Below are 57,671 nucleotides of genomic sequence, written 5' to 3' on the forward strand. Positions count from 1 at the left end.
TTCATTTCAAGAAAAAGTTTAATATAATTAAACTATTGTAAAGAGGTGAAAAAGTTGTCCACATTAGGCGAACGCATTCGAACATTACGTAAACAACAGAAAATGACACTTGAAGCTTTAGCAGGTACAGAATTAACAAAAGGCATGCTCAGTTTAATAGAAAACAACAAAGCAAATCCTTCTATGGAAAGCTTGAATCACATCGCGTCACAGCTAGGTGTTGAAGTAAGTGAGTTACTGGAGGAAATAAGCGGACAAGAGGTACGAGAGGTATTAGATCAAGCAGAATTACTGCTCAACACAAAGGATTATGACTTTCTAAATGAACTTGAGCAGGTGAAAAATCTAATAGAACCGTATATACCAAGACTAACTCAAGGCTATGAGGCAACGCGGTTACTAGATATATACGGTCGATGCTTAGCTTACTCTGCTCCCGAAGAATCTGTCACGCTGCTGAAAAAGGTTGCAAAAATGTACGAAGACTTACACTTGATAACTAAAGCAGCTGACATAGGGAGAAATCTTGCGATCATTCCATTTATGAATCACCAGTATCAAATCGCACTAGATGTATTGTTAGAAGAACGAAAAAAACTGGAAGCAAACCCTCTATGGATTGATCCATTATCGCGGATGGATTTCGACTATTTGGAAGCTGTACTTTACTTTGCAGTAGGAAGAAATACAGATGCCATTCAAATGATGAACGAAGCTATTCAATATTCCAGTGAACATAAAATTTTTAAACAAATAGATAATTTATTTAGGCTAGCAGCAGTTCATGCGATGATGGAAGAAGACGCGGGGAAAATGGCGCATTATTTAAAAAAACTAGAAGCCTATAGTGAATTTGCTGATGATGAGGATTCCAAAGCTTTTATCCACTATGCTAATTTGCATTACTTAAATACCTATCAAAAGATGTATATGGAGGCGGATTCTCTATACCATAAATTCTCTCTTGATAAGATTAATACGAAATTATTTACCCCCTACTTCCAACTGGAAAGAGCTAAGACTTTATACGGATTAGGTAGAGTTTTTGAAGCATTGAAGATATTTGATGAGGTGAAAATCCCTGACATCGTTCACCATCCAATCGATCTATCTATTTTCTATGAAAAGGATGCATACATTGCATTATGCTATTTAGAACTTAACCAAGTTAAGAAGGCTGTTAATGCTGTAAATGTCGCAATAAACAACGTCGAAAAAATGCCCGACACGCCGTATAAAGTTTTTATCTACACTACGTATGAGCAAGTAATGATACGTTCTTAGGGGGAACAAATGTTTCTTCTTTTTTATCGAAATTTCATTTCTTGTTTACTTACGTAACTTACAAAAACGAAGGATTTTGGATAGACGTCTCATTTATAGTGATTACCAAGTGAGTAAAATTTCAGGGATGCTAGTTGGTTGTGATATCCGTCACAACTTAACCAGCATCCCATTTTTCAATAATCTTCTAATATTAGTCGGAACCTAGAGAAAAGCAGTATGCGTTTATTAGTCATGATACCTCCGATAGTTCCCTAACCAATTCATAAACTTCACCCATGCGTCTTCAAAATCTGGCTGAATACAAGATACTTGCAGCAAGTTTTTTACGATTAAATAATCACTTTTATAGTGAAGGTCAAAACCAGACATTCTTGCATCTTCTGCTAAGTAAGGAAACTTAACCTCTTTCCATGTGAAAATCATTGGATAGTGATTATCTGAGAGCAATTCGATCCCATGCTTGGACACATCGTCTTCGATAAATCGCATGCGACGATGTAACAGATTGTACCTCTCTCCATTTTCATAGGCTTTTAAAGCTACCTCTAGGCTATGTACAAACTGAGAAGGAATCGTAAAAGGTATTGCATTATTCACGCTCAATCCCAGATCTAAATATGAAGGGATATTATTACTCGATGTTACTTCTGTGTTAGCGAATACAAAAGCTAATCCACTCATAGTCCCGATAGCTTTACCACTTACACCAGTTGCAAGATATACTCCTTCTAAGCTAAATGGAAGTGCTCCAAATGAACTCACACAATCCATACAAAGCAGCACACTATAACGGTTACATAATAACTTTATTTCTTCCAGGTTATTTAACATTCCAGTGGACGTTTCACCGTGGACCATTAAGAGCCAACTATAAGCTCCGGTGGCAAGTTTTTCTTCGATTAGCGATAGATTATAAGGGCTTCCCCATTCAAAAGATGCAACATCAAAAGATAACTGCCAACGTTCCGCTTGTTTTTCCAAGCGGTCTCCAAAGGCTCCATTTTTAACGATTAAGCCTTTCTCTCCTAATACGTGTAACTGCGCTATCATAGCTTCATTTGCAAGCGTCCCACTCCCTAAAAGCAAGTGGGCATATGCTGCACCACTCATCGATAATAGATTGTTCTTCACTCGCTCTAGCATGACCTCGAACTCATGCGTTCGATGAGACAATGGAATGGCAGAAAACGCTCGTTGTATGGCGTCCGATTGTTGTACAGGCCCTGGATAAAATGAATATCTTTTTTGTTTAAACCGAGAGGCCACTGACTGGTCAAAACGATCCCTAGTTAGTACCATCGGGATAAATTTAGCTTCTTCTGTACCCACTGGATCAGCAAAAGGTTCAAAACCAAGCTGATTATACAACTTTTGTTCCCGTACCGTTCCCGATATTAGCGCTGCTCCATATCCATTTTCATACGCGTAATCGGAAAGAGCACGTGCTAAGTAATAAAACACTCGTCCATTCCGGTGAGCCTTATCTACAGCCATTAATCGAACCTCACATAACAGTCCACCTAATGCATCCTTTGGCAGATACTCCTCCACTTGCCCAAGCTTTAAATCTAGAGAAAAAGGACGGGCAGCTCGAAATGCTACCATTCCTGCTAACTCCTGATCCTTTAAAACAATGACATACACATTCTCATGGTGAAACGCATCGACCCGCATCCCACTAGGATCCGGCTCGTGCTGTGGAATCTCCTCCACAAATGTTTCATAATTTAATCGCGCTATCGCTTCAAACTCTTTTTCTGTTCGTGCAATTTTACACCAATACATCCCTATCTCCCCTATCTATTCACTGGAATGATAGCGTTCCGTTCTTTTTTCCAATAAACTAATCCCTACCATCAATAGAACTATTGCAATAACCACCATCATACTTACATACGTCCAAATACTACCAAAAGTTCCCTCATATACCGTCACTTGTTTCATAGACTCCATTGCATAATATATTGGAGAAATCCATTTCATCGCCAGTAATGCTTCCGACTGAACTATTTCTAATGGCCAGTAAGCCCCGCCAATCATTGCAAATGCTACCGCTACAAGAGAAATGATAATACTGCTTTGACTTACTGTTTTTACTAATGAAATAACAAAAACAGAAAATGCCATTACAAGCAAAACATAGATAGCAGCAATAATCCCTACTTTCCAAAATCCACCGTACATATTAGTACCTAACACATACCTGAAGACAAATAAAACAAGCATCACTTGGAGAAGCCCGATAATGTAACTAAAAGATAGATGCCCGACATAAAGTTGAAATTTACTTACTGATGCTAACTTTAATCGATTCCATACTCCCGTGCGCTTGTCTTCTAATATAAATTGAACATTAATTGATACCGTATAAAAAACAAAGAATAGCGTAAATCCAAACAAACTTTGAAGTGCATTATCGTAACGAAATACCTCTGACTCATCCATTGCTTCTGTTTGAATATGGAATGCTTGGTCTTCTTGCAAACTTATTTCAATGTCTTTCCAAGCTTCCACGCCACCTACCTGTATAACTTGCTTTTTAAAACTAATATCACTATAAGCCGATTCAATTCTCAAAGATAGGTTTCTCACATTATCAGAATCTGAGGCAGAATAAATAGTATAGGAATTTTCCTTTAACCCAATACCGACCATTCGAATATCTTTGTTCGCTTTTTGCTGCAACTCTTCGGCTGTAATTTCTATAAGGGAGTATCCGCCCTCTTCCTTCAACTTCTCTAGTACTGCTTGAGTTGTTTCAGTACCGTCGACAGCCACCGACACACTCATCTTTCCATTACTAGAGCTGCCTACTACGTATGCCATTACTAATGTCATTACTGTCATCATGATTAAAACGACAGGCTTTCGTTTTAAATTAAAAAATCTAGCAATCCATATCCCCTTCATCCTGTTACACCTCTTCTCGGAAAGAAAACAATGGCAAATAGCACGCACACAACTACTAGAACATATATAGCCAACATAAAAGGCCAAATAACTGATAAATCCTGCCCTTTTTGTATAGAGAGTATGGCAGACATTGTTGCACCATTGGGAGTAAAGTCACCAATCTTTCCGAGTGTTTCCGAAATATCACGAATATTAAAGAAGGATCCACCTAAGAAAGAAAATACCGTTATAAACAATCCATTAAACACATTCGCAATACCTTCTGTTTTTGTTCGAAATTGGAGAGTAGTTATCATAGCAGACAATGCACCAACAAATACACTATAACTAATAATTATAAGGCCCATTCCCTCTAGAGTGATCCATTCTATACCTAATACAAGCATTCCAAATGAAAGCATAATGGCTTGCTGGATAAAGGCTACAAATGTTCCTGTAAAGAAAATAGAAAGTGTATATAAAACAGGAGACACCCCTGCAAGTAATATCCGGTCATATACTTTCCATTGTACTTCTTGCAGTGCAAAGCCTGCTAGGAAAGCAGGGATATATAATGCGAACATCACCATCATTCCAACTGTGTAGTAAATAGTGGCAGGTATTTTCCGCTCACTTGCCTCTAAAACCTGTTCTACCTTCTCTACACTACTGACGTTACTCATAATTTCCTGAGGTGATAAGTTTGCCGCTAAAAGTGCCGCGGATTGGGAATAGCCACTTTGCCAGTCTGTTAGAACAGCATCAATTATGGATGCACGAATTTCATTATCTTGATTTAGATATAAGGATACACTAGGAAAATCGGGATTATTAAAATAGGCAGATTTTATATAATTCAATCGGAAGTTAGAAGGGATAGTTAGGATGCCATCTATATTTTCATCCTGTCGAGCGGTCTTTAAATCTACTTCCTTTTTATATTCCACAGCAATATACTTCTTCATTTCGTCAGCAGCTAGAACGGTGCTGTTTAATAATTCTACTGGATCACCACTTTTAAACTGAGTGAGCAAAGCATCCAAGGCTACGCCTGTTACCCCTTCTCCTTCTAAAAATAGCTTAATTTCTTTTTCCTCTTGAACCCATGATGAATTATCTAGGATGAGTAAATTTGCTTGAATCGCCGCTTCTTCTCCACCGTCCATTATGCTTCCTAACGCATTTGAAAGTATGGTTATTAAAACGAGTGGCATGACCAATAAAATAATTAACGGTTGCTTATTTCGAATCAGCATTTTCATTTGCTTCGCAATTAAACTAAACAGCATCACTTCATCTCCCCTCTTAATCCCTTAGTGCTTTTCCAGTCAAATGCAAGAACACATCTTCTAGGGATGGCACTTTGACAATCGCAGAGGTAATCACTACATTACTTGCCGCAGCAATCGCAAAAATATTAGCTAGTGGTTCTTCTCTTTTGGACATTGAAATCGTTAGTATCTCTTCATCTATACGAAAAGTCGCTTGTGGGAACTGCTCTTTCAAATTCTTTTCAAAGTTCTCCGTAAGTAAATTAGTTTTCAATTCAATTGTTTGGTTGTCGGAGACCAGTTCTTTAAGCTCTTCTTTTGTACCGTGTGCAATTATTTTTCCTTGATCCATAATATATATTTTGTCACACAGCATTTCTACTTCTTCCATATAGTGACTCGTATATAAAAGAGTCATTCCATCTGCCACAAACTGCTTAACGGTTTCTAAAATATACGCTCTCGATTGTGGATCAATTCCGACGGTCGGCTCATCCATTATTAAAATCGAAGGTTTATGTAAAAGTGCAGCACCAATATTCAGACGTCGTTTCATCCCACCTGAAAATGTTTTAACTATATCCTTTTGTCTATCCAACAGCCCAATCTTTGTTAAGACTTCTGTGATCCTCGTTGCCAAAAGTTCCCCTTTTAAACCATTAACTCTACCGAAAAAAGCGAGATTTTCCCTAGCAGAAAGCTCTGGATATAAGGCAATTTCTTGTGGAACTACTCCTAATGCTTTACGCAATGGGTCTGGATTTTTTGCAATGGATTTTTCATTCCATAAGACGTCTCCGCTTGACGGTTGGACTAAGGAAGATAACATAGAAATAGTCGTTGATTTGCCCGCCCCATTGGGACCTAGTAATCCGACCGACTCTCCCGCGAACAGTTCCACATTGACTTCTTTTACAACTACTTTGGTTTTAAATTTCTTAGAAAGATTTATGGCTTGAAGCATTTCTCCATCTCCTTACAACCTAGTTATTTCGATTATAGCAAACTACTAGATTAGTTTATGTAGAAATTTTTTTAATATTTAGTATTTCGATAAGTTATCTGAAAGTATATTTCTAAACATGAGAAAAACCGAGCAAAAAATGCCCGGTCCCTTAAAAATAAAATGTGCATATGCCGTTGATATCCCCTCCGAGCCACATAACAGAAAGCAGTAGTATTATTCATTCTTTAAATTTCTGTAGAACCATAAAAAAACTGCCCTTTGATGAAAGGACAGTTTTTTTGCGAGCCATATTAAACTTCGTCTGTTGCAATTTGGTTTAATGGTGTGTTGTATAAATCTTTATCTAATTCACCAGTTAGTTTCGCAGTAGCAACACCAGCGGTCATTGAACCACTAACGTTTACTGCTGTACGTCCCATATCGATTAACGGTTCAACCGATACTAGGAGACCCGCTAAAGCAACTGGTAAATTTAATGCAGATAGAACTAGAATTGCAGCAAATGTTGCACCGCCACCAACTCCTGCTACACCAAACGAACTAATTGCTACTACTCCGACAACAGTTAAGATGAACATCGGGTCTAATGGATTGATGCCTGCTGATGGAGCAATCATGAACGCTAGCATCGCTGGGTAAATACCTGCACAACCATTTTGACCAATAGATAGTCCGAACGATCCAGAGAAGTTAGCAACTCCTTCTGATACACCCATTTTAGTTGTTTGTGCATTAATGTTAATAGGTAGAGTTCCTGCACTTGAACGTGAAGTGAACGCAAAGATTAATGGTTCTGCTGCCTTTTTAACATAAGTTATTGGATTTAATCCAGATAGAGTAATGATTAATAAATGTATCGCAAATACTACTGTCAATGCTACATAAGAAGCGAGAACAAACTTACCTAAATTGTATATGGCACTAAAATCTGATGTTGCAACGGTTCTTGCAATAATTGCTAAAATTCCGTATGGAGTTAAACGAAGTACTAGCTTAACTACTCGCATGATTAATGCGTAAATCGCATCAATACCTGTTTTAATGGTTGCTGCAGTTTCTTTCTCTTTACGTGCTATTCCTAAATAAGCGAATCCTAAAAACGCTGCGAAGATAACTACCCCAATAGTGGACGTTGGTCTAGCTCCTGTAAAATCTAAAAATGGATTTGCAGGTAATAATTCTAGTATTTGATCTGGAAGTGCTTTGTCTGCAACTTCTGCAGAGCGACCTTCATAGTATTCTGCACGTTCAGTTTCAGCATCTCCTTGAATGATTTGTTCTGCATTCAAATCGAATATTGCTGCAGAGCCAATACCAATAACAGCAGCAATGGCAGTAGTTCCTATTAAGAAACTCAAAATAATTGCTGCCATTTTACCAAAGTTTTTACCGATTGTAATTTTTGTAAACGCCCCTAATATTGAGATGAATACTAATGGCATTACAATCATTTGTAGTAATTTTACATAACCAGTACCAATAAGGTTATACCAAGGTACAGTTTCTGCCAATACTTCCGAATCTACCCCATAGGCTAAATTCAATACTAAACCTAGTAAAATACCTAGTCCTAGAGCCGTGAATACACGCTTCGAGAATGAAACATGTTTCTTTTGCATTATGATTAGTACTCCAACTAAAAGGAGTAAGGCAACTATGTTTAGAATAATAAATAATAAATTCATATAAAAACCTCCATTTTTTGTGCTCATCATATATTAATACTTTTATCCCTATTGGTCAAGTAGGAATTACTTTCTATTTAATATATGTCTTCCCTACTTTCTTTGAGACAAATCAGCTATACTAGAATTTAATAGCAAATGATTATATAGACATGCAACGGGGGTGAAAATTTGATAGCAAGCTTTTATGGTATTATTGTTTCTGGCATCCTCATTTTAAATATTTCTTTGGCAATAGCCCTAATATTTTTAGAACGTCGAGATGCTTCCGCTACTTGGGCGTGGATTCTAGTCCTATTCTTCATACCTATTTTAGGATTTGGTATTTATTTATTGTTTGGACGAAAGCTACGTAAAAAAACGTTATTCCGTTGGGAAGGAAAAAACAAGATAGGTATCGATAATCTCATTGAATTTCAAATGGAAGCTATCGAAGATGACTCATTTGATTTTCGTTTAGATGATGCAATGCATTATAAAGAGTTAATCGTTATGCACTTACATAATAACCAAGCAGTCTTAACTCAAGACAATAAAGTCGAAATTTTCACTGATGGACGAGAAAAGTTTGATGCTCTCCTTCACGATATCGGAAATGCAAAGGATCACATCCATATTCAATACTATATATTCCGATTAGATTCCTTAGGGCAGGAGATTTACCAGGCAGTGTTAGCCAAAGCAAAACAAGGAGTTAAAGTAAGAGTTTTATACGATGATACTGGATCACGTTCCTTAAGAAAAAGACATTTTAACGAACTGATTGAGTTAGGTGGTCGTGTAGAGGCATTCTTCCCTTCTATCTTTCCACTTATCAATCCCCGGATGAATTACCGGAACCACAGAAAAATCGTTGTAATAGACGGACGAATCGGTTATATCGGAGGATTTAATGTTGGAGATGAATATCTTGGACTAAAAAAGAAATTTGGATACTGGCGCGACACGCATTTACGTATCGAAGGTAGTTCTGTTCATCCTCTTCAAACCCGATTCATTCTCGATTGGAACCAAGCCTCCGCAGAGCATGATATCGAGTATTCTGATAGATTTTTCCCAGCCATTCCGATGAAAGGTTCTGTTGGCTTGCAAATTGTTTCTAGTGGACCCGATTCCGAATGGGAGCAAATAAAAAATGGCTACCTTAAGTTAATTATGATGGCTAAAAAGTATATTTATATTCAATCTCCATACTTCATCCCAGATGCTAGTTTCATGGATACGTTACGTATTGCATGCCTTTCAGGTATTGATGTACGAATTATGATTCCAAATAAACCCGATCATATTTTTGTCTACTGGGCGACTTACTCCTATGTTGGCGAGTTAATAAGAGCTGGAGCTAAAGTATATATTTACCAAAATGGATTCTTGCATACAAAAATGATTGTAATTGATGACGAAGCTTCTACAGTGGGAACGGCAAATATTGATGTGCGTAGTTTTAAATTGAATTTTGAAGTAAATGCCTTTATATATGATCGTGAAACTTCTCATCAGTTAGCAGAGTTATTTGAAGAGGATATGAAGTTATCTACCGAGATGACGGCAGACATATATGAAGAAAGATCAACCATGATTAAATTCAAAGAGTCATTAGCTCGTCTAATTTCACCGATACTTTAATATATTAAGTTCAAAACCTATTTCTATTGTTTTCGAAGGGCTTTGGACAGATTTATTGCTATAAGATTACCGTTTGATTTTTTAAAGAGGCTAGTCGTGATTGACGTCACAACTAGCCTCTTTTTGTATTCTAATCCTGTCTACTAAAGATTTAGGAATTCTTCTAAAGTCACGTTTGCTTCGTATACTTGAGGCGCAAGTTCTTTTCCGATGTACCTAAAATGCCACGGCTCATACATATAACCTGTAATTTTTTCTGAGCCATTCGGGTAACGCATAATAAATCCATACTTATGGGCATTGGCTGCAACCCATTTGCCTGCTTCTGTTTCTCCGAAGCTTTCTCTAGCGAAATGTTGTTCAAAATGCTGCTCTCCGATGTCAAAAGCAAGCCCTGTTTGATGTTCGGAATAGCCCGGGCGTGCACTATAACGATCCGCAGCCTCTTGTCCGTCATTTGTTACATAACGTTCATATAACTGAGTTTGATAGTCAAAAGATCGATACGTACTGAAAGCTACAAGGTCATACCCAGATAAAATTGCCTCAGCAGCCATTTCTTGAAATGCTGTTCTAGCCTCTTTGCTTTCACCAGGTGCATAAGTAGATGGCAGGGGATACTTTTTACTAGCAATTAATACACCTTTTACTATTGTAGGCTCCCCGGGTAAAACTTCGTTACCAATATAGCCTTTTGCGCCAGACATATCTACCTCTTCCACTACCGGCTCCTCCACAATAGGAATTTCCTGTTTTGGTTCTTCTATAACTGGTTTATCCACATTAGCTTCTTCTGTTTTATCAACATCGACTATTTGCTTAACACCTGTCAAATCACGGAGTTCCTCTATACTTTTATCTATATTCCATTCATTCATTCCTACCCACACTACCGCTGTGGCTACAAGTATTCCTGCAATGATTCCAGAAATAATATATGGCCATTTTTTCTTCTTTTTTTCTTGTAAAAAGCTATATCTTGACTGCATATCTTCGGACTTCCTTCTTTCTTATTACGTTATTTCTAGTTTACCATTTTTCTAATAACTATTCTCTTATTGAAATTCAACTTCGCCAAAATAATTATAACCATCCTGAACGATAAATGAATCCTCCTAAATAAGTAAAAGCGTATCTACCCATGATAGGTAAATACGCTCTCTCTTATTAAAAAATTAGCAAAAATAACACGACAAAAAATAATACTGCAAACAAAATGGACATACCCTTCATCCACTTCGCCTCTTTGACAAATCCTTTTTCTTTAAAACTTATTGCTCGGAAACCATTACTTAGAGCAAAGATTGCTGTCATAAACAATACAGCCATATTAATATTTCCTTTAATGATAAATACCAACGCAGAAATACTAACTGCTGCAATCAGTAGTCCAAATATCCAATTTCTATTCATAAACACCTTACCTCTCAAGAAAAAAACGAAGCAACAATCGCTTCGTTTTTGTGTTATACAGATTCCTCTGCTTTTTCTGGATGATTCGAGTAAAATTTACGCCCCAAATATGTTTGGAATATTAGCAATAGTCCACCGACAGCCCAATAAACTGGCAGTGCCGCCATAGAACTGAAGGAAATAAACATAATCATAATTGGCGAAATATAAATCATCATTTTCATTTGTTTCTGTTGCTGCTCAGGTACTGTCCATAATGAAACTTTTGCTTGAATGAAATAAACCGCTCCAGCAATAAGTGTCATTGCAATATCAGGAGATCCTAAGTTAAACCATAAAAATGGATGCGCTTTAATATCCGCAGAATAGAGAATCGCAAAATACAATCCCATTACAATAGGCATCTGAATAATCATCGGTAGACAACCCATGTTCAGCGGATTTACTCCATGCTTACGGTATAATCCCATCATTTCTTGTTGTAGAGCCATTTGCTGTTCTTTATCTTTTGTTTCCTTTAATCTCTTTTGGATATCGTCCATTTCTGGTTTCAATTTATCCATTTTCTGTTTCATGCCTTGTTGATTTTTATAATTTTTAAGCATCAAAGGCATCAGAATAAGACGGATAAGTACGGTAATAGCGATAATCGCCAGTCCATAACTACCATTGAACATTTCTCCAAAGAAATGTATAAGAAATTCAAAAGGTCGAACAAAAATATTATAAAAAGTACCTTCTTTGTTTTCTACTCCAGAACATCCACTAAGCACTAGTGCTGCAAATACAAGAATAGAAAATAAACTAATCTTCTTTTTCACTCTATTCACCTTCACTCATCAAACTATAAAGAAGTATACCTTACTATGAAGCTATTTATCAAATTTAATCCAAAATATTTAAACTGATTGTTGTTCATTAGGAAAATTATATTTAAAACTAGGATATTCCTGGTTATCACGGTATTGCTTCGGTGTTATTCCGGTATACTTTTTGAATATGCGAGTGAAATAGCTTTGATTGCAAAAGTGAAAACTACTAGAAATATCGGAAATAGCTTTATTTGTTGTTCTTAAAAAGTATTGGCATTCCTCTACTTTTCGAACATTTAAGTATTCTACAAGCGTCACTCCTGTATGCTCTCTAAAAATACGAGAAAGATGACTTGTACTTATAGCAAATCTTTTAGCAATATCCTCTACCGTTAAATTTGTCTCTATTTCATCATTAATATAGAGGATTACTTTGTTAACCGTTTGATGGCCAAATGACGGCTTTTTCCTTTCGGTTATGACCATTACAAAAAACTCAACCAACTCATCTGCACATAATAAAAATTGTGCATCACTCATTTTCGTCTCAATAGTTTCTACACATGCAATGTTAAACGCGCTAACTTTATCAGTAGGAACTTGACTCTCATTTAGTTTTCTTCCCATAATAGCGACAAGCTGAATGTAGTAATACTTTACATTTTGGATCATATTCTTACGTGTTCTAGCAATTATTAAATCTATCATGCTTCTTAGAATTTCTTTTGCTTCCGTTACTTCAAAAGAAAACATTTTTTGAAATAGCTGTTCTTCTAATTCTAGGAAAGAATCTAAACCTTCTACTCTTGTTGTTGTACCTATTTCTCTAGTGTATATTTTAGAGAAATTATCTAAAAATTGCTTCTCTACAGTCTTCATATTTCCCTCTTTTTCCCTAAGTAGGTCTTAATGTTTATATAACCTTTTGGGTATGTTGTATTAGTCTATATCATTATCCTGGAAATTATATATTTTTTCAACCTTTTAGACTCAGTTTTTTTGAGGGACTAGCATTTTTAAATGTTTAGGTAATATTTGAATGTTCAGTGGCGTGCAATCTCCTTCATCCCCGTCTACATTACAATATAGAGGATTTCCAGATTCGATTAATACATTACTAGATTCGATTACTTCCACTCCAGTATCTTCCTCGAGTGTACCCAACAGGACTTTTGCTCCCATTCTTGCTATAGAAGCCAATCCTGCTTGTTTTATAATATAAATATGTAACTTTCCATCATTTACTTCCGCTGCATTTACCAATTTTTCAAATCCACCTACAGAATTCGTTAAAGCCACAAGTATAAGCATAGGTGTCCCTTTCCAAATTCCTTTATCATGCGTTATTGTCATTTCTATTTCTTCGTTCGAAATAACGGCTTTTGCTCCTTCTAGCAAATAAGCAAGTGAACCCATTTTTGTTTTTTGTTCAACAGTAGTATCCGCAACACGACTAGCTATCTCACCAACAGCTACTATATTCATAAAATATTTATCCCCAATTTGCCCAATATCCACTAATCGTGTGTTCGTCATTTTTAAAGCTTCAATAGCAAGCTCAGGCTCCAATGGAATGCCAAGTGCACGAGCAAAATCGTTCACAGTACCGAGTGGAATAAATGAAAATAGAGGCCGGTTAGGTTGTTCAGCGAGACCATTGACAACCTCATTTATCGTCCCATCTCCACCCATTGCTAACAAAAAGTCTACTTTCTCAGCACAAGCCTGTGTGGCAAATATGGTGGCATCATTTTGTTTACTCGTTTCCTTAATAATCACTTCATACCCCAAGCCTTCTAACACATTAACTGTTGTTTCTTTATATTGCTCGGCATCCGCTTTTCCTGAAGATGGGTTATAGATGAACATTGCTTTCATAAGACTTCCCCCTTGCATGATTTGTTTTGTTCCAAATTCCCTTTATCGATACATTTAAAACCTTTATACTAGAATAAAAGCTACTATAGAAAAGAGGAGCAGTATTGCACTTTTTTATATATATTATTATCTTCATCTCATTCTTTGACTTATTTTCTCAACTACCAATTATGAGCCCCTTTGCAGAATCTCTTGGTGCCACTCCTTTTATAACCGGTTTAGTTGTAGGGATGTATTCTCTTTCGAATACATTTGGTAATATTATTTCTGGATTTCTAACTGATCGAAAAGGACCCTATTACATACTCATCACTGGTTTATTTGCAACGAGTTTCTCCTTATTCCTTTACCAATTTTCTAGCGAGCCGTTTGGATTATTACTAATACGTTTTATACATGGTTTAGTAGCTGGACTAATTGTACCTGCAGCTTTTACCTACTCAGCTAATAGGACTTCGCATGAAAAACGAGGTAAAGGAGTTGCACTATCAGGTGCATTTGTTGGACTTGCTGCAATTGTTGGTCCCGCTACAAGTGGTATTCTCGCAAGCAAAAAAAATGAGGTATTTGTGTTAGGAATGACAGGTTCTATTATGCTTGCTTTAAGTATACTGTCTTTAGTTTTGTTAAGAAAAGTAGCTATCGAAAGAATAGAGAAGGATGTCTCTCACCATTCCGTTCACTCTATTTTCCAAAAAAGTGGAGTGATTAAGTCATTTGCAGGTGCTTTTTTCTTAATGTTCTCGCAAGGGGTATTAGCGTATATGCTCCCTTTAAAAATAGTGCATTTAGGATTTGACACTAAAACAAGCGGATTTCTTCTAAGTACTTTCGGCTTTGTCGCAATTTTAGTGTTTATCCTTCCGATAAATCGAATATTTGACCGAGTAAAACCCATCTATACACTTACTTTTGGTATGAGCATCATGGGAGTAAGTATGCTATTGCTCGGCCATACAGATTCACTGAACTTACTATATATTTGGATGGGGTTATATGGAATAGGATTTGCATTTCTTTTCCCATCTATTAACACATTATTAATAGATTCAACAGAGCAATCCTATAGAGGAAAAGCATATGGCTATTTCTATGCTTTCTTTTCTATAGGAGTAGTTGTGGGATCAAGTATCACTGGCTTTCTAGAATTGGATGCTACGAGCGGGTTTACTATGACAGGAATCATATTGTTAATAGTGTCTATCTTGGCCATTACGTGGAGAAAATAAATAGGACAGGAATGTGGTTTTTGACACATTCCTGCCCTATTAAGATTATAAAGTTATTTGGTCATTAGGATTAGACTTCTTTTCTCCGTCTTGCTTATTTGTATCGTCTTTCTTCTGGTTGTCCTGAACTTCATCATTATAGTACTGGACGCTTGTAAGAGCTCCTTCATCGACCATATTATTATCTGATGTATCGTAAGGATCTGGATGTCCTGCTGCCGTTAAATCGGATCTTTGATGTTTTTGTGAGTCTATGTAAGCATTCACTTTAGATTTTGTATTATTAAAAGCCACTACTGCTTTCTCACGATTTTCTTTCTTACTGAAATATGCATACGCTCCTGCCGCTAATCCTGCCAATAATAGTGATTTGTTTTTTGCCATCCTAATTACCTCCAAGGTTTTCTATATATAATGTATATACCCACTATTAAATAAGTTAACACCTTAACAAACTAATTCTTTAGAGGTATATGATTTTTATGCTTGATTACCCATCTTATATTACAGTTTGATATCTAAATGATTTTAATTGTATATATATGTAGAAGATTATAGTTATTTTTGTTATGATTACAAAAAGAATCTAGAGGTGATTTCAAATGATTAGAGCGACTACGTTAGATGACATTCAAGTAATTCAACAGATCGCAAAGGTCAGTTGGAACGATACATACAAGAATATTATACCTAATGACATACAAACTCTTTTTCTAGAAAAGGCTTATTCCCCTATGATGATTGTGAAGAGAATAGAGAAAACTATCTTCTTAATCGCTGAATATGAAGGCAATCCCATCGGTTTCGCTAACTTTACTTATACGGACGAAGATGGAGATGCAGAACTAACTGCTATTTATGTGTTACCTGAATATAAACAAAGTGGATATGGAAAAAAACTATTATTAGCTGGGCTAAACCAAATGCCAGCTGGACGACAATTATTTGTTTACGTGGAAAGCTTAAATGATAATGCCCGTCAATTCTATGAAAATTTTGGCTTCGAATGTTTAGAAGAATTCGATGAATATTTTGAGGGACATCCTTTATCTACCGCTAAATACGTATATCTATTGAAAACACCGGCCTTATAGGTCGGTGTTTTTGTTTGTTAAAGTGACTTTTCAGTTGTATAGTATTCCTCTTGTATTTGAACTGGTGGTTTGCGAACGAAACACATGATAGCCGCAATATACAATAGAATTGATGTTAGCGATATTACACCAGCAAAAAGACCTGCAAGGATGAACATAATTCCTGCTAACTTCGGGTTTTTATTTTTGGAAATAGACATGATTCCGATAATATTTAGGATTAGACTAATGACAAGAATAATTATAAATACCCAACCAAATATGCTAAATGCATCGATTGCTAAACTCATATTATCATTTATCAATTGTTGGTCAGTTTCCGTAAATGTAGGCTCATTCGAAATCGTACTCTCAAATTCTTTTTTAAATTCTTCATCTTTCAATATGCTGCTTCCACTTACCACTAAAACTGTTACTAAAATAATACTAAGTAATGTCATAATTGCACTAATAACACTTAATACCATTTCTCCTGTACGTGACATAGAATTCAGTCCCTTCATTTTTACACTTCTTATCATTCTACGATTAATAGTTGAAAAGGTTTCGTATAATTTTAAAATCCCCTTCATAAAATAATTTAAACCTGTTTAAACTTTTATAAACCCGGGTAATATTTAACTATCAACATAAAAAGAGAGGGTGGAATTTATGGAAAAAGAGATAATTTTTAACCAAGCAGATTTCCTTTATACGTTAGCAGGTGCATCGGTATTAACAGGAATTTTAGTATTTTTCACACAAATTTAATAATGCTATTATAAAAAGGCAATCCTTTTCTAAATAGAAGCGGATTGCCTTTTTATTATGAATTATACAAATCTCTTTTATGCTTTTACGTCATCATATTCGTTAGACTTTGAGAAGGCTGCCACTACGTATGAGCAAACCGGCTCCATCTTTAGCTCCTGCTCTCTTGCATAAGAAGCAGCGCTATCTAATAACTTTTTGGCAACCCCTTGTCCTCTCAGCTTATCCGATACATATGTGTGATCCATCACCATGACATCTCCAAGTAACGTCCAAGTAATTTCGCCTAATCTTTCCCCGCCTTGTATATATTGAAACGCATATACATCGTTTCCTAATTCTTTAAATTCAAATTCCATCAATAACCACTCCTTTTCTGAATTTTAGCACATTTATTTATTGATTGACAACGGACGCAACTTAGCTTCAATTTCCACTCTTCTCATTTCTAGAAAAGGTGGTAGTGCTAATCGTTCTCCCAAGCTATCCATTTGTTCATCTGTATCGAATCCTGGCTCATCGGTAGATAATTCAAATAGAATGCCATTTGGTTCTCTGAAATAGATTGCCTTGAAATAGTATCGGTCTACTAAACCAGAAGTGGTAAAGCCATTTTCACGTAAGCGCTCCTCCCATTTTGGGTAATCTTCCATTGAAGGAATTCGGAATGCTACATGATGTACACTACCCCTTCCAGGTCGCTCCATTGGTAAATCTGTACGTGTCTCGATATGAACTTCTCCACCTGGACCGCCTTTTCCCGTCGTATAAACTTGAATATCTGGCATGTCCAGTACCTCCGATGGGTAGGAACCAGCTAACTCAAATCCAAGTATTTCTGTTAAGACCTTTTCAGTAGGTGCTAATTTTCTAACTGTAATCTTTACGGGACCTAAACCAACAATTGCATTGTCCGCTGAAATCTCCTCTCTAACCCATGCTTCGCCATAAGGTATTCCAGCCCCGTTGTCGACCACTAACATAAGTCTTGCCCCTTCAAAATCTTCAAAGTAAAGTGTTTTACGACCAAACCTTTCTATAATAGAATCATGTGGTACATTAAATTTTTCAAATCTACTTTTCCAAAAAAGTAGGGCTTGCTCGTTTTTGACCCGGAAACTTGTATTGCTAATACTAGATACACCAGGATATGTTCTTCCTGCATTGGGTATGTCAAAGTAAGTCATGTCTGTTCCTGGCGTACCTACAGCATCTGCATAAAACAAATGATAAGAAGAAGGATTATCCTGATTTACACTTTTCTTCACTAATCGCATTCCTAATATTCTTGTATAAAAGTCATGATTTTTATCAGCGTCTCCAGTAATTGCTGAGACATGGTGGATACCTGCTAATTTCATTTCTTTACCTCCTCATTATTTTATCTTGAAGTCGAGATATATTACTTCCATGATAACAAATCCTTGTATTTTGTGCAAATAAAGAGAACAAGGCTTTAAAAAACTCAGTCCAGGGTCTTCAGCTCACACTGTTCCCACTACAGTCACGGCTCTTCGCTCCAATCAACTAGATCCACTTTATATAATCGCTAATTGTATATAAAACCACATAAGTATAGGTGCATTTTCTTAAAATAAATTTTGAACAAAACAACGCCCTCCTATCTATTTAAGAAGGAGGGCTCATACATTAGTTAAAAATAGAACGAATCGAATCTATTAGATTCGTAAAGAAGTTTTTGACACCTTCCCAAAATCCTTCATTATCGACTATTTTTCCAATCTTGTCTTCAATTGTTTTACTTAAATCATTCAGTTGATCTGACCATTGACTGAAATCGATATCTAATTGACGAATACGGTCCATTAAATCGATCAACAGCTGACGATCCTTTTCCGAAAGCTCAATTTTTAGATTAGCTAATTGCTCCGAAACAATTTTTTCCACCTCTTCACGAGAAACTGGATTTTGTTCTGCAATTTGCTTTTTAATCTCTGTTAGTAACTCACTCACTTTTGCCTCATCAATACCTGCATCTTTTGCTAGATTAGTAGCAATAGATAGTTCGTCATTGGCCACATCTGTACGTTCGGGATCAAGTTCTTCCCCCGAAACCTCATAGGCTTTATATATCCCTACTAGTGCTGAATGACCCGTTACAGGCTTAGGTGCAGCAATTTCTACTACTGCGTCCTTAATGCCCGCAGTTAGCATTGCATTTGCATACATCTCGGATGTTACTTCTGTAATATTATCCGGTGTAACTATGCTTATCACTAGACCTTTACCAGCGTCTTTTCGAGTGATCTTAGCAGAAGAGAACATTCTTGCAGATGCATCTCCGTCTTGTAAATATGTTGCTAAATCTTTGCCAGTTACTTCTATTTCTTGAACATCTGATTTATCCGTTATTTTTAAGCTCTTTTTTACACTGTCTTTTTGCTCAGCAGTTAAATTTCCACCATATACGATGATAGGTGCACCAAATTTTTCATTTACAACTTCTTCTTCAGTGGAGCCATCTGAGTCTGCTAATGAATAAGTAGGCGCAATAACCATACCTATTAATAACATTGCTGTAATGAATGGCAATAATAATTTCTTCATACTATTTAACCCCTTTCCTTTCTCTTCCATTCCTTCAATAATACGAAAATAGGAGTAAAAAGTTCCGACTAATCGATTCTTTTTACTCCGTATGAACTACATTTTCAATTGTGTCCAACCATCTTCTTGAACAATTTTTTTATCTTTCATAAGTTTACCTAGGGCGCGTTTGAAAGCAGCTTTACTCATACTGAACATTTCTTGAATTTCATCTGGAGAAGACTTATCTGTGAATGGCATTTTACCACCAACATCATTCAGGTAACGGAATATAGATTCTGCATCGTCTCCTAGACGTTCATGTCTACGTGGCAAAAGGGAACCATTCAAAGATCCATCCTCTTTCACGTCAATAACCCGTACTGTTAAATCTTCACCTAACCGCGGTTCATTAAAGCGTTCTGACTCATGTACAAAAATTCGATAGTTTTCAGGAAAACTTAACAAAAACGTACCTACAGGAAGCAAGCGGTATGCACGTGCTTGTAGATTTTGATTGAATAATGTCGTTGGTGCATCTATATATAGCTCTTCTACTCGGTCCTCAGTTGCTAATCGACCGAATAACTCACCATCTTTATCGGTACGGAGTGTCATATATAAATGATCTCCAACAGCAGGCCATAGTTCTTTTATTTTTGGAAGATCATCTTCTTTAACCTGAACTTCCTTAGAAGTACCGATATCAACAAAAACACCATCTCTATCGACTACTTTAATGACACGAGCCCATCCGTATGTGCCTTTTTGAATAGATGGAAGCTGTGTTGTGGCAGATAGATTTCCACGTCTGTCCACAAATAAGAATGCTTCTATTGTGCCGCCTACCTCTACGCCCTCTGGTGCTTCAGATGCATTTAACGGAATATCCATTCCATCATATGTTAAAATCCATTTCGATCCGTCCTGTTCTTTCACTTGTAACTTTACTATTTCTCCTGATGCTGTTCCTATCAAAATTACCGCTCTCCTTCTCACCAAATATGGTATCGATCTTTACTCGCTTCTTCTGAATTATATATAAAGTGATTAGACTGCAAAAAAGGTTATGCTACTTCCCTATAGCCGATTCATATAAATCATAAACTCTATTGTAAACTCATACACACAAAAGATTATATTCTACTTTTTGTGTTAAAACTCAACCTCTATCATTCCCAAAGATTGTATGTATCATGTGGTATTCCTTTAAACAACATTTACAAGGTTTGCTCACTTTCTGGTTCTTGTAATTCCATTAACTTGGATTGTAATGCTGGATTTTCCTCTAAAAATAATACCAAATCTGCAATACGGTCGATGGAGTTCCAACTTAAATGGTGTTCAATTCCCTCTACGTCATTGTAAATATTCTCTTCCTTTACGCCAATAATTCTCAAGAAATCTTCTAAAAGTTCATGTCTTTTTACTAATTTTTTTCCGAGCTTCATTCCTTTTGCCGTAAGAGTTAACCCGCGATACTTTTCATATATTAAGAAGCCATCTTTATCAAGTTTTTGAACCATTTTGGTTACGGAAGATGGTAATACAGACAATGCTTCTGCAATATCAGACACACGAGCATATCCTTTTTGCTCTATCAACAAATAAATTTGTTCAATATGGTCTTCCATGCTTGGTGTTGGCATATTTATCTTCCTCTCATCTTTGCTCTATATATTTTACTACAATAAAGACCCTATCACAATTCTAGATATTTATTCCTATATTTTGGAGGGTGCAAACGCCTATGTTAGCCCCGAAATGCGTTGGAAGAATTGGAATAAGGCGCTCTTTGCCAAGTAGAAGTCAGTCTAAGTTCGCGACATCGTGTCGCAACGACTCAAGGGGCTAAGCGCTAGAACTAGTCAAAGTCTGAGTAAATAGCATTTATCTATTAATATTTAAACAGAGGAAAAACCTTATCGAAAAAAGACAAGGTTTTAGTGACGATGCGGGTACTTACCCACAACATAGATGGAGTGGATAATTCTTTTGTTGATCCATTCTAAGTTTTCTGCTGTATTTAAGCGCTCAAAAACGGCTATTCTTCCTTTTTCTGTTGTAACGTAATGAGCAGGTAATGTATTTAAACTCAAAGCAATAATATCACGTTCGCATTGTTCGCATTTGCAAAAGGTTTGATACTCGGACCCTCTCATCATCACTCTGACAAGGCTATGAACTATTTCTTGCATCACATTAGTAAGCAATGATAACACTCCTTTCATGCATATAAAAAGTGAAGCATGTTTAATACTATACCCAAACGGGTAAAATTTAAATATCAACAAGACTTGATAAATTAAATAAAGAGAGGAAGATATGAAATGGTTAGAATTTTATGGGGAATTATCGTAGTATTAATCGTACTTTGGCTACTTGGTTTAGTATTAAAGATTGGCGGCGGATTTATTCATGCACTACTAATCATTGCGGGTATCATTTTTGTAGTTCAACTAATCAGTGGAAAACGATCACTATGAAGAAAGGTGTTGCCTAAACGGCAACACCTTTTATTTTTTCATTGATATTCAAATTGAAATTTTAAATAGAATCTTGAGATTCCCTGACTTTGGCATATATGCATGTGTCCCTCAATTTTTCCCCATCGGCAGATAAAGAATCATTTTGAAGTATGCCCTCCAACTTAAACCCAGCTCTTTCGGCTACAGAGCGACTTCGAACATTTTCACTATCACAACGAATTTCTACTCTATTGGCCAGTAGTTCCTCGAATGCAAATTGTGTTATGCGTTCACATGCTTCTGTCATTAAGCCTTTCCCCTCAAACTTACTATCAATCCAATAGCCAATTTCAAATTTCCGAACGTCCCAGTCAATTCGATGCAATCCAGAAGCACCTACAAATTCTCCTGTTTCCTTTAAATACAATTGCAGGCGTAAATCCTTTCTAGTTATAAAGTCGGCAACTGCTTGACGTATATTCGTTGTAATTTGCTCCAATGACTGCTTTTTTTGGGCCCATGGCATCCATTCTTTCAGTGCAGCATCCGAATTGACTACCGCCTTCCAAATTTCATCCGCGTCTTCTACCTTTGGAGCTCGTATCAACAATCGTTCTGTGTAAAACTCCTCCGCAAAGGTTAGCTCTTCTTTAGCAGGATAAGTCTTAGGGAAATCTTCATCCCACTTCACGGGAGTTGCAGTTCCTTTTAAGAAATCTTCTCTCGTTAGACCATACGTTACAGCATCGTAATAGGAACTCTCTTTAGGAGAAAACCATGCTTGTCGAAGTTGTGCTTCTTTTACAAATCCAGCTCGTTCAAAAGTTTTGCGCATTGCAAAGTTATCCTGTCTTGTATGTCCTTCTAAACGAATTTTCGCTTCTGGTAGTTGGAATACATACTCAGCTACAAGCTTTAATGCCTCCGGTCCGTATCCACTACCTCTCGCATGATCTGCAATTCGCAAGTCAAAAAGAGGAATTTCATCTCGTAGGTCATAAATTTTTACGAAACCAACCTTTTCATTTGTTTCATTTTCAATCCAAAAGGTTTTAACTTCATCCGATTGATATCCGCCTTCTTCAATCGTTTTTTCGATTAGTTCTCTTGCTGGGTGTGAGTTTCCATGATACGGCCAACTATTCGTCGTCATGAAGTGGATCAGTTGTTCTTGTTCTTCCATCGTCCATTCCGTAAGCTTCATTTTCCCGCCTCCGTACACGCTATTTATTTATCCTTATAAGTCTTAATGAATTAAGCACTACCAATAGAGTAGCCCCCATATCTGCAAAGATAGCAATCCATAAAGTTAACCATCCTGGAATAATGAGTAGCAATGCAATTATTTTTAATCCTAATGCAAACATAATATTTTCTTTGATAATATGCAATGCTTTTCGACTTAATCGGATTGTATAAGGTAACTTATCTAGGTCATCAGCCATTAAAGCCACATCCGCTGTTTCAAGTGCCGCATCTGTTCCTGCTCCACCCATCGCTATACCAACTGATGCAGCTGCTAGTGCAGGAGAATCATTAACACCATCTCCAACCATTGCAACCGTGCCGTACTCTTCTTTTAATGCTTTTATGGCAAAAAGTTTTTGTTCTGGCATTAACTCTGCTTCTACGTCCGTCAGACCTAGTTTTGTTGCGATAGCGTTTGCCGTACGTTTGTCATCTCCTGTTAGCATGACAGTATGCTTTATCCCTGCTTTTTTCAGTTGCTCTAACACATTTACACTAGTTTCACGGATTGGATCTGCTACAGCTATAAACCCTTGATATACACCATCTGCCGAAGCTAGCATGACTGTATTACCCTCCGTTTGTAACTGTTCAATTTTAGTAATGACTTCATAGGAAACAGTGCTGATAGTAGAAATCCAACTAACACTTCCAACTGACCATTTTGTTCCGTCCACTATACCCTCTGCCCCTTTGCCAGTGACAGATTGAAAATGCTCGATTTCTACACTTTGAATATGCTCTTTTGCACCATATTTTACAATAGCCTTTGCCAATGGATGCTGAGAGTAGATTTCAATGGACATTACTTTTTGGATAAAGTCTTTTGGTGCATCTGCTTCTACATGCGTTACCTCTGGATACCCTTTGGTCAGCGTGCCAGTTTTGTCAAATGCAATTGCTTGAAGTCGACCAATCTCTTCTAAGTGAATACCACCTTTGATTAATACACCTTGTTTTGCTGCATTTCCGATTGCCGTAACAATGGCAACGGGAGTTGATACTACTAACGCACATGGACAACCCACAACTAATACCGCAAGCCCTTGGTAAATCCATGTTTGCCAATCTGCTCCGAACAACGGAGGAATTATAGCCACTAATATAGCAATCATGATAATTGCAGGTGTATAATATTTTGCGAATTTATCTACAAATTTTTGAGAGGGTGCTTTTTCCGCTTGCGCCTCTTCAACAAGGTGTATGATTTTTGCAATTGTTGTATCTTCTACTCTCTTCGTCACTCGTACTTCAAGTGATCCTTCTTCGTTTAACGTACCAGCAAATACCTCATCGTCTACCGATTTCATAACTGGTAATGATTCACCGGTGATAGACGCCTGGTTGATTGTAGAAGTACCTTTCAGTACAATTCCATCCATTGCAATTTTTTGCCCTGGTTTTACAATTAGTACATCGTTTATTTGTATAAAATCTGTATCAACTTCTATTAACTTTCCATCTTTGCGGATCGTTGCAGTAGGTGGCGCAATATCCATTAAATGACTGATGGATTGACGCGCTTTATTCATCGAATAAGCCTCTAAAGCTTCACTCACCGCGAATAAGAATACTACTACCGCTCCCTCGCGCCACTCTCCAATAATTGCTGCACCAATAATAGCTATAGTCATTAACGACTTCATATCGAAGTAAAAACGAGATAAATTGGCTAACCCACCTCTAAATAAATCGAAGCCTCCTACTACTATAGAAATCATGAATAACCCTATAGAAATTGGGTGTGCTTCCTCATAAGTGAACGATGCGATAATCCCTATAACTAGAAATACAAATGAAATAACCGTGAGTATATTTTCTTTCCGTTTGAAAAAAGGAATTTTTTCTAATTGACGTTGTTTGACTGTAGTCACTTTTATGCCATCAAACGCACCGGCTTTTTCAATATCCCCTATTGTTGCTTTACCAATGACCGATACTTTAGAAGCACCAAAGTTAACTGTTGCATCCTCTACATCAGGAAGTTTTTTTATATTTTGTTCAAATTTCATGGCACAATTGGCACATGAAAGATTTTCTAATCGATATTCTTGTTTAGCTACTTTTACCATCCTTTTCACCTTCTTCTATTGCATGTTCATATGCGATTTTTACTAACGCGTTCACATGATGATCTGCTAAGGAATAATAAACTTGTTTTCCCTTACGTGTTGATTTAGCAAGGGATAAGTCTCTTAAAAATCGCAAATGATGAGATGCTGTAGCTGTAGATGAACCTATAATCTCACCCACATCACAAACGCAAAGTTCTTCCTCTATTGTTAATGCAAATGCTATCTTCAATCTTGTTTCATCTGCTAGTGCTTTAAAGATTTGAGCTGCTGCTCCTAAATCTGGTATTTGGTTCTTTATGGAAAACACTATGTCTTCGTTCACCTTTGTTACTTCACACATATCCTTTGTCTGCATATTTCCACCTCATTCAAATGATTGTTTGATTGTTATATTCAGTATATGTTCAGAATATTTAATATGCAACTTATTCTAATGAGTATTTGAATGTTTTTACTACTTTAGTTTTTATCGCTTAAAAACAGGGTAACTTTTACTCTTCATTTCCTCATAATATAAAAAAACAGCCGAAGATAAACACCTTCGGCTGCCAATTTTAGTTTGCTTTTAATATTAGTTCATATCCTTCTTTGATGTCTCCGTCTATTACTGTAGTGTGATAGTTTCCTTCTGCCCAGTCATCTACTTGGCTATGATACCACTCGGATTTCATATGACCGCTTTGTCCCGGCCCTACGATGTGATAGGCCTCATTTAAATCAGCCAAATCTGCTACAAATCGCCAGGACGCTCCGTGGTCCACTTTTCCATCCTCTCCAAAACCGGCTGCTTGCACGGTAATATTGGATCCCCCTATAGGAACTGGGTCTGGATTTAAGAGATAAGCCAAGATTGGAGAGGCCCCTCCCAGTGGATGATCAAATGTTAACTGGTGGTAATCTCCCCACTTCCATTTCTTTTCATTTGAACCAAACTCCTCGGATATTTCTTCGGTTGCTTTCACAAATGAGTCATATACCCACTTGTCTACACCACCGTATGCTTCTAACCAAGAACTTTGTTCATTATTATAGCCTTTTCGTAATAATTGATCTGAAATATTACCTTTTCCTGGCAACATCGAATATACATCCTTTGGCATTTCTTCCTCGAGTAATGTCTGAGGTAACTCCTTCATCCATTTATGAAAAACTAGCGGAGCAGCTTGTTCTTTATCATCTACCTGATTCCACTGCTTCACTAAGGAAAGGATTTCTTTATATTCACCCTTGGTATCTAAGTTTTCAACTGATCCAAGCATCTGTGTCAAGAATTCTTTAGCGTATAGATTCGTTTGATCCATCTGTAAATCCATCATATCTTCTTTTGTGAAATCCGATTTGCTCTCCAGTACTTCAGCAATTCGCTCATACCGATATGATTGAGCCCAAAAATCAGTAATATGGTATGGATAGGAATCATCTACGACCTCATTATTTGCTGTCGCTATATAGCCTTCCTCTGGGTTCACAACAACTGGAAGCTCGTTATAAGGAACAAATCCTTGCCAATCGTATTCCGCCGAGTCTCCAGGAACAGGCAATTGGCCATCCCCGGTCTTTCTTAAAGGTATCTTCCCATTTGCTTTATAGGCAATGGTCCCATCTTTTGCAGCAAATACAAAATTTTGAGCTGGTGCATGGAAGTCTTCTAGTGCTACTTCAAATTCTTCCCAATCAGCAGATTTATTCATTTTTAAGATTGCTTGTAATTCAAGTGTTGGAGCTAACGCAGTCCATTGCATGGAAAATAACGCTGATGCTTCTTCCTCTTTGAATACGACATCTGAAATAATTGGGCCATGCCGAGTCACCACTACTTCAAAAGGTATATCCTCCTGTCCCTTTACTTTAATAGGTGAATTACGAACCTCTGCTTGCTCCCATTTCCCCTCATATAAGAATTGGGTCCGATCCTCTGGGTTTGGTGTTTCAATATAAAGATCCTGCACATCCGGCCCTACATTGGTTACTCCCCAAGCAACATCTTCGTTATGACCAAGAATAATGCCGGGTATCCCAGCAAATATAACACCACTAACATTCTGTTCTGGTGATTCTAAATGCATTTGATACCATACAGATGGTGTGCTCAATCCCAAATGTGGATCATCTGCAAGTAGTGGAAGACCACTAGTTGTCTTGTCCCCACTCACAACCCAGTTATTACTACCGTTAAATTCATTTGGTAAAACCGATGAGTCAAAGTGACCACTTACATTTACTGGGTTACTTATATTCGCCTCTATAATCGATTTTGCATTCTCAGGATAAGTAATAAAAAGTTCCTTCGCCTTTTCTTCATCCAATTCATTTAAAGCCCAATGTCGTATTGCAAGTGTCGACCAATTTCCACCTAAGTCATATGCCATATACTTTCCAATTGCTAATGAGTCAGTTGGAGTCCACTCTTCTGGCTCATATCCAAGTAATTTAAACTCATAGCTTAATTTATTTTCTTCTTTCGCAAATTCGATAAAATCATTGACCCCTTCTGCATAGAACTCTAATACTTCCTTCGCTTCCTCACTATATCCATCATAAGATTTCTCAGCAGCATCACGTAAGCTAAAGGTTAAGAAAAACTTATCTGTATCTACCGCAGATTCTCCTACCACTTCTGCTAAACGCCCACTAGCCTGCCTTCTAGCTAAATCCATTTGAAAAAGTCTATCCTGTGCTTGCACAAATCCTTGCGCACGGTAAAGGTCAGCATCTGATTGTGCAGTAATATGTGGTACCCCATCTGCATCACGTACTACTTTTACATCTGCGTCTAGCACCTTCATTGCAAGTTCCCCTTCAATAATGGCTTTTGTGCTAGATAAATACAGGTTCAAACCTACAACGACAATAACTGCTAACACAACGATAGTACCTATAAGCCAAGCAGTTATTTTCCATCCTTTTCTCATATACCTTGCCCCCTTTGTTCCTTTACAGTATTCGACATTTCCTACTTTTTTCCTTCTATATATCTCGCTAGAATACAAATAGAGAAATAGGAAACCATCCCAAAAGACCTCTAGTCCCATCCTCAACCTTCACACAATTTTTTTTGGAGTGCTTCACGCTAAAAATGGTTACAATGATCGTTCAAACATATAAAAAAGGCCCATGAATAATTATATTCATGGACCTAGGCTTGTATTAATCTATATTTTCTCCAACAATTTTTACTTCTAACTCTAGCTCAACACCAAAGTTTTCTTTCACTTTTTCTTTCACCATTTCTATCGTGCTAATATAATCAGTTGCTGTAGCATTATTTTTATTGACGATAAAGCCTGCATGCTTCGTGGAAACCTCTGCACCACCAAAGCCTTTACCCTGTAAGCCACTGTCTTGAATGAGTTTCCCGGCAAAATAACCTGGTGGTCTTTTGAATACACTACCAGCAGAAGGATATTCTAATGGTTGTTTAGATTCTCTTTGAAAAGTAAGATCTGCAATTTTTGAGTCGATCTCTTCTTGACGCCCTTTTTCCAATAAAAATTCTGTCGACAATACATAATAGCCTTTTTTCGTAATAACACTCTTTCGATACCCTAGCTCCAATTGCTCTTTCGAAAGAACTAACTTTTCTCCAGATGGAGTTAGTACAGTACATTGCACAATTACGTCTTGAATTTCGCCACCATATGCTCCTGCATTCATCGCCATTGCTCCACCGATAGAACCGGGAATACCACAGGCAAATTCCAAACCAGTTAAGGATTCTTGTGCTGCCGCTTTTGACACATCAATAATATCCGCACCACTCTCGGCGATTACACGGTTACCATCTATTATAATATTATTTAAATTTTCCAGTCGAAGTACGATTCCTCTTACTCCACCATCCCGTACTACCATATTAGATCCATTTCCTAATAGTAGCATTGGTATATTATGTTCATAAGCATACTGCACAACAAAGGCTGCTTCATCCTGCGTGGACGGTGTGACAAACAAATCTGCCATCCCACCCATTTTTGTTACTGTATGCAAATTTAATGCTTCATCTATTTTAATATACTCCGGGTTTAACTTTTCACTTAAGTTTTCAAACCATTTTTGTTTACTCAAAGAGAGACAATCCTTTCTTCATTAACCTTGTATCCTTACATAGTATGCATTTTCACACATAATATATCAAGAGAAAATGCTATAACCATTCTTTAGACCAAGTCTCAATTCCTCCAACTACTTCTTTTAGAGCAAGACCTTTCTCTGTCAAGTTATATTCTACCCGTATTGGCACCTCGGAAAAGACAGTTCTTTCAACAATCCCCTCTTTTTCGAGTTCTTTTAGACGCTCTGATAACAAACGACCACTTATAGGAAGGGACGACTCAATCTCATTAAATCGTTTTGCTCCATCCATTAGTTGATATACGATTAGGGCAGTCCATCTTTTACCTAACAACTCCATTGCTTTTGATAAACGTGGACATAATAACGTTTCTTTCATCTGATTCACCTCTATTACCTTCTATTATATTCTTTTTTTCTTCTAAAGTAAAATTAAAGTAATTTAATTACTTGACGTAACTAATATATTAATCTATATTTAGTTACATAAAGTAACCAGATATTTGCTATTTGTAAAAGAAGGTAAACGAAATGATGGCAATATATATTACTTCGAAATAAAAACTCTTGATTTCGAAGTAATATTGTTTTATAGTTAGAATAACAACAAACTTAGGAGGAAATAAAAAATGACAAAATTTAATCTTGACGCAGCGCATTCTACGATCGACTTTTCCGTAAAACATATGATGGTTTCAAAAGTAAAAGGAGCTTTCACTAATTTCACAGCAGACTTAGAAGGTAATACAGAAGACTTAACAGGTGCTACAATTAGTTTTGATATCGACGTAAAATCTATCAACTCAAATAACGTAGACCGTGATAACCACTTACGTTCTGGAGATTTCTTTGATACAGAAACATACCCAAGCATCAAATTTGTGGCTACAGATATTAAGAAAAAAGACGATGGTGAGTACGACGTAACTGGCGACCTAACGATTAAAGACGTTACAAAACCAGTAACATTCGACGTTGAATATGGTGGTAAAGGTACTAATCCATGGGGGCAAGAAGTAGTCGCTTTCTCTGCTGAGTCTAAAGTTAACCGTAAAGAGTTTGGTTTAACTTGGAACCAAGCATTAGAAACTGGTGGCGTTCTAGTTGGAGAAGACATTAAAATTACTGTTGAACTTGAGTTAAACCCAGCTCAATAATCATCTCATAAGTACAAAAAGCTATCCTTTTGGATAGCTTTTTTGTTTTTATTATTAAATAACCTGAGTAAAAAATAAGCAATTAAATTAACTGAATATTAAGTGATATATTATATACTTTATATTGAGTAAAGAATGTGTTATTGTATGAATTATCTTATTTTCAGAAAGGACGGAATATTATGCCACAAATGCTAGCTTTGGTTATTGTTGTCGCTATTTTATTTATTGGAGACTTTGTCTCTATACGAACTAAAGCTTGGATCCCGTCTGTTTTCATAGCTGCCATATTGTTCATTCTTGGTTATTGGACATTTTTCCCTAAGGAAATCATTTCAATAGCTGGTGTGCCTCCAGTAGTTGCAACAATGATGATTTATCTTCTCATCACAAATATGGGTACACTCCTTTCTCTTAGACAATTAAAGGAACAATGGAAAAGTATATTAATTTCACTAGCTGGGATTTTAGGTATAATTATCGCATTATTCACAATAGGTACTTTACTATTCGGAGTTAAAACTGTTATCGTGGCTATTCCTCCATTGGTTGGGGGTGTGGTGTCAGCGCTAATCATGTCAGAAGGTGCTGCAAATGCAGGTCTTACCACTTTGTCGGTGTTTGCAATAGTCATATACGTTATGCAAGGATTCGCCGGGTATCCACTTACTTCAATTGTACTTAAAAAAGAAGGAAAAGAACTTCTTCAAAAGTTCCGCATCGGCGAAATTACTATTGCAGGACAAACTAAAGATGAAGTAGGAAAACCAAAAGAAGAACTCAAAATGTTTCGTAAATTGCCAGAAAAATATAATACCGACTACTTTAAATTGTTTCGTCTAGCTTTCGTCGGATTCCTTGCTTATGGGGTATCTACTCTATTAAACCCTATTCTAGAAATTAGTCCTTTCGTACTTTGCTTATTATTTGGGATTATCGCGGGAAGTATTGGTTTCTTAGAAAGAAACGTCCTTCAAAAGGCAAACAGTTTCGGTATTTGTATCTTAGTATTAATGTTATTTGTTTTTGATGCCTTGAAAAACGCTACACCTTCTATGATTATGCAACTGTTTTATCCACTTGTAGGAACAATTGTCATAGGTGTCATAGGAATGTACATATTCTCCTTCATCATTGGAAAAATTCTAAAAGTCAGCAAAAATATGGCCTTTGCAGTTTCATTGACCGCACTTTATGGTTTCCCTGCTGACTACATTATTACAAATGAAGTTATTAAATCTTTAACAGAGGATGAGAAAGAAAGAGAAGTTTTAACTAGTCACATGCTTCCTCCCATGCTTGTAGGAGGATTTATCAGTGTAACTATTGTTTCTGTTATTCTAGCAGGTATATTCGTAGGATTTTTATAAGACCGCTTACTGCTTACATAGAGAGCCAATCTAATAACCTTTTAAGTGCCGCATAATTTAAAGGAACCATAATAATATATAAAATCATATAAAAGTTAACGGGGGATCAGCATGATAAACAATAAAATAAAAGAATCCATTAAAAATAATAAGGAAGAATTAGTTCAACTTCGCAGAAAATTGCACAGCGAGCCTGAACTATCATTTGAGGAGTTCCAAACGACTCAGTTTATATGCGAGTATTTAGATAATCTTGGAATCTCTTATCGTAAAACGGAACCTACTGGAGTTATCGCGGAAATCAAAGGGGCAACAGGCGGAAAAACCGTTGCTCTTCGAGGCGATATGGATGCCCTTGCGATTCAACAACTTAATAAACACGTCCCATATGCCTCTAAAACTGAAGGAAAAATGCATGCATGTGGTCATGACGCACATACTGCTATGTTATTAATAGCAGCAAAGGCACTTTCAGCGGTAAAAGATCAGCTTTCTGGAAATGTACGCTTGTTATTTCAACCAGCAGAGGAAATAGCGCAAGGGGCAAAGGCTATGGTTAAACAAGGCGCAATGGATGATGTTGATAATGTATTCGGTATCCATATTTGGTCTCAAATGCCTACTGGTAAGGTTTCCTGTAATCCAGGTCCTTCCTTTGCTGCAGCCGATATCTTCAAAGTGACATTCAAAGGACGAGGCGGTCATGGCGCCATTCCAGAGGCTTGTATCGATGCAGCTCTTGTTGCTTCATCCTTCGTCATGAACGTTCAAACAGTTATCTCTAGGACGATTGATCCGCAAAGCCCTGCTGTTTTAACAGTTGGTAAAATGGTGGTTGGTACTCGATTTAATGTCATTGCGGAGAATGCCGAGATAGAGGGAACTGTCCGTACCTTCCATTCCAATACTCGCGATCATATTGAAAAGTCTATTGGCCAATATGCGGAAAGTGTTGCGGCTATTTACGGTGCAACCGCTGAGGTACAATATACAAGAGGCACAGACGCAGTAGATAATGACGAAGAAAGCGCTAATCTTGTCCAACAGGTGGCATCTGCTTCGTTTGGTTCAGACGTTGTCTATTACGAGAAGCCTACAATGGGCGGAGAAGATTTCTCGGAGTTTTTAACAAAAGCACCTGGTAGTTTTGCACTTGTCGGTAGCGGTAATTCTAAAAAGGACACAGAATGGGCTCATCATCACGGTAACTTTGATATTGATGAGGATGCACTTTCTACTGGAGCCGAACTCTATGCTCAGTATGCTTGGACATATTTGAATAAATAAAGATTTTAAATGCATTCGGATGGAGAAAACAGTTAGTAGTTTTCTCTATCTTTTTTTCATTAACTTTTATCTGACTTTTTAAACTATTTATATAAAAAATCGTATATACTTATGTAAAAGGCTTGGAGGGATATGTATGGAGGATTTTATAGGATTAGTTGCTGTAGTGATGGTTTTTTCCATACCACTGACTGCAATATGGACAACACATCTACGAAAGTCTCAAAAAGTGAAATTAATCATTGTAAAAGATGAAATTGAACTGGAAAAACTCAAATATAATAACTTTTTGCTCGAAACAGAAAAAATGCGAATGGATCTTCAGCACAAACAAGCTAACTTACTAGAAAGCTCAGATCCACTTGTTTTAGATTTACAAAAAAGTGCACAACAAGAGGCAAAAACTATATCTTCTTAAAACAATCGTGCTGATTTCATTTCTGCACGATTTTTTTTGAATGCTTATTTCCATTGTAACCCCTCTCATTCGCTACTTTAACAGTGCATCGATTACAATAGAAGTATTCTACTAAACGAAATAGGAGCTTACTATGCAAACATCTACTAAAGGATTCTTTCAACTACTCAAAAGTCTTAAATGGCCCGTCAAGATAACAATTATAGCCGTTGCTCTATCCTTGATAAGCACTGTTATTGGGTTAATCGTTCCACTTGTCACGAAGAATTTAGTTGACACATTAACTACTAGTTCTTTCAACTGGAAAATGATTGGAATATTGCTAGTCGTATTCCTTCTACAAGCGATTTCCGGTGGATTCTCATTTTATCTATTATCTTATATAGGAGAATTTATAGTTGCGGATCTTCGAAAAAAACTCTGGAGCAAAGTACTCCATCTTCCTGTCCCCTACTATGATCAAAATGAAAGTGGAGAGACGATGAGTCGTATTACACAGGACACGACTACTTTGAAATCTCTTATTACGGATCATCTAGTAAATTTTGTATCTGGGATTATTACCATTATTGGGTCGGTTATTATCCTATTTTTTATCGATTGGAAAATGACATTGATCATGCTTGTTAGTGTGCCATTAAGTATAGCAATCATGATGCCCCTTGGATCAATGATGCATAAAGTATCCAAATCCACACAAAAAGAAATGGCATCTTTTTCAGGACTTCTGGGCCGAGTGTTATCAGAAATTCGGCTAGTTAAATCTTATCGAGCCGAGAAAACGGAAACTATTAGTGGAAATGAAGCTATCCAAAATTTATATCGATTTGGCTTAAAAGAAGCAAAAATACAAGCTTTCATCTCCCCTTTTATGACCCTTATTATGATGGCCATTTTAGTCGTCATTTTAGGCTATGGCGGTTTGCAGGTATCTCAAGGAATATTATCAGCTGGTGATCTTGTTGCGATTATCTTTTACTTAGTAAATATTATTGTGCCTTTTGCACAAATGGCTACCTTTTTCACATCTTTCCAAAAAGCCGTTGGGGCTACAGAACGAATTCAAGAAATTTTCTATATGGACAGTGAAGCTGTTGAATTAGAAGCACCAAAACATTTAAAAGACGGTGTTATCACATTTGAAGATGTCCATTTCTCTTATGGTCCCGATAAGAAAATAATAGATGGCATTTCCTTAATAGCACATCCTGGAACTGTCACCGCCTTTGTCGGGCCTAGTGGTGGCGGTAAAACTACTATATTTTCCTTAATTGAACGGTTTTATGAACCCGATTCTGGAACCATCTTATTTAACGAGTCTCCTATCACCGACCTATCGTTAAATGCATGGCGCTCTAAAATTGGATATGTTTCTCAGGAGAGTCCATTAATGAGTGGTACTATTTTATCGAATATCACCTATGGTATGTCGACTATTCCTTCTATGGATGCAGTCATCGGAGCAGCGGCAGCAGCAAATGCTGCAGACTTCATCGATAATCTACCAGAAAAGTATGATACGCTTGTCGGAGAAAGAGGCATTAAACTTTCTGGTGGCCAGCGCCAACGTATCGCAATTGCAAGAGCCCTCTTGCACAACCCGAAAATATTATTACTGGATGAAGCGACCTCTAACCTTGATAGTGCGTCGGAGACATTAGTGCAAGAAGCACTCGAACGCCTAATGAATGGAAGAACTACCCTTATCATTGCACATAGACTAGCCACGATTATTCACGCCGACCAAATATTCTTTTTAGAAAAAGGAAAAATTACTGGTAGCGGTACACATGAAGAATTGCTTGCCCAACATCAGCTTTATCGGGAATTTACTCACGGACAAGGCTTGTCTTAATCACCTGTCATAATAAATAACAAAAAGAAGGATTAGAAAGTGACAAGGTCACTTTCTGCTCCTTCTTTTCTTATGATATTTGATTTTAGCGTAATATTTTTTCGAGATATCTAATAGTCGGTGTCAAACTCACAAAGAAGTAAAGCTCTCCTTGTAGAAGGTATACAAAATAATAGGTAGTAGAATTAATCCAATTTAAATATATTAACACTATTAGATCATGAAAGTTGAACTAAAATATGGGCATTATTTCAAACTTTTCATAACTTCTTTCATATTTTAAATTTTCTATGTATTACACTCTATAATATGGTATCTTATTTATAATTGGATTTGATTTCCTTTTATTGATTTAGAAGAGGGTGTGGGTTTTATGAACCTTGGGCAATTGATTAAGTTAGAGCGCCAGAGACAAAATATTAAGCAAGAGGCTTTAGCTTTGGGTATATGTGTTCCCTCTTACTTAAGCAGAATTGAAAACGGCTTAGTCATTCCAAGCGAAGATATAAAGCACCTTATTCTTATGCGGCTAAACATCTCGGCAGATACATTAACGAAAAGACCCAATGAAGAAAATACTACGCAGTTTAAAATACGGTTCAAGCAAGTTATAAATTCTCGAGATAAAGAGTTGGCTAAACAACTACTAGTTGATATTCACCTTCATATTACCGAACATCCCTTAGAAGCAGATCGACTTACACTGCTGTTATTGGAAGCTCGATTGATGCTTATGTTACCTGAGGAGTTGGAAATACAAAGGAATATAAATATTTTAGTAGATTTCAAAAAGGAAATGACAATAGAACAACTATTTTATTTGTACACAATTCAAGGTATTATTGCGTATCAAGATAATCAGTTTAGTCAGGCTTCTCATTTCTTTAAGGAAGTTTTTCAATTAATAAAAGGCTATCGTATGGAAGACTGGGAAATGGCTGAATTGCATTACATATCTGGATTATCTCTATTATCTGAGTCTCGTTACATACTAGCTATCGACTATGTGAAGGAAGCAATTTTTTATTTCAATCAAGAAATATTAATCGATCGATCCATTGAATGTTTAATGATTCTGGGGATTGCACAAAAGAATTCAGGTGTCTTAAAGGATGCTCTTGCTACTTTTGAGAAGGCAAAAGATATAAACCTGAAGATTGAATCCTCTGAGTTTAACGGGATGATTGAGCATAATCTGGGTTCATGCTACTCTTTGCAACTGCAATCTGACCAAGCCTTACAACATTTTTTTAATGCTCTGGATTCCAAACACAACCCAGAGGACAAGATTGTCACTATTCTATCTATACTTAAGGAATATCACAAAAATGGGGATTTACAGAATGCTTTAGTATGGTTGGAAAAAGGATTAGAAACTGTCCAATATGTAGGAGATAGTAAGAAAGATCTTTATACCAATCATTTTTCCGTATATGGAGCGATATTACTGGAAAACCAAGTGCTTATACCTATATTTAAGAAAAGCTTGGACTATTTCGAAGGAAAGCAAGATTATAAACATTGTATGATTTACTGCAACGTATTGGCTAAACGACTAGCTGAAACTAAACAGTATAAGCAAGCGTCCATTTACTATGAATTAGGATTCCACTATCATTTGAAACAATCAAAAGTATTTAGTTGGGAGGAATTGTCATGAAAAAAGTTGTATTTGGTGTTCTACTTTGTTTCGTCTTATTCACATTTCCAGTTCTAAGTTCAACCCATTCTACTGAGGACGACAAACCCAAAATTACATCTATTGGTGAGCTTATTTAATTGATTGATTGAAAAACTAAGGCACAAGATTCGATTTAGAATTTTGTGCTTTTTTAATTGTACGTAAACCCTTTTTTTGCATGCAAAAACGAGTCCTCTTCAATCGAAGGGCTCGTTTTAACTTTGAGCATTTTTATTCAACTGTCACTTCTTCGGCAATAATATGCTGACTGTATACTTCAACAAATTCCAAAGACTCTTCAATATTATCTACTAACTCAAAAACATCCAGAATCATTACAAGTCTGATCGTCGTATCTTCCCCAAAAATGTTTTTGTAAATAACATCTTTATAATGGGATTTCACTAGCTTATCGACATCCTCTAGCCTAACGGCACGTATGATATTAATAGTCTCTTCATAGATTTTATTAGACATAGAACCGGATAATGAAATGTGTTCAAACAACAATTTAACAGAAAAAATTTTATACATTACGCTCACCTCTTACTTATAACTTTAGTATGTGAGCACGTAGATTGCTAGATATTTCATGTGTGAATGTAGTGTTGTAAATCCAACATTAAACGTCTATTTTTGTTCTTGCTTTCCTAGATAAAATAACCTAGCTAATCCCTTTGTATTTGCTAGGTTATTTCTCTTCCATTTAAATATTAAACTGACTTTCATATAGCTCGGAGTAGAAACCTTTTTGTTTCAGTAGCTCTGTATGAGTCCCGATTTCAATTAATTCACCTTGATGAATAACTAAAATTCTATCCGCATTTTCAATCGTTTTTAGACGATGTGCTATGACAAAACTGGTACGGCCTTCTGAAAGTCTATTGAGTCCTTGTTGAATATCTATCTCTGTTTTCGTATCAATGCTTGAAGTTGCTTCATCTAGTATTAATATATCTGAGTCTGCTAAAACGGCACGAGCAATCGCTAATAACTGTCGCTGTCCTATACTTAAATTAGATCCATTTCCGGTAATCTGGGTATCATACTTATCAGGTAAATGCTTGATAAATCGATGAGCAGACGCTAGTTTAGCTGCCTCTATTACTTCGTCATCCGTTGCTTCTAGTCTACCGTATCGAATGTTCTCCAAAATGGAACCCGTGAAGAGAAAAGTATCCTGTAAAACAACCCCAATTTTTTCTCGAAGCTTGCTTATTTGATAATCGCTAATTGATCTCCCATCGATTTTAATATTTCCCGAGTCCAATTCATAAAAACGCATAAGCAAGTTAATAATTGTCGTTTTCCCCGAGCCTGTTGGACCTACTAAAGCAATTTTTTCACCAGCTTTTGCCTCGAAGCTAATATTTTTTAGAACTGGTTTTCCACTCTCATATGAGAAGTTAACATTGTTAAAAGTAACGTCTCCTTTTAAATGATCTATTGTAAGTGCGTACTCCTGATCCTGAATATCGGGAGCTTCATCCATTATTTCAAATACTCGCTCTGCTCCTGCTATAGCGGACTGAAAAGTGTTCAATAATGTTGAGAGCTGATTAATAGGTCTGAAAAATTGTCTAGAGTAATTTACAAATGCTGCAATTATACCGACAGTTGCCAATTCTTGAACAGTCATTAGAGCTCCAATTCCAATTATTAATGCAAGACCTAAATTGTTGATAAAGTTGTTGATAGGTCCTAAAAACCCCGACACAGTATCGGCAGCTGTTGCAGAACTGCGAAGTCGTTCATTTACAATCGAGAACTTTTGGATGTTCTTTTCTTCTTGACCAAAAAGGGTAATTACTTCATTGCCAGATATGGCTTCTTCTACAAATCCATTTAACTCACCTAAATCACGTTGTCTTTTGATAAAGTTGCTACTACTATAGCTGATAATCTTTTTCGTTGTGAATATAACTAATGGAACTACCAACAGTGACACAATAGCCAACACCCAGTTAAGTATAAACATAGCTATCGTAACACCTGTCACCATCATTACAGTTGAAATAATTTGAATCACACTTTGACTTAATGCGTTATTCAAACTTTCAATATCGTTCGTCACACGGCTCATAAGGTCTCCATGGGTACGTTTATCGAAAAACCGAAGAGATAGAGTTTGAAACTTTTCATATAGATCCTGGCGTAGTGACCGAATAGTTTTTAACGACACTCTAATCATTAAAAAGTTTTGTAGCCAAGTAAATGCAGCCGCCGCTGTGTACACAATTGCTAAGATCACTAAGTACCGTAACGTTCCATCCATATCCTTTGGAATTATAAACTCATCAATGGTTACACCTATCATGTAGGGAACTAACAAGTTTAATAGAGTAGAAATAATAACTAGTATGATTGATACTACAATTGCTATTTTCTGTTTCTCCATATATCGCCATATTCGTATAAGCGTTCCTTTTTTATCTTTTGCTTTCTCTACTGGCCCTCCAAATCCTCTTGGACCCGTTGCACGACCTATTGCATTAGATACCGGTGGAGCGGAAGTTTTACTCATATGAAAGGACCCCCTTTCCACTTTGCGTCGCATAGATACTGCGGTAAACCTCACTATTTTCAATCAGTTCATCATGTGTGCCACTGGCAACAATCATGCCGTCTTCCATTACTAAAATTCTGTCAGCATTAATAATGGAAGAGACTTTGGAAGATACGATGAATACAGTTGTATCAGGTAAATCATGTGTAAGTGCTTGCTGTACTTGCACTTCCGATATGGCATCTATCGCAGAGGTAGAATCATCTAAAACTAGTATTTTCGGTTTACGGATAAATGCACGAGTCATCGATAATCGTTGCTTTTGCCCACCCGAAAGATTTGTAGCCCCCTGCATAAGCTCATGCCCAAATCGTCCATCTACTTTGTTGATAAACTCGCTTGCAGCCGCAGAGTTAGCCGCTTTTTCCATGTCCTCTATAGTTGCCTCTTCTTTACCGAAGCGAATGTTTTCCTCTATGGATCCTGCAAATAACGTTGCCTTTTGCGGCACAAAACCAATTAAATCTCTTAAATTTTTAATAGAATACTCTTTTATATTTATGCCATTGATCATTACCTCTCCTAAATCCGGATCATACAATCGAGGGAGAAGTTTTATAAGTGTCGACTTTCCGCTTCCGGTCGGTCCAATAATTCCAATCGTTTCTCCACTATTCACATGAAATGAAATATCCTTTAATACATATTCTCCGTTTTTACTATAACTAAAATAAACTGATTTAAACTCAACTTCTCCCTTGAACTCGTTATTCGATAAAGGATTCACAGGATCAGTTATATCAATTTGAGTTTCCAATACTTGTTGAATTCGACGTGCCGAAGTAAACGACCTTGTAATTTGCATTAATACATGACTACTCGATACCAACCCGTTCATGATTATTGTTAAATAATTGATGAATGCTAAAATAACACCAACCTGCAGTGTTCCTTCATTTACTTTTATGGCCCCCATCCACATACCAACAACCACTCCAATATTAACGATGAATAGCAGCACTGGCATAAGCGTAAGAATGAGTTGTTCTGCCGACATATTACGCTTCGTTAACTCCTCGTTCACATGTTTGAATGCTTTTACCTCAAAGTTTTGTCTATCAAATGCTTTAATCACACGTATCCCTGCGAACGTCTCTTGAAGTTTTGTATTTACTTTATCCATAGCTTTTTGTACTTTCGCAAATAATTTCCCTGTTTTATACGAGAAAAAATAGATTAAAATCATCAAAATCGGAATTACTACCAATAACACTGGGAATAACTCTCTTGCTGTAAACCAAACAATCGCAACTGCTCCTATAAATAATAGTGGTCCTCTTACAAACACTCGAAGCGTCATCATAAGTGCCTGTTGAACGGCAGTAATATCATTTGTCACAATCGTTATTAGCTTACCTACACCAATATTGTCCATATTTTCACTGGAAAATCGCTCGGTCATTTTAAATACATCTTTTCGAATATCAGCAGCAAAATTCACAGCCGCTCTAGTACTATATATCGTACACCCTACTCCACCTATCAGCCCAATAACTGCGGTTACAAGCATTAACACGCCTAGTTTTATGACATAGGCTGTATCATCATTCGCAATACCATTATCAATAATATGTTGCATAATTGTCGGGGAAAGTAAATCCATGGCAACTTCAATGCACATAAACATTGGGGCTAATATTGCAAAAAGCATATATGGCTTTAAATAAGGAAGTAATTTCCAAAATGATTTCATAAATCTCACTCCCTAATAGTTATCTGTCTTTAATCGTTCCGTTATTTCTTTCATAAATGAGATTAGTCTTGGCGAATTTTCAGGAGTCGTTCGAGTTTGCTTTATCGCCTTTCTAAGCTCAGACTCCCATAAATCTATTTGTTCCTTTAGATGAATTGCTTCTTCAGATTTTTGCCAAATCCAACGAGCCTCCCAATTACTCCAGAATAGTCCTTCGTTACGGGTTTCAAACTCCTTCAATCGATTATTTCCCTTTTGTTGAATGATATAAGTTTTTTTTTCGGCTGAAGGTTCAAGTTTTATCAATTCCTGCTCCAGTAATTCCTGAAGTGCAGGGTAAACTGTTCCCGCACTTGCAGTATAATGTCCGCTTGATCTAATTTCTAATTCCTTCATAATCTGATAGCCATGCATCGGTGCCTCTTCTAATAAATGTAAGATAGCCAGTTGAACAAAACCTCTACGCCTTTTCATGTAATCCAACTCCTTTAACTATATCGATAATTTTAATCGATATATCGATTAAAAACAATAGTAAAGGAGTTACCCATTTTATATGTGGGTAACTCCTTTGTGATCAAATTATTTAAAAGGAAATGTATATGTCATTTTTGTTATTCCCCGTATTTAACCTTCTCTAACGGTTCAAATGCTGGTCCCTCGAGTACATCACCATTATAACTAAATCTAGAACCATGACATGGGCAGTCCCATGAACTTTCTGCATTATTAAAGGAGACATTACAGCCCATATGAGTACACGCCGGTTTTACCAAATAAACTTTTCCTTGTTCATCCTTATAGGCACCGACCTTTTTGCCATCTAGCATTATTAAATCTCCACTACCATTTTTTAAATCGTCCAGCTTCAAATCTAGTAACTCTGTCTTTCCTTTAACAAGCTCTTTTGCAACACTTGCATTCGTCTTAGCAAAACTGGTGATATCTTCTTTTTTCATCTTAGATCGGGTTGGATCATACAACTCTATATACCGATTTTCTTTTTCAAGCACTAGATCAGCCATTATTTGTGCTGCAACTGTACTATTTGTCATACCCCATTTAGCATAACCCGTAGCTACTAATACATCAGTCTTCCCCGCTGTCATTGTACCGACATAAGGAAGCTGATCTAAGGTCACTAAATCCTGAGCAGACCAACGATAATCATAATTTTTCACCTTAAACTGTTCTCGACCAAAAGCTGCGAGGTTTTCATAATTTACATTGGTATCTCCTTCAAATCGTCCAGTTACATGTCCTTCTCCACCTAATATCAAATACCTTTTACCATCTTGTCCTAACGCAGTTCGTACAGATCTGGTCGGTTTCTCTACATTTATATACATCCCTTTTGGATAATTAGTCGGGGCGATAGAAGCTAGAGCATATGAACGTTCAGGATGCATTCTAGCAAAGTACAAACCATCCCCATCATTAAACGGGAAATGACTACATACTAGTATTTTGTTTGCCCGAATATGCTGTCCTTCCATTAGTTCTACTGTGTTTGATTTCACAGTCTTAGCACGAGATTCTTCGTAAAATTCCACACCATTTTCGATTGCCTTTTCCATTAAAGCTTTTGCATATTTTATCGGATGGAACTGCCCTTGATCTTCTAACTTAAGTGCTTGCTTCACTGTATAAGGAAGTCCAGTATCCTTTGTCAAGGAAGCACCTTCTATTCCTAGAGTGTTATAAGCTTCCATTTCTTTTTCTACTTTTTCTATACCGACCTCCGTATCTGCATAAATATAAGCAGGCATCGTCTCGTAGTCACAGTGAATGTTCAATTGTTCAATCGTTTGTTTGATATATTCTTTTGCTTGCGTATTTGCATCATAATATAATCTCGCTTTTTCTTCTCCAAAAGTAGAAATTAGTTGCTGATAGATAGGACCATGTTGCGCAGTCACCTTGGCAGTTGTGAATCCCGTAGTACCTTCTAATATTCGACTACCCTCTACCACAATCACCTTTCGACCGCTATTACTTAACAAATATGCAGCAGTGATACCTGTAAGACCAGCACCAATGATGACAATGTCCGTTTCGATATTGTTGTTTATTTTAGAGAATAATGGAAAGTCATTATTTGCTCTCCAGTAGGATTTAGATTCTGTAGGTAAAATTTGATCTGACAATGTGTATTTCCTCCTTTTTACTACAGTGTCTATCTATTGATGAAACTTTATTCACTTTTTTGCGTATAACAGAAAAACAGTTTTAGTAAGGGGAATGAATGTGGATACTTTTGGTTTATATTTTGTAGGTTTTGCTCCTATTTTTATCGGTGCTGTATTTGTCATAGTATTTGGATTTATTATTTTTGCGATTATTAGCAGTGTAAAACAGTGGAACAAAAACAATAACTCTCCTAAGTTATCTGTACCCGCTCAAATAGTGGCTAAACGATCGAATACACGTGGTGGTTCAGGCAATAGCTCGGCTTCAACCTCCTACTATATTACTTTTCAGTTTGATAGTGGTGACCGTTTGGAGTTACAGCTTAGTGGAAAAGAATACGGAATGTTAGCAGAGGATGATCTTGGTGTATTAACATTCCAAGGAACTAGATATCATTCTTTTGAAAGAAAATAAAACCGCGCAGTCTCCAAATAGAGCTGCACGGTTTTTGAGGGTTCGTATACTGTTAAACTGTCCTTATAAGTTTTGCTTTTGCCGCTGACTTTAACGATCCTCTTCTTCCCAACATTCGGTGTTCTTTAACCCAGGAATTGTTTTTGCATAAAATACTGGATTTACTCCCTTTTTACGTTGTTTCGTATAATCATTAAGCACTTGGAATGCTGTCTTTCCAAGTAAAAGTATCACTGCAATATTCAATATCGCCATTAGTCCCATGAATAGATCCGCTAAGTTCCATACGAGTTGTACATGTGCGATAGAACCAAACATCACCATAACTAGTACTAGCATACGGTAACCGGTCATCCAACCCTTATGCGCATGGATAAATTCAATATTCGTCTCACCATAATAATAATTTCCTATGATAGAACTGAACGCAAAGAAGATAATTGCAATCGCTATAAAGTATGGTGCCCAACTACCAACATGTTCGGCCAATGAGTTTTGAGTTAACACGATTCCATCATTTTCTCCGGTCTTATAGAGACCCGCCAAAATAATTATGAAAGCAGTTGCTGAACAAATAATAATCGTATCAAAGAATACTCCTAGACTTTGTACTAAGCCCTGTTTAGCAGGATGTGAAATACTTGCAGTCGCTGCCGCATTTGGCACACTCCCCATACCAGCTTCATTGGAGAATAGTCCACGACGTACCCCTTGCATGATTGCAGCACCAAGAGTTCCTCCTGCTGCTTCTCGAAGACCAAATGCTTCCGTAAAGATCAAGCTAAATACTGCTGGAATTTCTGTAAAATTCGTCACCACGACATACATCGCGACGATTAAATAAAATATAGCCATTACTGGCACGATGACTTGTGTCACCTTAACAATTCTATGTACTCCTCCAAATATAATGGTTGCGGTTAACAATACTAGCAAAATACCTATTACATAAGGCTGGATACTAAATACATCCCCTACTGAAGCAGCGATTGTATTAGATTGAACCGCATTAAAGATAAAGCCAAAGCATAGCGTTAATAGAATACTAAATATGATTGCTAATTTGCGTGTGCCCAATGCTTTCTCCATATAATATGCAGGTCCACCTCTAAACGTATCTCCGTCCTTCACCTTATAAACTTGGGCAAGTGTACTCTCGATAAAAGCAGTTGCCATCCCGATAATTGCAATAATCCACATCCAAAAAACAGCTCCTGGTCCACCAACACCAATTGCCAGTGCTACACCAGTAATGTTCCCAGTCCCTACACGGGAAGCTGTACTAATGGTAAAAGCTTGAAATGGTGATACTCCTCCCTTTTCTTCCTTTTTTTCAACAATCAGTCGGAACATTTCTCCAAACAGACGAAATTGTACAAACTTCGTACCAATGGTAAAGTACAGTCCAGCGATTATTAACAAAGCTATCAATATGTAAGTCCATAAAATATTATTTACTCCATCGACTAAGTTCCCTAACCAGTCCATAATTTTCTCCTCCAATTTTATTAACTTTGTTTATATACCCTTTTCACCCATTATAAAAACCAATAGAATAATTCCTATTGGTTTAGTGGAATGGCATTATTATATTTTAGGCTTGAAGTCCTTCTTCTTCTACTACTTTTTGTAAGGCTCCAACAAATGTTTCCGTTGGTTGAGCTCCTGAAATGGCATACTTGTCGTTTATGACAAAGAAAGGTACTCCACGGACTCCGATTTGTCCTGCTTTAGCAATGTCTATACGTACATCTGCTAAGTATTCCTTAGAGTTTAATACTTTTTCTGCTTCTTCTCTTGATAGATCAAGCGATTCCATCAGATCTAACAGTACATCATTATTTCCAATTGCTTTTCCTTCGATAAAATAAGCATGTAGCAATAGCTCGTTAGCCTCTTTTGCTTTACCTTGTGCAGATGCCCATTTTACTAACCGATGTGCATCTAAAGTGTTGGCAGGCTTCATTTTTTCAAAATTATAATCAAGACCTACAGTTTTTGCTTGCTCTACTACCCCTGCTGTCATCGTTTTCGCAGCTTCTACAGTAGAACCATATTTTTCTGCTAGCACTTCATACATCGTTTTATCTGATTGTTTTGGTGTATTCGGATCTAATTCAAAGCTTTTAAATTCTACTTGAGCTTGTGAAGCAAAACCGGTTTGTTCTAAAGCTTCTTCTAACCTTCTCTTTCCAATATAACAAAAAGGACATACAAAATCGGACCAAACTTCAATTTTCATTATCATCATCACCTCTTCTACATTGTAATAGGAACAAATCTTGAATTCAAAATTACTGCCTCATAATATGAGTGGACTAAATTAAGAAGATAAACGAGCAGTTATCTCAAATATTCCACTAAACTAACAACCAATATATAACCGCAAATAAATCCCTTTAAACGGGAGGGGATACTTGAGGTGAAATTACCTGTAATAGAAAAAACGATGCAAATTAAATGCATCGTTTTTTAGCGATTTTTATTCAGCTAAAGCTTCTGTAAGAGCCGGTACTACTTGTTTTTTACGGGATACTACACCTTTTAGAAGGGCGGTATTATTTACAAATGGCACATTGAATGCCGCTTCTGCTTTTAACGCTAATTTTCCTAGAGCTAATGCTACAGAATCGTTATTTAGGATGTCCGTTACAACAAAGAAGAATAAATCTAATTCTTTTTCTTGGATTTCACGTGTGATTAACTCTTCTAGTTCAACTTGACGATCCATTACATCATTGACATCTACAGCATTTACTTGTGCAATGATTACTTTCGATTCGCCCATTCCAAACTCTTTAGCATCTAGTGTAAGCAGGTCTTCTAAGCTCTTGTCACTTAAATCTGCCCCTGCTTTTAACATTGCAAGTCCGTACTCTTCTACATTGACTCCAGCAATTTTTTCCAACTCTCTTGCAGCTACTATATCTTCCTCTGTGCAAGTAGGTGATTTGAATAATAATGTGTCTGAGACAATGGCAGAAAGCATTAATCCTGCAATATTTGCAGGCACTTCTATGCCTTTTTCTTTATATATTTTATTGATAATTGTTGCTGTACAGCCTACTGGCTCAGCACGATAATATAGTGGGTCAGCTGTTTCAAAGTTTGCGATACGGTGATGATCGATTACTTCTGTTATTTGAACCTCTTCTATACCCTCTGCACTTTGTTGTTTTTCGTTATGATCAACTAAAATGACCTTTTTTGCTTCTGTCGATACGTTTTCTATAAGTCTTGGTGAGTCGAATCCAAATTTTTCTAAAGCAAACTTCGTTTCATTATTTATATCACCTAAACGAACCGCCTCTGCTTCCATACCAATCTGATTTTTTAAGTGTGCATAAACGATTGCTGATGTAATTGTGTCTGTATCTGGGTTTTGATGACCAAAAACGAGTACCTTTGTCATGAATAATCCTCCTAAAATCTATTTCCGATTATATTTTATCATACATCTTGGGTGTCATTGAAAAGTAAATCTGCTAGTTTATGCTTTTGATGCAGATAATCTTGAAGCGTATATTCGTCTAACACCTTTAAATAAGCATTCAGCGCTAAGCGAAGGGTTGCCCGTAGCCCACAAACTGGGGTTATAACACAACTATTCGTTTGACAATCAAAGCATTCGACGAGATGAAAATCGTCCTCTGTATGCCTTACGACTTGTCCTATATTAATATCCGCCGGTTCCATCGCTAAACGGATGCCGCCACCTCTACCTCTAACAGTTTGTATATATCCAAGCTTTCCAAGTTCATGGGTCACTTTCATCAAATGGTTTTTAGAAATACCATATGCATCTGATATAGCTTGTATTGTAGAGAGTTTATCCTTTTCCTGTGCTCCAAGGTATATTAACACGCGAAGTGAGAAATCTGTATACATAGTCATTCTCATATTGCCACCGCCATTCTTCCATATCATTATAACGATTTTGACAACATTGTGGTATAAATGTGTCTGATTTATTAAAGATGTATTTTAAATATTGCTTTTAAAAAATTACAGGAGTATATTGTGGATATAAACAAAGAAAAGGACGTGGATTAGAATGTTATCTCAAAAAACAATTGATATTGTAAAATCTACAGCACCCGTTTTAGAAGTACATGGTGTCGCTATTACCACCGCTTTCTACAAAAATATGTTTGAAGCTCATCCAGAATTATTAAATATATTCAATCATGCCAACCAAGCAAAAGGACGTCAACAAACTGCATTAGCGAATACCGTTTATGCTGCTGCTGTTCATATTGATAATCTTGCTGCAATCATTCCCGTAGTTAAACAAATTGGCCAAAAACATGTAAGCTTAGGTATCAAACCTGAACATTATCCAATCGTTGGAGAGCATCTTCTTGGTGCTATTAAAGAAGTACTCGGTGATGCAGCAACCGATGATATTATCAATGCTTGGGCAGAGGCATACGGTGTAATCGCTGATGCATTTATCGGTATTGAGGAAGAAATGTATACCGCTACGGAATCCAAGCAAGGCGGTTGGAGATTCTTCAAAGATTTCGTTATTGCCGAAAGAGTAAAAGAAAGTGATAATATCACTTCTTTCTACTTAAAACCTGCTGATGGTTCAGCAGTTCCATCTTATGAACCTGGTCAATTTATCACGATTCGAGTAAGTATTCCTGGTGAAAAATACTTGATGAATAGACAATATAGTTTATCAAAAGCTGCGGACAATGAATCTTTCCGTATTTCTGTAAAAAAAGAGGATGAAAATAACCCAGAGGGTAAAGTATCGGTTCACCTTCACAATAATGTGAAAGTTGGCGATAAAGTGGAACTTACCGCTCCAGCGGGAGATTTCGTTTTAGATCCATCACAAACAACACCAGTTACTTTTGTAAGTGGTGGGGTTGGAATCACACCAATGATGAGTATGTTTGAGACGGTTGCGAAAAACAACCAGAGCCGTCCTGTATCCTTTATCTATAGTGCCCGCAATGAGAACTTGCATCCATTTGACCAAGATATTCGTTCTTTAACGGAAAATATGGATGATGCAAAATATGTAACACTTTACTCTGAAAGTGGCGATGGTTTTATCACGAAAGACTTTCTTAGAGAACATACTATTGCAGATGGTGACGTTTACGTTTGTGGTCCAACAGGATTTATGGAAGCTATGATCAACTACTTATTGGAATTAGGAGTTCCAAATGAAAGAATCCATTATGAATTCTTTGGACCTGCCATACAATTAGAGCTGGCAAACGCTTAATAAAATAATCTCAAAAAAGTGTCACTTCTATATGGAGTGACACTTTTTTTATAATGGAATAATTATACATCGCGAGAGATGTGAAGTTATCAACAATAATGTTATAATTAGGATATATTTCATAATTCAGAAGAAATGAGTGAACATGTTCAATGCCCAAAAATTCCGAGAGCAAGTACATTCCCTTGGCAGCCTTTTTTAAACAATCGACTACCCAAGAAATTACATTAACATATGTTGAAATTGAAGCAATTATTGGTCATGTTCTGCCGAATGCCGCCTATTTAAGTAGTAGCTGGTGGAAAAAAACAAAGCCCCCTGCTCTTCATTATTTTGCATGGACCGAATCTGGGTATTCTGTAAAAAACGTGGATCTTGGAAAAGCCATTCATTTCCAAAGTATTTTACATGAATCCAATGAACGGAATTCTGATGATGATAGTCAGGATATCCTTATAATTCGGGAAGCTGATCTAGAGGATGCTCGCCCTTTCATTAACTTACAAGAAACTATCTTTACCGAGACTGATTTTATGCTATTTGGAAAAGCAGATAGACAATTAACAGTCCAAAGTATCCGTAAAAGCATGAACACTTGGAAAACTTCACCAAATTCTACTTTACTTTTAGCAATTATGAATGGCCAATATGCTGGTTATGTACAGTTTATCGGAGGTCCTGCTCCCCGCGCTGTCCACCGAGCTTCCGTAGTTATCGGGGTCAAACAGGCCTTCTCTAAGAAAGGAATTGCTTCTTCACTCATGCTTCAAGGAGAGAAATGGGCAAAGGGATCTGGTATTTCTAAGCTAGAACTTACAGTTATTAAAGAAAACACGAATGCTCAAAAGCTGTATAAGAAACTGGGGTTTGAATTAGAGGGCACTCGAAAAAACGCATTGGTTATAAATGACCAATTCGTTGATGAATATTACATGGGGAAACAGATTTAAGGAAATGAACTAAGTTACTTAAGAAACGTAGATATGCAGTTGATTTTCGCTGCGAGCGGACGCTTTCCGTGGGCACGGCTTCAGCCGCTTCCTTCGCTTATGCTCAGTCCAGGGTCTTCAGCTCGCGCTGTGATGTGCACCCAAAATGTTGGACCTTAAAACTAACTTGGGGGTGCACGTTATGAACATAAAAAAAGCAGAAGTAATTGATGCCTTTTTTGAGAAAGGAATGTCATTAAGAAAAATCGCACGCGACCTGGGTGTCGATAAAATGGTTATTAGTAGTTGGATAGAAATCTATCGATTTCATGGAATGGAAGGATTAATGGCTCCTGCTTGTAAAGGTTATGAGGAATCTTTTAAAATACACGTAATACAACATATGATAGAGACAGCTGAACCTTATTCAAAAGTAGCTGGTCGTTTTAACATTCCCAGTCGTGCAACCATCTGGAAGTGGATGCATCAATACATGTCAGAAGAGGAATGGACGCTCTATTATTTGAAAAGGGAGCGTCGTGATATGAAGAAAAAGCAGCCGAAACAAGGTATGACAGACATCGGAAAATTACAAGAAGAGCTTGAATACTTAAGAGCAGAGAATGCTTATTTAAAAAAGTTAGATGCCTTAGTTCAAGAAAAAAAGAAGTCCCAACCAAAGAGAAAGTAAGAGTGATTGATGAATTAAGGCATGAATTTCCTCTACAAATTTTATTACATGTTTCTGAAGTAAAAAAAGCAACTTACTATTATCATAAGAAGAACTTAGAGAAGGCAGATAAATACGCAACGATAAAAGAAGCGATTGAACGTATATTCTACCAACACAAAGAGTTGTACGGGTATCGCCGAATTGTTTTAGCCTTACGCAAAGAAGGATTTTTTATTAATCATAAAACGGTACGCCGTTTAATGAATGACCTTGGTTTACATGGTGTTCAAAAGGCAAAGAAATATCGTTCGTACCGTGGCGAGGTTGGTCAGATTGCGAATAATAAAATCAATCGTCATTTTGAGACAGAAAAACCAAATCAAGTATGGCTAACAGATGTAACAGAATTTAAAGTAGCCGGCAATAAACTTTATTTATCCGCCTTTTTAGATGTGTTTAACCGGGAGATTGTCGGTTATTCTATTACACAAAACCCGAACTTTGGACTAATACAAGATTCTTTTGGAAATGCGATCAAACGGGCAAATTTATCTCTTCAAGATCAAGTATTGATCCATTCGGATCAAGGCTGGCTGTATCAAATCCCGCGTTTTCAACAGTTGATAAAACCTTATAACATGTCACAAAGTATGTCACGCAAAGGAAACTGTTTAGATAATGCCCTAATGGAAGGTTTTTTTGGTATTTTAAAAAATGAATGTATCTATCGAAATTCATTTCGCTCTTTAGAAGAAGCGACGCAAGAAATAGAAACCTATATTGAATATTACAATACACTACGCATCAAACAAAAACTCAATGGGATGAGCCCCATTGAGTATCGCTTAAACTATGAAAAAGCGGCATAATAAGAGTACAACTTTTGGGGTTCATATCACTGTTCCCACTGGAGTCGCCGCTCTGCGCTCCAATCAACTACGTCCACTTTATATACACGAATAATTGGATATAAAACCACCTAAGAATACTTGTTTTATCTTAAAAAAAGTAATAATAAAATGGACTCTGAAAAATGAAGATTTATTTTCTTCTTTCATTATAAAATAGTATTCCTAGCCGGGCAGAAGGTTTTATCCTTATATTAACTTTGACTACTTTTTTCATCTAAGCGAGAGGCTATGCCAAATCTTATAGTGGGAGTACTACTCACTTAGTTGATTGTAGTGAAATGTGGCGTCTCCAGCTGGATAAGCACGTTACCTTTTTATAAATTCTTATCTTTCAACAAAACCAGTGAGGACCTAATTTCAGGTCTTCACTGGTTTTCTTGTTTTTGATACGAATGGATTATCTGTTTCCCAAAATCTATAGGGGTAATGTACAGCCTCTCCGCTGTTTTCAATGCCTATTCTCGGACCCGTTGATACAGCGGTTACTGGCTCACCCTCTGCTATATACAAAGGCTTCTCAGTCCAATGGGAACCATAATGTTCCATGGTTATACCCATGGCTTTTGTTAGCTTTCCGGGTCCGTTCGTCCACTGCTTCATCGGAAGATCATTACGGAATTCCTTCATCAATTCTAAGCCCTCTACTGGTTCCACAGCACGAATTAATATCGCATTAGGAATATCTGGAGGTGCCGAGACAACATTGATCAGGGTATGGGTGTGCATTTGATAACTGTATATCAAACCTGGCTCACCAAACATAATCTCTGTGCGCTTCGTTCTTCTATTTCCAAAACTATGCGCGGCTCGATCATCTGGTCCCATGTACGCTTCCGTTTCTACAATCCTACCGATTATTAATCCACTTGGATGCTCATGAACAATATAGTTGCCTAATAATTGGCGGGCAAGCTCTAGAGTCGGTTGTTGAAAAAAACTTACATCAATTGGCTCCATATTAAATATAACCATTTTGTTTTGCTTCAAATGTTAACTCTTCTCTAAATTTCGGGTGTGCTATCGAGATAAGTTGTTTCGCACGTTCTGAAATTGGTTTTCCAAACATTTTAGCTACCCCGTACTCCGTAACAATCATATCGACATCATTTTTAGAAGTCGTAACAACTGAACCTGGACTAAGACTTAGTTTTATACGAGAAATTTCATCATTTTTTGCTGTAGAAGTCATACAAACAAAGCCTTTTCCTTCTTTTGCAAATCGAACACCACGAGCAAAGTCAGCTTGCCCACCAGTAGATGAATAGTACTTTCCAGCTACTGTTTCGGAAGCACATTGCCCGAATAGGTCAACTTCGGTAGTGGCATTAATCGAAACAATTCGCTCTTCTTTAGCAATTTCTCTTGGGTCATTCACAATACTGACAGGTAAAAACTCTACCGAAGGATTATTGTTTAGGAAGTCATACATTTTCTTTGAGCCATGAGCAAATGTTGCAATAATCTTCCCTTTATTCGTAAACTTTTGTGTACCATCTATAGCACCAGCTTGTACTAAATCAACAATGCCATCGACGAACATTTCTGTATGAACTCCTAAATGACGATGATTTTTTAACAAGCTTACTACTGCATTGGGAATTGAGCCAATACCTATTTGGAGCGTGTCTCCATTTTTAATCGACTCCGTCACATACTCAGCAATTTTCATGTCTTTCTCACCAATAGGAGCAGCAACATCCTCGAATAAAGGACGATCATTTTCAACAAATCCTGCTATTTGGCTAATGTGTATTTGGTTTTGGCCAAAAGTACGAGGCATATGCTGGTTCACCTCTAATATAAATGGTACTGTACCGATAAACTCACTTACGATATCTGCTTGTGTTCCAAGTGAAAAGTAACCAAATTCGTCCATTGGTGAAGCAACAGCCATAATCATGGAGAGATTTGTGGAGCTTTTTAATATACGAGGCATTTCATGAAAATGATTTGGCACTAAGTCTACTAAACCTTGGTAAAACTGTTTTCTTGTTGCCCCACTTAAGAAGTAAGAGACATGGTGTAGTTGCCCAGGAAACGCACCATTCATATACTTTCTAGATTGCAATGCAAGCAGTTGATGTATTTTTACATTCGTTAATTGATGTGCTTGATCTTCTAAAATGTCCAGTAATTTATGTGGTTCCCCGTTCGTTAGTGGAAGAATAATATCTGCATTATGTGGAATCAAATCAATTACTTGTTGTGCTGTTAGTAGTTTGTTATTCATATTGGCATACTCCTATGGTATTCGATATTTTTTTATGCACTTAGAAATCATAAAATCTACGACCTGTGGATAAACTTCTACAAATAATTATCCGTCCAGCGTTTTTCACGATTTACTACTTGGTGCAGTCATTAAAAATCCTTCTACTTCTTTAGGATTTCTTAAAATGCATATATCTGTATTTTTGACGTTCCTTAATATGTCGAGGGTATGCGGACGTACATCCTGTGGAAAACGCCATACCCATTTTGCAAATTCCATATCCATTTTTTCCTTACAGCCCACAGCCATATCCGGTCGTGTTTTACCCCGATAGATCCATGCTCTCTTCAAGACTCTGTACGTGCATAATACTCTAGAGAAATCCAAAAAGACTATTAAATCTGCATAGGAAGCCCGCAACTCTAATGTCGAATCAAAATTTCCATCTATAATCCATTTATCTTTTTTTAACTCTTCTTGAATTTTTCCACGAAATTCTGGCTTTGGTGTAGGGACCCAACCCTCATTCCAAAAAAGGGTATCGAGATGTATTAAAGGCAAACCCCATTGTTTAGATAATCGTTTGGACAATGTAGACTTACCAGCACCGCTTGAACCGATGATGAGTATGCGTTTATGTTTTAATTGATACATCCTCTGCCCCCCTTGTATAGCCATTCTTCATTTTACTATGTTTTCACCCTTAGGCAAAACAAAACCTGCTCCCAAGGAGGAACAGGTTTTGTTTTCTACTCTAATTCTATTTGTTTTGTTTCTGTGCCTAGGAACAGTACCGCCAATACTCCGATTACAATCGCAATACAGAAAATAGTGAAGATGTAGCCAATTTCATAGCCTCTCATAACTAGAGTCCCAACTAATAGAGGTCCTAAAATGCCTCCAATACGTCCAACAGAGGCAGCCATACCAGAACCAGTAGCTCGAATGACAGTTGGATATTGCTCTGGAGAATATGCATATAAGGCTCCCCATGCACCAAGGTTAAAGAATGATAGAAGAATTCCTGAAACCATCAATAGCGTTGTTGTCTCCGCAGAACCAAAGACGAATGCACTTGCCGCAGTTCCCAATAAATATGTAATTAATACAAATTTACGTCCTGCCTTCTCTATTAACCAAGCTGCTGAGAAATAACCCGGTAATTGAGCTATCGTCATGATCAATACATATTCAAAGCTTTTAATAAGTGTAAATCCTTTAATGACCATTACACTTGGTAACCATAGGAACATTCCATAGTAGGAAAATACAACTGTAAACCATACTATCCATAACATTAACGTTCGCTTCGCATATTTCTTTGACCAAACCTCACTCATATTTTGCATAATCGTTCTAGTTTCGGACTTTTTCTCTGTATATTTAGGCGAATCGGGTAATTTTAAACGTAAGTAAATTGCATAAAATGCAGGTAACGCAGTAATTATTAAAGCAATTCTCCAACCGTAATCAGGAATAATAAAATAGGCAATGATTGCGGAAATAATCCATCCTGCGGCCCAAAAGCTTTCTAAAAGAACAACTACTTTTCCTCGTTCTTTTGCTTCCACACTTTCAGATACTAATGTTGACGCTACCGGTAGCTCTCCACCGAGACCCATTCCTACAAAGAATCTTAAAATTAAAAATGCCGCAAGTGTTGTTGTTAGTGCGGACAATCCACTTGCAATAGAAAACAACAGTAATGTAATCATAAATATTTTCTTTCGCCCTACTTTGTCTGCAAAAACTCCAAAAACAAGTGCCCCTACTGCCATTCCAATAGAGTTGACACTACCAATCCATCCCATTTGCTCAGGTGATAAATTCCAATCTATCGCTAAGGCTGCAATTACAAATGAAAGAATTCCAACGTCCATTGCATCGAACATCCATGCAAGTCCTGCTATCCCGAGTAATTTATTTTTTGATATCTTTTTTTGTTCTTTCATGCTACTTTTTCACTCCTGTCTTTACACCTGTAAAGTTTTTAGTTTACCTGTTTAGTATACGCATCCAACATCAAAGTTACAATATAAATTTTACCTTGTTTTTTCCACTTTATTAGAGTAAAATGTCCTTTATACAAATACATATGTTTGTTCAAGGAGAACAGAGAGGTGGAATACATCATGGCTTGGCAAGGACTAATCGAAGAATATAAGGAGTTTTTACCAGTAACAGAAAATACCCCTAAATTGACTTTGCTGGAGGGTAATACTCCTCTCATTAAGCTAGAAAATATTTCAAAAGAATTAGGCGTCGAAGTATACGTGAAAGTAGAAGGAGCAAACCCTACTGGATCTTTTAAGGATAGAGGTATGGTTTTTGCAGTTGCAAAAGCAAAAGAAGAAGGAAGCAAAGCAGTTATTTGTGCTTCTACAGGAAATACGTCAGCCGCGGCTGCTGCTTATGCGGCTCGTGCTGGAATGCGTGCAGTTATTGTTATACCCGAAGGAAAAGTAGCTGCAGGAAAATTAGCTCAAGCATATATGTACGGAGCAGAGGTTATTCAAATAGAAGGAAACTTCGATGTAGCACTCGATATGGTACGCGCAATTAGCGAAACCTCTCCTATTACACTAGTGAACTCAGTTAACCCATATCGTATTGAAGGACAAAAGACTGCTGCCTTTGAAATTTGCGATGTGTTAGGAATAGCTCCAGACTATCTAGCAATACCAGTAGGAAACGCCGGTAATATTACGGCTTACTGGAAAGGTTTCAAAGAATATAACGACAAAAAACAAACAGGTTTACCTCAAATTTTTGGATTTGAGGCAGAGGGCTCTGCTGCTATTGTACAAGGAAAACCTATCGAATTCCCTGAAACAATTGCTACTGCAATTCGTATCGGTAATCCAGCAAGTTGGAAAGGTGCTGAAGCTGCCCGCGATGAGTCTAATGGTGTCATCGAAGCTGTAACGGATGATGAAATTATCGAAGCCTATAAACTAATCGCAAGCAGAGAAGGCATCTTCGCAGAGCCTGGCTCATGCGCTTCAATAGCTGGACTACTACGTTCCGTAAAAGAAGGAAAAATAGCAGCAGGAAGTACAGTAGTTGCAGTATTAACTGGCAATGGCTTAAAGGATCCACAAACTGCAATTGATGTTAAAGTTGCTGAGCCCCATAAACTTGAAAGTAATGCTTCAGCTCTTAGCGCATTTATAGAGGAGGTGCTAGTCTAATGGTTTGGTGTATTTCAATACCAGCAAGTACAGCGAACCTTGGACCAGGCTTTGACTCCATCGGTATCGCCCTAGACAAATATTTAGAACTGGAAGTCGAATTAGGATTTGATTGGAAAATCATTAACTTGTCCGGTAATCTTCCGGATGTTCCAAACCCACTAGATCACTTAATTGTCCACGCAGCTGAAAAAACGGCCGAGTTACATGGTTTTTCCCTTCCTCCATGCACAGTGAGAGTGAAGAGTGAAATTCCACTAGCAAGAGGAATGGGGAGCAGTGCTTCAGCCATTGTTGCTGGTATTGAGTTAGCCAATCAAATTATGGAGTTACATCTAACTGCACAGGATAAACTAAAAGTTGCAACACTAATGGAAGGACATCCTGACAATGCAGCAGCTTCCATTTATGGAGGTTTTACCATCTCTTCTAATGCAGCAAACGGGGAGATAAATGTATTTCATGCAAATCACATCGAGGCCTCATTTGTGTTATTTATACCCAACTTCGAATTAAAAACAACAATGGCGAGACAAGTTTTACCGGATTCTTATTCACGTCAAGAAGCA

The 57,671-nt window shown here is 37.0% G+C and carries 56 protein-coding genes (1 of these 56 cut by a window edge); 19 read left to right on the forward strand and 37 right to left on the reverse strand.

Annotated features, from left to right (window positions below; translation table 11 throughout):
• Positions 1-54 precede the first annotated feature (54 nt).
• Complete coding sequence (locus MHI47_RS17215) at positions 55-1,284, forward strand: helix-turn-helix domain-containing protein (protein ID WP_340831631.1); 1,230 nt, start codon at positions 55-57, stop codon at positions 1,282-1,284.
• A 228-nt stretch (positions 1,285-1,512) separates the two neighbouring features.
• Here MHI47_RS17215 and MHI47_RS17220 read toward each other — a convergent pair whose 3' ends face one another.
• From MHI47_RS17220 to MHI47_RS17240, 5 genes are all read right to left on the reverse strand, one after another.
• Positions 1,513-3,072 carry a GNAT family N-acetyltransferase gene (locus tag MHI47_RS17220; protein ID WP_340831634.1) on the reverse strand — a complete coding sequence of 520 codons (1,560 nt, stop codon included), beginning with the start codon at positions 3,070-3,072 and terminating at the stop codon, positions 1,513-1,515.
• 15 nt (positions 3,073-3,087) lie between these two features.
• Positions 3,088-4,197 (reverse strand): ABC transporter permease, encoded by a 1,110-nt coding sequence (locus tag MHI47_RS17225; protein ID WP_340831636.1) that lies wholly within the window; start codon positions 4,195-4,197, stop codon positions 3,088-3,090.
• Positions 4,194-5,468, reverse strand: coding sequence for an ABC transporter permease (locus MHI47_RS17230; RefSeq protein WP_340831638.1), 1,275 nt, complete (start codon positions 5,466-5,468; stop codon positions 4,194-4,196). The genes MHI47_RS17225 and MHI47_RS17230 overlap by 4 nt, the downstream gene beginning before the upstream one ends.
• 16 nt (positions 5,469-5,484) lie before the next feature.
• Positions 5,485-6,414, reverse strand: coding sequence for an ABC transporter ATP-binding protein (locus MHI47_RS17235; protein ID WP_340831640.1), 930 nt, complete (start codon positions 6,412-6,414; stop codon positions 5,485-5,487).
• 293 nt (positions 6,415-6,707) lie between these two features.
• The gene (locus MHI47_RS17240; protein ID WP_340831643.1) at positions 6,708-8,102 is read right to left on the reverse strand and encodes an L-cystine transporter; all 1,395 of its coding nucleotides are present in this window, start codon (positions 8,100-8,102) and stop codon (positions 6,708-6,710) included.
• A 171-nt stretch (positions 8,103-8,273) separates the two neighbouring features.
• Between MHI47_RS17240 and cls the strand changes: the two genes are divergently transcribed.
• A complete protein-coding gene (cls, locus tag MHI47_RS17245) occupies positions 8,274-9,728 on the forward strand; it encodes a cardiolipin synthase (protein WP_340831644.1) in 1,455 nt (484 codons plus the stop codon).
• Positions 9,729-9,871: 143 nt separating this feature from the next.
• Here cls and MHI47_RS17250 read toward each other — a convergent pair whose 3' ends face one another.
• The 5 genes from MHI47_RS17250 to MHI47_RS17270 all read right to left on the reverse strand — a co-directional run bounded on the left by MHI47_RS17250 (position 9,872) and on the right by MHI47_RS17270 (position 13,831).
• Entirely contained in the window at positions 9,872-10,717 is an 846-nt protein-coding gene (locus MHI47_RS17250; protein WP_340831645.1) for a M15 family metallopeptidase, read from the reverse strand.
• A gap of 178 nt (positions 10,718-10,895) precedes the next feature.
• Positions 10,896-11,141 (reverse strand): hypothetical protein, encoded by a 246-nt coding sequence (locus MHI47_RS17255; protein ID WP_093537551.1) that lies wholly within the window; start codon positions 11,139-11,141, stop codon positions 10,896-10,898.
• A 53-nt stretch (positions 11,142-11,194) separates the two neighbouring features.
• Positions 11,195-11,962, reverse strand: a complete 768-nt coding sequence (gene yidC, locus MHI47_RS17260; RefSeq protein WP_093537550.1) for a membrane protein insertase YidC — start codon at positions 11,960-11,962, stop codon at positions 11,195-11,197.
• Positions 11,963-12,040: 78 nt separating this feature from the next.
• The gene (locus tag MHI47_RS17265) at positions 12,041-12,832 is read right to left on the reverse strand and encodes an AraC family transcriptional regulator (protein WP_340831647.1); all 792 of its coding nucleotides are present in this window, start codon (positions 12,830-12,832) and stop codon (positions 12,041-12,043) included.
• 111 nt (positions 12,833-12,943) lie between these two features.
• On the reverse strand, positions 12,944-13,831 hold the full coding sequence (locus MHI47_RS17270) for a diacylglycerol/lipid kinase family protein (RefSeq protein ID WP_340831649.1): 888 nt from the start codon (positions 13,829-13,831) through the stop codon (positions 12,944-12,946).
• Positions 13,832-13,935: 104 nt separating this feature from the next.
• Here MHI47_RS17270 and MHI47_RS17275 point away from each other — a divergent pair, with 104 nt between their 5' ends.
• Positions 13,936-15,060, forward strand: a complete 1,125-nt coding sequence (locus MHI47_RS17275) for an MFS transporter (protein WP_340831650.1) — start codon at positions 13,936-13,938, stop codon at positions 15,058-15,060.
• Between the two features lie 45 nt (positions 15,061-15,105).
• Here the strand turns inward: MHI47_RS17275 and MHI47_RS17280 are convergent, their stop codons facing one another.
• Complete coding sequence (locus MHI47_RS17280) at positions 15,106-15,444, reverse strand: hypothetical protein (protein WP_093537546.1); 339 nt, start codon at positions 15,442-15,444, stop codon at positions 15,106-15,108.
• Between the two features lie 218 nt (positions 15,445-15,662).
• On the opposite strand from MHI47_RS17280, the gene MHI47_RS17285 reads away from it, so the two are divergent.
• Positions 15,663-16,154 (forward strand): GNAT family N-acetyltransferase, encoded by a 492-nt coding sequence (locus MHI47_RS17285; protein WP_340831652.1) that lies wholly within the window; start codon positions 15,663-15,665, stop codon positions 16,152-16,154.
• A gap of 17 nt (positions 16,155-16,171) precedes the next feature.
• Here MHI47_RS17285 and MHI47_RS17290 read toward each other — a convergent pair whose 3' ends face one another.
• The 7 genes from MHI47_RS17290 to MHI47_RS17320 form a co-directional block, all read right to left on the reverse strand.
• Positions 16,172-16,657 carry a DUF4064 domain-containing protein gene (locus tag MHI47_RS17290; protein WP_340831654.1) on the reverse strand — a complete coding sequence of 162 codons (486 nt, stop codon included), beginning with the start codon at positions 16,655-16,657 and terminating at the stop codon, positions 16,172-16,174.
• A 324-nt stretch (positions 16,658-16,981) separates the two neighbouring features.
• Complete coding sequence (locus tag MHI47_RS17295; RefSeq protein ID WP_340763673.1) at positions 16,982-17,263, reverse strand: GNAT family N-acetyltransferase; 282 nt, start codon at positions 17,261-17,263, stop codon at positions 16,982-16,984.
• A 33-nt stretch (positions 17,264-17,296) separates the two neighbouring features.
• Positions 17,297-18,265 carry a ring-cleaving dioxygenase gene (locus tag MHI47_RS17300; protein WP_340831655.1) on the reverse strand — a complete coding sequence of 323 codons (969 nt, stop codon included), beginning with the start codon at positions 18,263-18,265 and terminating at the stop codon, positions 17,297-17,299.
• A 289-nt stretch (positions 18,266-18,554) separates the two neighbouring features.
• Positions 18,555-19,472, reverse strand: coding sequence for a DUF1002 domain-containing protein (locus tag MHI47_RS17305; protein WP_093537541.1), 918 nt, complete (start codon positions 19,470-19,472; stop codon positions 18,555-18,557).
• Between the two features lie 96 nt (positions 19,473-19,568).
• A complete protein-coding gene (locus MHI47_RS17310) occupies positions 19,569-20,429 on the reverse strand; it encodes a CvfB family protein (RefSeq protein ID WP_093537540.1) in 861 nt (286 codons plus the stop codon).
• 242 nt (positions 20,430-20,671) lie between these two features.
• On the reverse strand, positions 20,672-21,100 hold the full coding sequence (gene mntR, locus MHI47_RS17315) for a transcriptional regulator MntR (RefSeq protein WP_340763680.1): 429 nt from the start codon (positions 21,098-21,100) through the stop codon (positions 20,672-20,674).
• A 294-nt stretch (positions 21,101-21,394) separates the two neighbouring features.
• Complete coding sequence (locus MHI47_RS17320) at positions 21,395-21,673, reverse strand: late competence development ComFB family protein (RefSeq protein WP_322788088.1); 279 nt, start codon at positions 21,671-21,673, stop codon at positions 21,395-21,397.
• A 108-nt stretch (positions 21,674-21,781) separates the two neighbouring features.
• Here MHI47_RS17320 and MHI47_RS17325 point away from each other — a divergent pair, with 108 nt between their 5' ends.
• A complete protein-coding gene (locus MHI47_RS17325; RefSeq protein ID WP_340831656.1) occupies positions 21,782-21,937 on the forward strand; it encodes a lmo0937 family membrane protein in 156 nt (51 codons plus the stop codon).
• A 61-nt stretch (positions 21,938-21,998) separates the two neighbouring features.
• Here MHI47_RS17325 and MHI47_RS17330 read toward each other — a convergent pair whose 3' ends face one another.
• From MHI47_RS17330 to MHI47_RS17355, 6 genes are all read right to left on the reverse strand, one after another.
• Entirely contained in the window at positions 21,999-23,123 is a 1,125-nt protein-coding gene (locus tag MHI47_RS17330; protein ID WP_340763683.1) for a GNAT family N-acetyltransferase, read from the reverse strand.
• Between the two features lie 19 nt (positions 23,124-23,142).
• The gene (locus MHI47_RS17335; RefSeq protein ID WP_340831658.1) at positions 23,143-25,239 is read right to left on the reverse strand and encodes a heavy metal translocating P-type ATPase; all 2,097 of its coding nucleotides are present in this window, start codon (positions 25,237-25,239) and stop codon (positions 23,143-23,145) included.
• On the reverse strand, positions 25,223-25,597 hold the full coding sequence (locus MHI47_RS17340) for an ArsR/SmtB family transcription factor (protein WP_093537536.1): 375 nt from the start codon (positions 25,595-25,597) through the stop codon (positions 25,223-25,225). Before MHI47_RS17340 ends, MHI47_RS17335 begins: the two co-directional genes overlap by 17 nt.
• 199 nt (positions 25,598-25,796) lie before the next feature.
• A complete protein-coding gene (locus MHI47_RS17345; protein ID WP_340831659.1) occupies positions 25,797-28,154 on the reverse strand; it encodes a penicillin acylase family protein in 2,358 nt (785 codons plus the stop codon).
• Between the two features lie 235 nt (positions 28,155-28,389).
• Positions 28,390-29,307: a UDP-N-acetylmuramate dehydrogenase gene (gene murB / locus MHI47_RS17350; RefSeq protein ID WP_340831661.1), complete on the reverse strand. Its 918-nt coding sequence runs from the start codon at positions 29,305-29,307 to the stop codon at positions 28,390-28,392.
• Positions 29,308-29,386: 79 nt separating this feature from the next.
• Positions 29,387-29,692, reverse strand: coding sequence for a winged helix-turn-helix transcriptional regulator (locus tag MHI47_RS17355; RefSeq protein ID WP_093537533.1), 306 nt, complete (start codon positions 29,690-29,692; stop codon positions 29,387-29,389).
• Positions 29,693-29,942: 250 nt separating this feature from the next.
• On the opposite strand from MHI47_RS17355, the gene MHI47_RS17360 reads away from it, so the two are divergent.
• From MHI47_RS17360 to MHI47_RS17390, 7 genes are all read left to right on the forward strand, one after another.
• Positions 29,943-30,470 (forward strand): YceI family protein, encoded by a 528-nt coding sequence (locus MHI47_RS17360; protein ID WP_093537532.1) that lies wholly within the window; start codon positions 29,943-29,945, stop codon positions 30,468-30,470.
• A 182-nt stretch (positions 30,471-30,652) separates the two neighbouring features.
• Positions 30,653-31,840, forward strand: coding sequence for a hypothetical protein (locus MHI47_RS17365; RefSeq protein ID WP_340831663.1), 1,188 nt, complete (start codon positions 30,653-30,655; stop codon positions 31,838-31,840).
• A gap of 111 nt (positions 31,841-31,951) precedes the next feature.
• A complete protein-coding gene (locus tag MHI47_RS17370; RefSeq protein ID WP_340831664.1) occupies positions 31,952-33,127 on the forward strand; it encodes a M20 metallopeptidase family protein in 1,176 nt (391 codons plus the stop codon).
• A 136-nt stretch (positions 33,128-33,263) separates the two neighbouring features.
• Positions 33,264-33,545 (forward strand): hypothetical protein, encoded by a 282-nt coding sequence (locus MHI47_RS17375; RefSeq protein ID WP_340763694.1) that lies wholly within the window; start codon positions 33,264-33,266, stop codon positions 33,543-33,545.
• Between the two features lie 133 nt (positions 33,546-33,678).
• Positions 33,679-35,400, forward strand: coding sequence for an ABC transporter ATP-binding protein (locus MHI47_RS17380; protein WP_340763696.1), 1,722 nt, complete (start codon positions 33,679-33,681; stop codon positions 35,398-35,400).
• A 373-nt stretch (positions 35,401-35,773) separates the two neighbouring features.
• Complete coding sequence (locus MHI47_RS17385) at positions 35,774-37,060, forward strand: helix-turn-helix domain-containing protein (protein WP_093537527.1); 1,287 nt, start codon at positions 35,774-35,776, stop codon at positions 37,058-37,060.
• A complete protein-coding gene (locus tag MHI47_RS17390; protein WP_281249753.1) occupies positions 37,057-37,179 on the forward strand; it encodes a hypothetical protein in 123 nt (40 codons plus the stop codon). Before MHI47_RS17385 ends, MHI47_RS17390 begins: the two co-directional genes overlap by 4 nt.
• Before the next feature lie 133 nt (positions 37,180-37,312).
• On the opposite strand, the gene MHI47_RS17395 is transcribed toward MHI47_RS17390, so the two are convergent.
• From MHI47_RS17395 to MHI47_RS17415, 5 genes are all read right to left on the reverse strand, one after another.
• Positions 37,313-37,615: a DUF4288 domain-containing protein gene (locus MHI47_RS17395; RefSeq protein WP_340770591.1), complete on the reverse strand. Its 303-nt coding sequence runs from the start codon at positions 37,613-37,615 to the stop codon at positions 37,313-37,315.
• Between the two features lie 172 nt (positions 37,616-37,787).
• Positions 37,788-39,605: an ABC transporter ATP-binding protein gene (locus MHI47_RS17400; protein WP_340831666.1), complete on the reverse strand. Its 1,818-nt coding sequence runs from the start codon at positions 39,603-39,605 to the stop codon at positions 37,788-37,790.
• A complete protein-coding gene (locus MHI47_RS17405) occupies positions 39,598-41,340 on the reverse strand; it encodes an ABC transporter ATP-binding protein (RefSeq protein WP_340831668.1) in 1,743 nt (580 codons plus the stop codon). The genes MHI47_RS17400 and MHI47_RS17405 overlap by 8 nt, the downstream gene beginning before the upstream one ends.
• A 12-nt stretch (positions 41,341-41,352) precedes the next feature.
• Complete coding sequence (locus MHI47_RS17410) at positions 41,353-41,814, reverse strand: PadR family transcriptional regulator (protein WP_340831670.1); 462 nt, start codon at positions 41,812-41,814, stop codon at positions 41,353-41,355.
• 140 nt (positions 41,815-41,954) lie between these two features.
• Positions 41,955-43,487 carry an FAD-dependent oxidoreductase gene (locus tag MHI47_RS17415; RefSeq protein ID WP_340831671.1) on the reverse strand — a complete coding sequence of 511 codons (1,533 nt, stop codon included), beginning with the start codon at positions 43,485-43,487 and terminating at the stop codon, positions 41,955-41,957.
• Positions 43,488-43,587: 100 nt separating this feature from the next.
• On the opposite strand from MHI47_RS17415, the gene MHI47_RS17420 reads away from it, so the two are divergent.
• The gene (locus tag MHI47_RS17420) at positions 43,588-43,944 is read left to right on the forward strand and encodes a DUF2500 domain-containing protein (protein ID WP_340831672.1); all 357 of its coding nucleotides are present in this window, start codon (positions 43,588-43,590) and stop codon (positions 43,942-43,944) included.
• A 90-nt stretch (positions 43,945-44,034) separates the two neighbouring features.
• Here the strand turns inward: MHI47_RS17420 and MHI47_RS17425 are convergent, their stop codons facing one another.
• The 4 genes from MHI47_RS17425 to MHI47_RS17440 form a co-directional block, all read right to left on the reverse strand.
• A complete protein-coding gene (locus MHI47_RS17425) occupies positions 44,035-45,432 on the reverse strand; it encodes an alanine/glycine:cation symporter family protein (RefSeq protein ID WP_093537520.1) in 1,398 nt (465 codons plus the stop codon).
• A 106-nt stretch (positions 45,433-45,538) separates the two neighbouring features.
• On the reverse strand, positions 45,539-46,186 hold the full coding sequence (locus MHI47_RS17430; RefSeq protein WP_093537601.1) for a DsbA family oxidoreductase: 648 nt from the start codon (positions 46,184-46,186) through the stop codon (positions 45,539-45,541).
• 240 nt (positions 46,187-46,426) lie between these two features.
• The gene (locus tag MHI47_RS17435; protein WP_340763714.1) at positions 46,427-47,356 is read right to left on the reverse strand and encodes a manganese-dependent inorganic pyrophosphatase; all 930 of its coding nucleotides are present in this window, start codon (positions 47,354-47,356) and stop codon (positions 46,427-46,429) included.
• Between the two features lie 38 nt (positions 47,357-47,394).
• Positions 47,395-47,844, reverse strand: a complete 450-nt coding sequence (locus MHI47_RS17440) for an RrF2 family transcriptional regulator (protein WP_340831674.1) — start codon at positions 47,842-47,844, stop codon at positions 47,395-47,397.
• A 154-nt stretch (positions 47,845-47,998) separates the two neighbouring features.
• Between MHI47_RS17440 and hmpA the strand changes: the two genes are divergently transcribed.
• The 4 genes from hmpA (at position 47,999) to MHI47_RS17460 (ending at position 51,657) form a co-directional block, all read left to right on the forward strand.
• Positions 47,999-49,186 (forward strand): NO-inducible flavohemoprotein, encoded by a 1,188-nt coding sequence (gene hmpA / locus MHI47_RS17445; protein ID WP_340831676.1) that lies wholly within the window; start codon positions 47,999-48,001, stop codon positions 49,184-49,186.
• Between the two features lie 185 nt (positions 49,187-49,371).
• On the forward strand, positions 49,372-50,136 hold the full coding sequence (locus MHI47_RS17450) for a GNAT family N-acetyltransferase (protein ID WP_245762712.1): 765 nt from the start codon (positions 49,372-49,374) through the stop codon (positions 50,134-50,136).
• Positions 50,137-50,317: 181 nt separating this feature from the next.
• Positions 50,318-50,806 (forward strand): hypothetical protein, encoded by a 489-nt coding sequence (locus MHI47_RS17455; RefSeq protein WP_340769264.1) that lies wholly within the window; start codon positions 50,318-50,320, stop codon positions 50,804-50,806.
• Positions 50,722-51,657, forward strand: a complete 936-nt coding sequence (locus MHI47_RS17460; RefSeq protein WP_340771389.1) for an IS3 family transposase — start codon at positions 50,722-50,724, stop codon at positions 51,655-51,657. Before MHI47_RS17455 ends, MHI47_RS17460 begins: the two co-directional genes overlap by 85 nt.
• Before the next feature lie 399 nt (positions 51,658-52,056).
• Here MHI47_RS17460 and MHI47_RS17465 read toward each other — a convergent pair whose 3' ends face one another.
• The 4 genes from MHI47_RS17465 to MHI47_RS17480 all read right to left on the reverse strand — a co-directional run bounded on the left by MHI47_RS17465 (position 52,057) and on the right by MHI47_RS17480 (position 55,863).
• Positions 52,057-52,656 (reverse strand): DNA-3-methyladenine glycosylase, encoded by a 600-nt coding sequence (locus MHI47_RS17465; RefSeq protein WP_340832091.1) that lies wholly within the window; start codon positions 52,654-52,656, stop codon positions 52,057-52,059.
• Between the two features lies 1 nt (position 52,657).
• Complete coding sequence (locus MHI47_RS17470) at positions 52,658-53,929, reverse strand: acetyl-CoA hydrolase/transferase family protein (protein WP_340770607.1); 1,272 nt, start codon at positions 53,927-53,929, stop codon at positions 52,658-52,660.
• A 105-nt stretch (positions 53,930-54,034) separates the two neighbouring features.
• Complete coding sequence (locus MHI47_RS17475) at positions 54,035-54,565, reverse strand: DNA topology modulation protein (RefSeq protein WP_340831681.1); 531 nt, start codon at positions 54,563-54,565, stop codon at positions 54,035-54,037.
• A gap of 95 nt (positions 54,566-54,660) precedes the next feature.
• Positions 54,661-55,863, reverse strand: a complete 1,203-nt coding sequence (locus MHI47_RS17480; protein ID WP_093537513.1) for an MFS transporter — start codon at positions 55,861-55,863, stop codon at positions 54,661-54,663.
• A 180-nt stretch (positions 55,864-56,043) separates the two neighbouring features.
• On the opposite strand from MHI47_RS17480, the gene thrC reads away from it, so the two are divergent.
• Together thrC and thrB are read left to right on the forward strand one after the other, a co-directional pair.
• Positions 56,044-57,102 (forward strand): threonine synthase, encoded by a 1,059-nt coding sequence (thrC, locus tag MHI47_RS17485; protein WP_093537512.1) that lies wholly within the window; start codon positions 56,044-56,046, stop codon positions 57,100-57,102.
• On the forward strand, positions 57,102-57,671 hold the 5' portion of the coding sequence (thrB, locus tag MHI47_RS17490; protein ID WP_340831683.1) for a homoserine kinase. Its footprint extends 342 nt past the window's final position; only the first 570 of its 912 coding nucleotides appear in the window; its start codon is at positions 57,102-57,104; its stop codon lies off the right edge, out of view. The genes thrC and thrB overlap by 1 nt, the downstream gene beginning before the upstream one ends.

The sequence above is a fragment of the Psychrobacillus sp. FSL H8-0487 genome (genome assembly GCF_038008385.1).
In the GTDB taxonomy this organism is placed as follows: domain Bacteria; phylum Bacillota; class Bacilli; order Bacillales_A; family Planococcaceae; genus Psychrobacillus; species Psychrobacillus psychrotolerans.

What these genes read in the sequence shown, in the direction of transcription:
- MHI47_RS17385 (WP_093537527.1), top strand. Translation starts at nt 35,774, where the DNA reads ATGAACCTTGGGCAATTGATTAAGTTAGAGCGCCAGAGACAAAATATT.
- MHI47_RS17480 (WP_093537513.1), bottom strand. Translation starts at nt 55,863, where the DNA reads ATGAAAGAACAAAAAAAGATATCAAAAAATAAATTACTCGGGATAGCA.
- MHI47_RS17340 (WP_093537536.1), bottom strand. Translation starts at nt 25,597, where the DNA reads ATGCAGACAAAGGATATGTGTGAAGTAACAAAGGTGAACGAAGACATA.
- MHI47_RS17290 (WP_340831654.1), bottom strand. Translation starts at nt 16,657, where the DNA reads ATGAAGGGACTGAATTCTATGTCACGTACAGGAGAAATGGTATTAAGT.
- MHI47_RS17335 (WP_340831658.1), bottom strand. Translation starts at nt 25,239, where the DNA reads ATGGTAAAAGTAGCTAAACAAGAATATCGATTAGAAAATCTTTCATGT.
- MHI47_RS17440 (WP_340831674.1), bottom strand. Translation starts at nt 47,844, where the DNA reads ATGAGAATGACTATGTATACAGATTTCTCACTTCGCGTGTTAATATAC.
- MHI47_RS17220 (WP_340831634.1), bottom strand. Translation starts at nt 3,072, where the DNA reads ATGTATTGGTGTAAAATTGCACGAACAGAAAAAGAGTTTGAAGCGATA.
- MHI47_RS17230 (WP_340831638.1), bottom strand. Translation starts at nt 5,468, where the DNA reads ATGCTGTTTAGTTTAATTGCGAAGCAAATGAAAATGCTGATTCGAAAT.
- MHI47_RS17300 (WP_340831655.1), bottom strand. Translation starts at nt 18,265, where the DNA reads ATGAAATTAGCAGGTATCCACCATGTCTCAGCAATTACTGGAGACGCT.
- mntR (WP_340763680.1), bottom strand. Translation starts at nt 21,100, where the DNA reads ATGCCAACACCAAGCATGGAAGACCATATTGAACAAATTTATTTGTTG.
- MHI47_RS17435 (WP_340763714.1), bottom strand. Translation starts at nt 47,356, where the DNA reads ATGACAAAGGTACTCGTTTTTGGTCATCAAAACCCAGATACAGACACA.
- MHI47_RS17235 (WP_340831640.1), bottom strand. Translation starts at nt 6,414, where the DNA reads ATGCTTCAAGCCATAAATCTTTCTAAGAAATTTAAAACCAAAGTAGTT.
- MHI47_RS17430 (WP_093537601.1), bottom strand. Translation starts at nt 46,186, where the DNA reads ATGAAAATTGAAGTTTGGTCCGATTTTGTATGTCCTTTTTGTTATATT.
- MHI47_RS17285 (WP_340831652.1), top strand. Translation starts at nt 15,663, where the DNA reads ATGATTAGAGCGACTACGTTAGATGACATTCAAGTAATTCAACAGATC.
- MHI47_RS17455 (WP_340769264.1), top strand. Translation starts at nt 50,318, where the DNA reads ATGAACATAAAAAAAGCAGAAGTAATTGATGCCTTTTTTGAGAAAGGA.
- MHI47_RS17255 (WP_093537551.1), bottom strand. Translation starts at nt 11,141, where the DNA reads ATGAATAGAAATTGGATATTTGGACTACTGATTGCAGCAGTTAGTATT.
- MHI47_RS17475 (WP_340831681.1), bottom strand. Translation starts at nt 54,565, where the DNA reads ATGTATCAATTAAAACATAAACGCATACTCATCATCGGTTCAAGCGGT.
- MHI47_RS17390 (WP_281249753.1), top strand. Translation starts at nt 37,057, where the DNA reads ATGAAAAAAGTTGTATTTGGTGTTCTACTTTGTTTCGTCTTATTCACA.
- MHI47_RS17240 (WP_340831643.1), bottom strand. Translation starts at nt 8,102, where the DNA reads ATGAATTTATTATTTATTATTCTAAACATAGTTGCCTTACTCCTTTTA.
- MHI47_RS17360 (WP_093537532.1), top strand. Translation starts at nt 29,943, where the DNA reads ATGACAAAATTTAATCTTGACGCAGCGCATTCTACGATCGACTTTTCC.
- hmpA (WP_340831676.1), top strand. Translation starts at nt 47,999, where the DNA reads ATGTTATCTCAAAAAACAATTGATATTGTAAAATCTACAGCACCCGTT.
- MHI47_RS17395 (WP_340770591.1), bottom strand. Translation starts at nt 37,615, where the DNA reads ATGTATAAAATTTTTTCTGTTAAATTGTTGTTTGAACACATTTCATTA.
- MHI47_RS17465 (WP_340832091.1), bottom strand. Translation starts at nt 52,656, where the DNA reads ATGGAGCCAATTGATGTAAGTTTTTTTCAACAACCGACTCTAGAGCTT.
- MHI47_RS17380 (WP_340763696.1), top strand. Translation starts at nt 33,679, where the DNA reads ATGCAAACATCTACTAAAGGATTCTTTCAACTACTCAAAAGTCTTAAA.
- MHI47_RS17470 (WP_340770607.1), bottom strand. Translation starts at nt 53,929, where the DNA reads ATGAATAACAAACTACTAACAGCACAACAAGTAATTGATTTGATTCCA.
- MHI47_RS17425 (WP_093537520.1), bottom strand. Translation starts at nt 45,432, where the DNA reads ATGGACTGGTTAGGGAACTTAGTCGATGGAGTAAATAATATTTTATGG.
- MHI47_RS17355 (WP_093537533.1), bottom strand. Translation starts at nt 29,692, where the DNA reads ATGAAAGAAACGTTATTATGTCCACGTTTATCAAAAGCAATGGAGTTG.
- MHI47_RS17250 (WP_340831645.1), bottom strand. Translation starts at nt 10,717, where the DNA reads ATGCAGTCAAGATATAGCTTTTTACAAGAAAAAAAGAAGAAAAAATGG.
- MHI47_RS17405 (WP_340831668.1), bottom strand. Translation starts at nt 41,340, where the DNA reads ATGAAATCATTTTGGAAATTACTTCCTTATTTAAAGCCATATATGCTT.
- MHI47_RS17330 (WP_340763683.1), bottom strand. Translation starts at nt 23,123, where the DNA reads ATGAAGCTTACGGAATGGACGATGGAAGAACAAGAACAACTGATCCAC.
- MHI47_RS17410 (WP_340831670.1), bottom strand. Translation starts at nt 41,814, where the DNA reads ATGAAAAGGCGTAGAGGTTTTGTTCAACTGGCTATCTTACATTTATTA.
- MHI47_RS17265 (WP_340831647.1), bottom strand. Translation starts at nt 12,832, where the DNA reads ATGAAGACTGTAGAGAAGCAATTTTTAGATAATTTCTCTAAAATATAC.
- MHI47_RS17400 (WP_340831666.1), bottom strand. Translation starts at nt 39,605, where the DNA reads ATGAGTAAAACTTCCGCTCCACCGGTATCTAATGCAATAGGTCGTGCA.
- MHI47_RS17295 (WP_340763673.1), bottom strand. Translation starts at nt 17,263, where the DNA reads ATGGAATTTGAATTTAAAGAATTAGGAAACGATGTATATGCGTTTCAA.
- MHI47_RS17325 (WP_340831656.1), top strand. Translation starts at nt 21,782, where the DNA reads ATGGTTAGAATTTTATGGGGAATTATCGTAGTATTAATCGTACTTTGG.
- MHI47_RS17225 (WP_340831636.1), bottom strand. Translation starts at nt 4,197, where the DNA reads ATGAAGGGGATATGGATTGCTAGATTTTTTAATTTAAAACGAAAGCCT.
- MHI47_RS17345 (WP_340831659.1), bottom strand. Translation starts at nt 28,154, where the DNA reads ATGAGAAAAGGATGGAAAATAACTGCTTGGCTTATAGGTACTATCGTT.
- MHI47_RS17305 (WP_093537541.1), bottom strand. Translation starts at nt 19,472, where the DNA reads ATGAAGAAATTATTATTGCCATTCATTACAGCAATGTTATTAATAGGT.
- MHI47_RS17370 (WP_340831664.1), top strand. Translation starts at nt 31,952, where the DNA reads ATGATAAACAATAAAATAAAAGAATCCATTAAAAATAATAAGGAAGAA.
- thrC (WP_093537512.1), top strand. Translation starts at nt 56,044, where the DNA reads ATGGCTTGGCAAGGACTAATCGAAGAATATAAGGAGTTTTTACCAGTA.
- MHI47_RS17375 (WP_340763694.1), top strand. Translation starts at nt 33,264, where the DNA reads ATGGAGGATTTTATAGGATTAGTTGCTGTAGTGATGGTTTTTTCCATA.
- MHI47_RS17365 (WP_340831663.1), top strand. Translation starts at nt 30,653, where the DNA reads ATGCCACAAATGCTAGCTTTGGTTATTGTTGTCGCTATTTTATTTATT.
- MHI47_RS17280 (WP_093537546.1), bottom strand. Translation starts at nt 15,444, where the DNA reads ATGGCAAAAAACAAATCACTATTATTGGCAGGATTAGCGGCAGGAGCG.
- MHI47_RS17270 (WP_340831649.1), bottom strand. Translation starts at nt 13,831, where the DNA reads ATGAAAGCAATGTTCATCTATAACCCATCTTCAGGAAAAGCGGATGCC.